The sequence below is a fragment of the Streptococcus infantis genome, assembly GCF_047465035.1.
Classification (GTDB): Bacteria; Bacillota; Bacilli; order Lactobacillales; family Streptococcaceae; genus Streptococcus; species Streptococcus infantis_T.
This window is the reverse complement of record NZ_JASHAQ010000012.1, coordinates 1-57671: the sequence shown is the minus strand read 5'-3', so window position 1 is coordinate 57671 and position 57671 is coordinate 1. Positions and strand designations below refer to the sequence as shown.

The 57671-nt window shown below is 39.5% G+C and carries 57 protein-coding genes, 2 tRNA genes and 1 pseudogene (1 of these 60 running past the window's edge); 42 read left to right on the top strand and 18 right to left on the bottom strand.

The features are described 5' to 3' along the window. From QM406_RS06810 to QM406_RS06785, 6 genes and pseudogenes are all read left to right on the top strand, one after another. Positions 1-356: the final stretch of a PTS glucitol/sorbitol transporter subunit IIB gene (locus QM406_RS06810; RefSeq protein WP_000120696.1), read on the top strand. It extends 625 nt beyond the left edge of the window; the window shows 356 of its 981 coding nt (coding positions 626-981); the start codon falls outside the window, past its left edge; it ends in the stop codon at positions 354-356. 100 nt (positions 357-456) lie between these two features. Further along, positions 457-828 carry a PTS glucitol/sorbitol transporter subunit IIA gene (locus tag QM406_RS06805; protein ID WP_033585537.1) on the top strand — a complete coding sequence of 124 codons (372 nt, stop codon included), beginning with the start codon at positions 457-459 and terminating at the stop codon, positions 826-828. A 196-nt stretch (positions 829-1024) separates the two neighbouring features. Continuing rightward, a pseudogene (gene pgi, locus QM406_RS06800) lies at positions 1025-1501 on the top strand (glucose-6-phosphate isomerase); the annotation flags it as partial. A gap of 131 nt (positions 1502-1632) precedes the next feature. Next, positions 1633-3093 carry a glutamate--tRNA ligase gene (gene gltX, locus QM406_RS06795; RefSeq protein ID WP_414273779.1) on the top strand — a complete coding sequence of 487 codons (1461 nt, stop codon included), beginning with the start codon at positions 1633-1635 and terminating at the stop codon, positions 3091-3093. Positions 3094-3675: 582 nt separating this feature from the next. Beyond that, entirely contained in the window at positions 3676-4890 is a 1215-nt protein-coding gene (locus QM406_RS06790) for a pyridoxal phosphate-dependent aminotransferase (protein ID WP_414271208.1), read from the top strand. A gap of 254 nt (positions 4891-5144) precedes the next feature. Beyond that, positions 5145-5729 (top strand): DUF2625 family protein, encoded by a 585-nt coding sequence (locus QM406_RS06785; RefSeq protein ID WP_414273778.1) that lies wholly within the window; start codon positions 5145-5147, stop codon positions 5727-5729. A gap of 622 nt (positions 5730-6351) precedes the next feature. On the opposite strand, the gene QM406_RS06780 is transcribed toward QM406_RS06785, so the two are convergent. Continuing rightward, entirely contained in the window at positions 6352-6501 is a 150-nt protein-coding gene (locus QM406_RS06780) for a hypothetical protein (protein WP_414273777.1), read from the bottom strand. Positions 6502-6833: 332 nt separating this feature from the next. On the opposite strand from QM406_RS06780, the gene QM406_RS06775 reads away from it, so the two are divergent. The 8 genes from QM406_RS06775 (at position 6834) to QM406_RS06740 (ending at position 15923) form a co-directional block, all read left to right on the top strand. Continuing rightward, positions 6834-7448, top strand: coding sequence for a YesL family protein (locus QM406_RS06775; RefSeq protein ID WP_248034802.1), 615 nt, complete (start codon positions 6834-6836; stop codon positions 7446-7448). Continuing rightward, a complete protein-coding gene (locus tag QM406_RS06770; RefSeq protein WP_414273776.1) occupies positions 7426-9099 on the top strand; it encodes a sensor histidine kinase in 1674 nt (557 codons plus the stop codon). Before QM406_RS06775 ends, QM406_RS06770 begins: the two co-directional genes overlap by 23 nt. A gap of 2 nt (positions 9100-9101) precedes the next feature. Further along, complete coding sequence (locus QM406_RS06765) at positions 9102-10388, top strand: response regulator (protein WP_414273775.1); 1287 nt, start codon at positions 9102-9104, stop codon at positions 10386-10388. A gap of 61 nt (positions 10389-10449) precedes the next feature. Beyond that, positions 10450-10983 (top strand): ABC transporter permease, encoded by a 534-nt coding sequence (locus QM406_RS06760; RefSeq protein WP_414273774.1) that lies wholly within the window; start codon positions 10450-10452, stop codon positions 10981-10983. Positions 10984-11054: 71 nt separating this feature from the next. Further along, positions 11055-11519, top strand: a complete 465-nt coding sequence (nrdI, locus tag QM406_RS06755; protein WP_414273773.1) for a class Ib ribonucleoside-diphosphate reductase assembly flavoprotein NrdI — start codon at positions 11055-11057, stop codon at positions 11517-11519. Positions 11520-11537: 18 nt separating this feature from the next. Beyond that, a complete protein-coding gene (locus tag QM406_RS06750; RefSeq protein ID WP_414273772.1) occupies positions 11538-12407 on the top strand; it encodes an Rgg/GadR/MutR family transcriptional regulator in 870 nt (289 codons plus the stop codon). A 346-nt stretch (positions 12408-12753) separates the two neighbouring features. Next, positions 12754-14694, top strand: coding sequence for a kinase (locus QM406_RS06745; RefSeq protein WP_281335511.1), 1941 nt, complete (start codon positions 12754-12756; stop codon positions 14692-14694). Continuing rightward, positions 14691-15923 (top strand): transporter, encoded by a 1233-nt coding sequence (locus tag QM406_RS06740; RefSeq protein WP_281335510.1) that lies wholly within the window; start codon positions 14691-14693, stop codon positions 15921-15923. Before QM406_RS06745 ends, QM406_RS06740 begins: the two co-directional genes overlap by 4 nt. A gap of 373 nt (positions 15924-16296) precedes the next feature. Here QM406_RS06740 and QM406_RS06735 read toward each other — a convergent pair whose 3' ends face one another. Beyond that, entirely contained in the window at positions 16297-16545 is a 249-nt protein-coding gene (locus QM406_RS06735) for a MarR family transcriptional regulator (RefSeq protein ID WP_414273771.1), read from the bottom strand. Between the two features lie 399 nt (positions 16546-16944). After that, on the bottom strand, positions 16945-18636 hold the full coding sequence (gene argS, locus QM406_RS06730) for an arginine--tRNA ligase (RefSeq protein ID WP_414273770.1): 1692 nt from the start codon (positions 18634-18636) through the stop codon (positions 16945-16947). A 143-nt stretch (positions 18637-18779) separates the two neighbouring features. Between argS and argR the strand changes: the two genes are divergently transcribed. Together argR and mutS are read left to right on the top strand one after the other, a co-directional pair. Further along, positions 18780-19226 carry an arginine repressor gene (gene argR, locus QM406_RS06725; RefSeq protein WP_075229751.1) on the top strand — a complete coding sequence of 149 codons (447 nt, stop codon included), beginning with the start codon at positions 18780-18782 and terminating at the stop codon, positions 19224-19226. 47 nt (positions 19227-19273) lie between these two features. Further along, complete coding sequence (gene mutS / locus QM406_RS06720; RefSeq protein ID WP_414273769.1) at positions 19274-21805, top strand: DNA mismatch repair protein MutS; 2532 nt, start codon at positions 19274-19276, stop codon at positions 21803-21805. A 40-nt stretch (positions 21806-21845) separates the two neighbouring features. Here the strand turns inward: mutS and QM406_RS06715 are convergent, their stop codons facing one another. Both QM406_RS06715 and QM406_RS06710 read right to left on the bottom strand, forming a co-directional pair. Further along, positions 21846-22304, bottom strand: coding sequence for a DUF3021 domain-containing protein (locus tag QM406_RS06715; protein WP_248034808.1), 459 nt, complete (start codon positions 22302-22304; stop codon positions 21846-21848). Further along, on the bottom strand, positions 22301-22741 hold the full coding sequence (locus QM406_RS06710; protein ID WP_248034809.1) for a LytTR family DNA-binding domain-containing protein: 441 nt from the start codon (positions 22739-22741) through the stop codon (positions 22301-22303). The genes QM406_RS06715 and QM406_RS06710 overlap by 4 nt, the downstream gene beginning before the upstream one ends. A gap of 343 nt (positions 22742-23084) precedes the next feature. Between QM406_RS06710 and rpsL the strand changes: the two genes are divergently transcribed. The 5 genes from rpsL to QM406_RS06685 all read left to right on the top strand — a co-directional run bounded on the left by rpsL (position 23085) and on the right by QM406_RS06685 (position 32037). Continuing rightward, on the top strand, positions 23085-23501 hold the full coding sequence (rpsL, locus tag QM406_RS06705) for a 30S ribosomal protein S12 (protein ID WP_001142333.1): 417 nt from the start codon (positions 23085-23087) through the stop codon (positions 23499-23501). A 19-nt stretch (positions 23502-23520) separates the two neighbouring features. After that, positions 23521-23991: a 30S ribosomal protein S7 gene (rpsG, locus tag QM406_RS06700; protein ID WP_000087876.1), complete on the top strand. Its 471-nt coding sequence runs from the start codon at positions 23521-23523 to the stop codon at positions 23989-23991. A 303-nt stretch (positions 23992-24294) separates the two neighbouring features. Next, positions 24295-26376 (top strand): elongation factor G, encoded by a 2082-nt coding sequence (gene fusA / locus QM406_RS06695; RefSeq protein ID WP_414273768.1) that lies wholly within the window; start codon positions 24295-24297, stop codon positions 26374-26376. A 113-nt stretch (positions 26377-26489) separates the two neighbouring features. After that, entirely contained in the window at positions 26490-30884 is a 4395-nt protein-coding gene (locus QM406_RS06690) for a PolC-type DNA polymerase III (RefSeq protein WP_414273767.1), read from the top strand. A gap of 289 nt (positions 30885-31173) precedes the next feature. Further along, on the top strand, positions 31174-32037 hold the full coding sequence (locus tag QM406_RS06685; protein ID WP_414273766.1) for a helix-turn-helix domain-containing protein: 864 nt from the start codon (positions 31174-31176) through the stop codon (positions 32035-32037). Between the two features lie 9 nt (positions 32038-32046). Here QM406_RS06685 and QM406_RS06680 read toward each other — a convergent pair whose 3' ends face one another. Beyond that, positions 32047-33630 (bottom strand): ATP-binding cassette domain-containing protein, encoded by a 1584-nt coding sequence (locus QM406_RS06680; protein WP_414273765.1) that lies wholly within the window; start codon positions 33628-33630, stop codon positions 32047-32049. 191 nt (positions 33631-33821) lie between these two features. On the opposite strand from QM406_RS06680, the gene QM406_RS06675 reads away from it, so the two are divergent. The 10 genes from QM406_RS06675 (at position 33822) to QM406_RS06630 (ending at position 41746) form a co-directional block, all read left to right on the top strand. Continuing rightward, a complete protein-coding gene (locus QM406_RS06675; protein ID WP_153224863.1) occupies positions 33822-34085 on the top strand; it encodes a type II toxin-antitoxin system RelB/DinJ family antitoxin in 264 nt (87 codons plus the stop codon). Then, complete coding sequence (locus tag QM406_RS06670) at positions 34078-34356, top strand: type II toxin-antitoxin system YafQ family toxin (RefSeq protein WP_414273764.1); 279 nt, start codon at positions 34078-34080, stop codon at positions 34354-34356. The genes QM406_RS06675 and QM406_RS06670 overlap by 8 nt, the downstream gene beginning before the upstream one ends. 20 nt (positions 34357-34376) lie before the next feature. Beyond that, positions 34377-34529, top strand: a complete 153-nt coding sequence (locus QM406_RS06665) for a hypothetical protein (RefSeq protein WP_223140520.1) — start codon at positions 34377-34379, stop codon at positions 34527-34529. A 21-nt stretch (positions 34530-34550) separates the two neighbouring features. Then, a complete protein-coding gene (locus QM406_RS06660; RefSeq protein ID WP_414273763.1) occupies positions 34551-35792 on the top strand; it encodes an aminopeptidase in 1242 nt (413 codons plus the stop codon). Positions 35793-35801: 9 nt separating this feature from the next. Further along, complete coding sequence (locus QM406_RS06655) at positions 35802-36032, top strand: GlsB/YeaQ/YmgE family stress response membrane protein (RefSeq protein WP_070458511.1); 231 nt, start codon at positions 35802-35804, stop codon at positions 36030-36032. Between the two features lie 171 nt (positions 36033-36203). Next, positions 36204-37112, top strand: coding sequence for a LysR family transcriptional regulator (locus QM406_RS06650; RefSeq protein WP_414273762.1), 909 nt, complete (start codon positions 36204-36206; stop codon positions 37110-37112). 39 nt (positions 37113-37151) lie between these two features. Further along, complete coding sequence (gene queA / locus QM406_RS06645; RefSeq protein WP_414273780.1) at positions 37152-38180, top strand: tRNA preQ1(34) S-adenosylmethionine ribosyltransferase-isomerase QueA; 1029 nt, start codon at positions 37152-37154, stop codon at positions 38178-38180. 178 nt (positions 38181-38358) lie between these two features. Then, a complete protein-coding gene (locus tag QM406_RS06640; protein ID WP_311522845.1) occupies positions 38359-38916 on the top strand; it encodes an ABC transporter substrate-binding protein in 558 nt (185 codons plus the stop codon). Between the two features lie 442 nt (positions 38917-39358). Next, entirely contained in the window at positions 39359-40648 is a 1290-nt protein-coding gene (locus QM406_RS06635; RefSeq protein ID WP_414273761.1) for a DUF308 domain-containing protein, read from the top strand. A gap of 9 nt (positions 40649-40657) precedes the next feature. Beyond that, positions 40658-41746, top strand: a complete 1089-nt coding sequence (locus tag QM406_RS06630; protein ID WP_075231893.1) for an AI-2E family transporter — start codon at positions 40658-40660, stop codon at positions 41744-41746. 140 nt (positions 41747-41886) lie between these two features. Here the strand turns inward: QM406_RS06630 and QM406_RS06625 are convergent. The 4 genes from QM406_RS06625 to QM406_RS06610 form a co-directional block, all read right to left on the bottom strand. After that, a tRNA-Lys gene (locus QM406_RS06625) sits at positions 41887-41959 on the bottom strand. Between the two features lie 62 nt (positions 41960-42021). Beyond that, entirely contained in the window at positions 42022-42537 is a 516-nt protein-coding gene (locus QM406_RS06620; RefSeq protein WP_033681462.1) for a DUF308 domain-containing protein, read from the bottom strand. Positions 42538-42894: 357 nt separating this feature from the next. Beyond that, positions 42895-42967 (bottom strand) — tRNA-Lys (locus QM406_RS06615). A 264-nt stretch (positions 42968-43231) separates the two neighbouring features. Beyond that, positions 43232-44503: a replication-associated recombination protein A gene (locus QM406_RS06610; RefSeq protein WP_049509791.1), complete on the bottom strand. Its 1272-nt coding sequence runs from the start codon at positions 44501-44503 to the stop codon at positions 43232-43234. 115 nt (positions 44504-44618) lie between these two features. Here QM406_RS06610 and QM406_RS06605 point away from each other — a divergent pair, with 115 nt between their 5' ends. The 5 genes from QM406_RS06605 (at position 44619) to pepF (ending at position 49166) form a co-directional block, all read left to right on the top strand. Then, positions 44619-45089, top strand: coding sequence for a DUF3013 family protein (locus tag QM406_RS06605; RefSeq protein ID WP_045605868.1), 471 nt, complete (start codon positions 44619-44621; stop codon positions 45087-45089). A 9-nt stretch (positions 45090-45098) separates the two neighbouring features. After that, positions 45099-45527, top strand: a complete 429-nt coding sequence (locus tag QM406_RS06600) for an NUDIX hydrolase (RefSeq protein ID WP_075231894.1) — start codon at positions 45099-45101, stop codon at positions 45525-45527. A 136-nt stretch (positions 45528-45663) separates the two neighbouring features. Further along, positions 45664-46614 carry a 50S ribosomal protein L11 methyltransferase gene (gene prmA / locus QM406_RS06595; protein WP_075231895.1) on the top strand — a complete coding sequence of 317 codons (951 nt, stop codon included), beginning with the start codon at positions 45664-45666 and terminating at the stop codon, positions 46612-46614. Between the two features lies 1 nt (position 46615). Beyond that, the gene (locus QM406_RS06590; protein WP_414273760.1) at positions 46616-47359 is read left to right on the top strand and encodes a 16S rRNA (uracil(1498)-N(3))-methyltransferase; all 744 of its coding nucleotides are present in this window, start codon (positions 46616-46618) and stop codon (positions 47357-47359) included. 10 nt (positions 47360-47369) lie between these two features. After that, on the top strand, positions 47370-49166 hold the full coding sequence (pepF, locus tag QM406_RS06585; protein ID WP_153224867.1) for an oligoendopeptidase F: 1797 nt from the start codon (positions 47370-47372) through the stop codon (positions 49164-49166). A 274-nt stretch (positions 49167-49440) separates the two neighbouring features. Here the strand turns inward: pepF and QM406_RS06580 are convergent, their stop codons facing one another. Then, complete coding sequence (locus QM406_RS06580; protein ID WP_049548518.1) at positions 49441-49830, bottom strand: nuclear transport factor 2 family protein; 390 nt, start codon at positions 49828-49830, stop codon at positions 49441-49443. 150 nt (positions 49831-49980) lie between these two features. On the opposite strand from QM406_RS06580, the gene QM406_RS06575 reads away from it, so the two are divergent. The 3 genes from QM406_RS06575 (at position 49981) to QM406_RS06565 (ending at position 51894) form a co-directional block, all read left to right on the top strand. Continuing rightward, positions 49981-50313, top strand: coding sequence for a winged helix-turn-helix transcriptional regulator (locus QM406_RS06575; protein WP_153224868.1), 333 nt, complete (start codon positions 49981-49983; stop codon positions 50311-50313). 11 nt (positions 50314-50324) lie between these two features. After that, complete coding sequence (locus tag QM406_RS06570; protein WP_153224869.1) at positions 50325-51116, top strand: DUF2785 domain-containing protein; 792 nt, start codon at positions 50325-50327, stop codon at positions 51114-51116. Between the two features lie 109 nt (positions 51117-51225). Beyond that, on the top strand, positions 51226-51894 hold the full coding sequence (locus QM406_RS06565; protein WP_315640473.1) for an MIP/aquaporin family protein: 669 nt from the start codon (positions 51226-51228) through the stop codon (positions 51892-51894). 172 nt (positions 51895-52066) lie between these two features. Here QM406_RS06565 and queF read toward each other — a convergent pair whose 3' ends face one another. The 7 genes from queF to QM406_RS06530 form a co-directional block, all read right to left on the bottom strand. After that, positions 52067-52558 (bottom strand): preQ(1) synthase, encoded by a 492-nt coding sequence (gene queF, locus QM406_RS06560; RefSeq protein ID WP_000082582.1) that lies wholly within the window; start codon positions 52556-52558, stop codon positions 52067-52069. 18 nt (positions 52559-52576) lie between these two features. Beyond that, on the bottom strand, positions 52577-53293 hold the full coding sequence (gene queE / locus QM406_RS06555) for a 7-carboxy-7-deazaguanine synthase QueE (protein WP_414273759.1): 717 nt from the start codon (positions 53291-53293) through the stop codon (positions 52577-52579). Continuing rightward, entirely contained in the window at positions 53286-53729 is a 444-nt protein-coding gene (queD, locus tag QM406_RS06550) for a 6-carboxytetrahydropterin synthase QueD (RefSeq protein ID WP_414273758.1), read from the bottom strand. The genes queE and queD overlap by 8 nt, the downstream gene beginning before the upstream one ends. Further along, the gene (queC, locus tag QM406_RS06545) at positions 53729-54382 is read right to left on the bottom strand and encodes a 7-cyano-7-deazaguanine synthase QueC (protein WP_000828781.1); all 654 of its coding nucleotides are present in this window, start codon (positions 54380-54382) and stop codon (positions 53729-53731) included. The genes queD and queC overlap by 1 nt, the downstream gene beginning before the upstream one ends. A gap of 200 nt (positions 54383-54582) precedes the next feature. Next, positions 54583-54897 carry a thioredoxin gene (gene trxA / locus QM406_RS06540; protein ID WP_001029581.1) on the bottom strand — a complete coding sequence of 105 codons (315 nt, stop codon included), beginning with the start codon at positions 54895-54897 and terminating at the stop codon, positions 54583-54585. Between the two features lie 13 nt (positions 54898-54910). Next, positions 54911-55132 (bottom strand): DUF4649 family protein, encoded by a 222-nt coding sequence (locus tag QM406_RS06535; RefSeq protein WP_414273757.1) that lies wholly within the window; start codon positions 55130-55132, stop codon positions 54911-54913. Between the two features lie 99 nt (positions 55133-55231). Next, positions 55232-55612 (bottom strand): MarR family transcriptional regulator, encoded by a 381-nt coding sequence (locus tag QM406_RS06530; protein ID WP_084917404.1) that lies wholly within the window; start codon positions 55610-55612, stop codon positions 55232-55234. A gap of 281 nt (positions 55613-55893) precedes the next feature. On the opposite strand from QM406_RS06530, the gene QM406_RS06525 reads away from it, so the two are divergent. The 3 genes from QM406_RS06525 to QM406_RS06515 form a co-directional block, all read left to right on the top strand. Further along, on the top strand, positions 55894-56268 hold the full coding sequence (locus QM406_RS06525; RefSeq protein ID WP_000781321.1) for a CidA/LrgA family protein: 375 nt from the start codon (positions 55894-55896) through the stop codon (positions 56266-56268). Continuing rightward, positions 56265-56960, top strand: coding sequence for an LrgB family protein (locus QM406_RS06520; protein WP_414273756.1), 696 nt, complete (start codon positions 56265-56267; stop codon positions 56958-56960). The genes QM406_RS06525 and QM406_RS06520 overlap by 4 nt, the downstream gene beginning before the upstream one ends. A 201-nt stretch (positions 56961-57161) precedes the next feature. Continuing rightward, a partial coding sequence (locus QM406_RS06515; RefSeq protein WP_414273755.1) for a hypothetical protein occupies positions 57162-57671 on the top strand: 510 nt, incomplete at its 3' end.

The following is a 57671-nucleotide window of genomic DNA, read 5'->3' as shown; positions in this document are numbered from 1 at the left end:
AATTAATGGTTCCCCTAGCGGGGAACATCTGGGGACTCGTTTTAATTGGCTTTATCTGTTCCTTACCATTCCTATCTCCTTTGTTAGGTCCCGGAGCTGTTATTAGTCAGATTATTGGAACTTTAATTGGAGTCGAAATCGGAAAAGGGACTATTCCGCCCCAAATGGCTCTGCCAGCTTTATTTGCTATCAACACTCAAAACGGTTGTGATTTCATTCCTGTAGCACTCGGCCTATCTGAAGCCAAGGCTGAAACAGTTGAGGTTGGTGTCCCTTCGGTACTTTATTCACGCTTTCTCAATGGTGTTCCGCGGGTGCTAGTTGCTTGGATAGCTAGTATTGGTCTTTATCAGTAGACCTTTGATAGACGCATGTAAACAGAGTAGCTATATTATGTTAAACTTATCTATAAGCCTAAGTTTATGACAAATTAGAGAAAGTATGAATAGAAATCAGATGAAGAAAATTTTTGAAACTAAAGTAATTCAAGTAGGGTCTGAAGCTCAGAATATGATTCAAGATGCCAATATGCTCATTTTATTTGGAGAAGAAGCACCGGAAGATTTATCAGAGTATTGTTTTAAGATTGATAATAAAAATCTGCTAGGTTCAATACTAGAAGGTGGCAAGCTGGTGGTAGATAATCAGGAATATTCGATTAGTTCCGTAGGAAATGTAGTAGAAAAAAATTTAACTGGACTGGGACATATCACGATTTCTTTTGATGGTTCAAAAGAGGGGAGCCTTCCTGGTACACTCCATGTTGTAGCAGATCAAGCGGTAGTAATTGATAAAGATTCTACCATTCAGATTTTTGAAACTGCTTAACCATAATAAAATTTCAAATCAAGCAATTTAGAAAAATAAAAGTCTAAAAAATTGATTCAGAGCCTGGACAAAAAGTCCAGGCTTCTGGGTCTAAATTAGAAAAAATAGATGACGCAGTGGTTGATTGGCAAGTCAATCAAACTAGCCAGTCAGTGCAAGGGAATTTCCAGCAAATGCATCCACAAGGGGTGCTTGAACAGAAGGGAAAGACCAAAAAGGTATCTACCCAACTTCAGCTAACTTCTCAACAGACCTACACTCTCTGGGACAATTTATCCAGGAAGGTACCCGTATCCTCTTTGAAACAGTTATCCGTGTAGATAAACCTCGCAAAAATGTGCTGATTCCTGAATTGGCAGAAGACTTGGACGGTCTTGGCTACCTTCAAGGAAAAGACGTTGACTTCGTTAACAAAAAAGCAACTGACGGTGTTCTTCTTGCCCACACTGACGGTGACGTACCAAACATGTACGTAACTCTTCCTGAGCAAGATGCCTTCACTCTTGGATACACTATCTACTTCTTCGAATTGGCTATCGCCCTTTCAGGTTACTTGAATGCCATCAACCCATTTGACCAACCAGGTGTTGAAGCTTACAAACGTAACATGTTTGCCCTTCTTGGTAAACCAGGATTTGAAGAATTGAGCAAAGAACTCAACGCTCGTCTATAATAGAGCCTGAAAAGAGTGGTTTTACCACTCTTTTTGCTTTTTCTCGAAAAGAGAAATTGGACTCTGGCACGACTTGTGATATAATATAGAGAGCAAAAAGGCAGACGCCTAGAGACTATATAGGAGAAGATATGTCAAAAGATATTCGTGTGCGTTATGCACCAAGTCCAACAGGACTACTACACATCGGAAATGCCCGTACAGCATTGTTTAACTACTTGTATGCACGCCACCATGGTGGAACTTTTATCATCCGTATCGAAGATACTGATCGTAAGCGTCACGTTGAAGACGGAGAACGTTCACAGCTTGAAAACCTTCGTTGGTTGGGCATGGATTGGGATGAAAGTCCAGAGACTCATGAAAACTACCGCCAATCAGAGCGTTTGGAACTCTATCAAAAATATATCGACCAATTGCTTGCTGAAGGGAAAGCCTACAAATCTTACGTCACTGAAGAAGAGTTGGCAGCTGAACGTGAACGCCAAGAAGCAGCTGGTGAAACACCTCGTTACATTAACGAATACCTTGGTATGAGCGAAGAAGAAAAAGTAGCTTACGTTGCAGAACGTGAAGCAGCAGGTATCATCCCGACTGTTCGTTTAGCAGTTAATGAAGCTGGCATTTACAAGTGGCATGACATGGTCAAAGGTGATATCGAGTTTGAAGGTGGCAATATCGGTGGTGACTGGGTTATCCAAAAGAAAGACGGTTACCCAACTTACAACTTTGCTGTTGTTATCGATGACCACGATATGCAAATCTCTCATGTAATCCGTGGAGATGACCATATTGCTAATACACCAAAACAGCTCATGGTTTATGAAGCACTTGGTTGGGAAGCTCCAGAGTTCGGTCACATGACCTTGATTATCAACTCTGAAACGGGTAAAAAACTTTCAAAACGTGATACTAACACTCTTCAATTTATCGAAGATTACCGTAAGAAGGGCTACCTTCCAGAAGCAGTCTTTAACTTTATCGCTCTTCTTGGCTGGAACCCTGGCGGGGAAGACGAAATCTTCTCTCGTGAAGAACTCATCAAGCTCTTTGATGAAAACCGTCTTAGCAAGTCTCCAGCAGCCTTCGACCAGAAGAAACTTGATTGGATGAGCAATGATTATATCAAGAATGCGGACCTTGAGACTATTTTTGAAATGGCAAAACCATTCCTTGAAGAAGCAGGACGTTTGACAGACAAGGCTAAAAAATTGGTGGAACTCTACAAACCACAAATGAAGTCAGTTGACGAAATCGTTCCATTGACAGACCTTTTCTTCTCAGACTTCCCAGAATTGACAGAAGCTGAGCGAGAAGTTATGGCTGGTGAAACTGTTCCGACTGTACTTGAGGCCTTTAAGGCAAAACTTGAAGCTATGTCAGACGATGAGTTTGTGGTAGAAAATATCTTCCCACAAATCAAAGCAGTCCAAAAAGAAACAGGTATCAAAGGGAAGAATCTCTTCATGCCAATCCGTATCGCTGTTTCAGGTGAGATGCATGGTCCTGAATTGCCAGATACCATCTACTTGCTTGGACGTGAAAAATCAATCCAACATATTGAAAAAATGTTGGCAGAGATTGCAAAATAAGCTAAGTTTCGACTACTTTTAATTATAGTAATTGTAGGACTTAGTTCAGAGAGAATCAGATGGTTCTCTCTTTTTTGTTGCAAAGGTAGAATCATATTCAATTAAATGTTTAGGTGGCGCTTTAAAAAAGAGTTCCTTTTATATGTACTTATTTGAAAATGCAAAAGTTTTAGTGTATAATATTAAGTGACAGGGCAGGGGAAAGAAGTCAGTGATATGGTAAAATTCTTTACAAACAGACTCGAATTAGCCCAGACATCGTCTATGTTGTTTGTTGAGTCGACTTATTTTTTCTTTGCGTTTTGCTGGACACAGGAAGAAATTCATGAGTTCATGCAACTATCACCCATAACGATGCCTTCGTTTTCGATTCGAAGTTTATATGCGAGACTTTAGATTTAGACGTATATCTTACTAGAGGTGCATATTTTTCTCTTTCTTCTCCCAAAAATAGAAAGAAATCGACCTTGCTCTGTTCACCTTGCGTTAAGCAAGGTTTTTTTGTGGAATAGTACTAGGCGATTTACGATTTTTCTATCAAGTGGTATAATATTAACTATCCTGATGAATTGAGGAACTCAAATGAAAGAATTTAACAAATCAATCAAATTAGAGCATGTGGCTTACGACATCCGTGGTCCAGTTCTTGAGGAAGCCATGCGCATGCGCGCAAATGGAGAAAAAATCCTTCGCTTGAATACAGGAAACCCAGCTGAGTTTGGCTTTACAGCACCAGATGAGGTCATCCATGATTTGATTATGAATGCGCGTGATAGTGAAGGTTATTCGGACTCAAAAGGGATCTTTTCAGCCCGTAAAGCAATTATGCAATATTGCCAACTGAAAAACTTCCCAAATGTAGGTATCGATGATATCTATCTTGGAAATGGGGTTAGTGAGCTAATCGTTATGTCTATGCAAGGGCTTTTGGATAACGGCGATGAAGTCTTGGTTCCTATGCCTGACTACCCACTTTGGACAGCTGCAGTTAGCTTGGCTGGAGGAAATGCCGTTCACTACGTCTGTGATGAAGAAGCTGAATGGTATCCAGACCTAGATGACATTAAGTCTAAGATTAGTTCAAATACTAAGGCTATCGTTTTGATCAATCCAAATAATCCAACGGGAGCCCTCTATCCTAAAGAACTCTTACTAGATATCATTGAGATTGCTCGTCAAAATGACTTGATTATCTTTGCGGATGAAATTTACGACCGTATGGTTATGGACGGTAATGTCCACACACCAGTAGCAAGTTTGGCTCCAGACCTTTTCTGTGTCAGCATGAATGGTCTGTCTAAATCTCACCGCATCGCTGGTTTCCGTGTAGGTTGGATGGTCTTGTCTGGTCCTAAGAAGCATGTCAAAGGCTATATCGAAGGGCTTAATATGCTCTCAAATATGCGTCTCTGCTCTAACGTACTAGCACAACAGGTTGTTCAAACTTCACTCGGTGGTCACCAATCGGTGGATGAACTACTATTGCCAGGTGGTCGTATCTATGAGCAAAGAAACTTTATTTATAATGCCATTCAGGAAATCCCAGGATTGTCCGCGGTTAAACCTAAAGCGGGTCTTTATATCTTCCCTAAAATTGATCGCAATATGTACCGTATTGACGATGATGAACAGTTTGTCCTTGATTTCTTGAAGCAAGAGAAGGTACTTTTGGTGCACGGACGAGGATTTAACTGGAGAGAACCAGATCACTTCCGTATCGTTTATCTACCACGTGTAGATGAGTTAGCCCAAATCCAAGAAAAGATGACCCGTTTCTTGAAACAGTATCGTAGATAAGAACGATCTAGGTTTCGAGTACAATCAGCAAATTTTTATCTCAGAGAAATCAAATGTTTTGATGATTTTAACATTGTTTCTCTGAGTTTTTTCATGTTTTTAAAAAATGTATTGATTATCTGCAATATCCTGAGAAGTTTGAATTTGTTGATTTAGATAATGAAGTATCTGCGATTGAGCTTCTTTAATGTTGTGCATATAAATAAAAATGAAGCAAGAGTGAAAAATTGAATGGGATAGGGTAGACGAATAAAATGTTAACTACGAAAAAGATTATTGCGGAATTTGAGGAAAGTTCTAATGATATTAAATTCCTTGAATTTAACAAAAAACTAACGGATAGTATAGAAAGACCACAAGAACTGAAGTTTATCTTAGAACATTTTTCTTATGTAACTGTGAATGGTTATTTAAAAATCTTGGGGAATGATTTAGAGAATGGCTTCAGCTACTGTAATGAATTGTTTTCAAAATGTTATAATTCGAATCGTTGTTTGATAGCTTATGATATCTTGGGTGGTCTATTTGCAATAAATATTGAAAAATTAAATGCAATAGAATATTTCGCTCCCGATACATTAGAATGGGAGGATTTGGAGATAGATTATAAGGACTTTTTATATTGGGTGACGACAAATCAGTTAGACACATTTTATCAAGAGCTGATAGTATCAGATTTGTTCACATTAGATTTATCGCTTGAAGCAAATGAAGTTGTTTTGACCTATCCTTTTATTTGGTCAATGGAATATACTCCATCAGATGCAGTTAGAAAAATAATCCCTTTTAAAGAATTGTTAGAAATGAATGCTGATTTTTATAGACAGTTAAGGATGTGATAAATAAAGGGTACAATGCATGAAAAAGATATTTGAAATTAGTACATACAGTAAAATAGTATTAAATGGGAAATAATCATTAATGTAAACTGTTATTATTAAAGGCTTCCAAAGAAAAAAGCTTTTTTGTATAAATGTGTATTACGAATGTGTGACTGATAGACAAACATTAAAATATATGATAAACAAAAATAGAAAAAAATTAAAAAGAGAATCCTTATATCAGTAATTTCATCAGTGGGCCTCACATATTGCTTGACAAAAGAAAAAGGCAAATAGTGTAGATAACAAATCTCACAATGAAATAAGGTCGGGCAAAAAGTCTTTAAAATAAAAGAAAAGCATATTATTAGATGTTTAAAAACCTTGATTTAACGCGATTATTGAATTTTAAAATTTCGATGTATTGCAATAAAAATTAACCAAAAAACTACATTCTTTGTGAAATAAATTAGATGTTCGGATATATAGAGAAACGCTCTAGACACAATATGACTAGAGCGTTTTTATCTTGTTTTGAAATTACATATCAATTTTATCAACTTGTCATTTATTTGATCAATGTACATTTGGCAGAAAAAAAGAATACAGGACGAACAAATTCCTGTACTCTTAAAATAACTTAGAATAGAAATGATAATGCTGCGACTGCTGCTATTATAGTGCAAATTATTTTTCCAATTTTTGCATGTTGTTTGAACAATTTATCAGAGAAAAGACTCAATCCAAGCACAATAAAAAACAAAGTAGTTCTTAAAATAAAAATAGTCATGGTCCATACTCCTTTCGTTATTTTGTTAATCCAGTAAATAAGTTGAATCGTAATTATTTAATCTGCAAATATGTTTATCTTTTCCGAAAACTCCTTTGGTCATTGATCGGTATCTCTATCTATCTTTATTATAGCACAAATATCCTTATTAAACAATTATATTTATCCTTTATAAACTAACATTTGGCCATTTGACAAGGATGGATACTTGCTCCGAACTTGCTTCTAAAAAGTAGCAAGTTCAACTCTCACTACCTTTTCTTTCCTCTTCTTTTTTGAGAGCGCTTGAAATATGTTATAATAGTTCTAGATTATTTTTTTGGAGGCAAACCGTGGGAAATTTTATTGAGCTAGTCTTTCATCGTTTCTTTTTGGGGATGATTGCAACGGCTTATTTTTGGTTATTGACACTAGCAGGAGGTGTGATTTTTGGTATAGCACCAGCTAGTGCGACTATCATGAGTTTATTTGCAGAACATGGCTATTCTTACCGTGCCTATGGTTTTAAAGAGGCTTGGACTCTTTACAAGAGTAATTTTATTAAAAGCAATCTCAGTTTCTACACCTTTATGGGACTTGACTTGATCTTGATTTATGGTTTGTATCTCATGATCCAATTGCCGCATCAGACCATTATCCATTTGGCAGCAACCTTTCTAAATATCTTTTTGGTAGCCTTGGTCTTTTTGGCTTATACAGTTTCTCTAAAATTACAAGTTTATTTTGACTTATCCTATCAAAATACCTTAAAGCTTGCCTTTATCGGAATTTTTATGAGCTTGTCAGCAGTGGCTAAAGTTCTTCTTGGTAGCGTCTTGTTAGCCATTATTGGGTTTTATATGCCAGCCCTCATTATTTTTGTAGGGATTGGTATGTGGCACTTCTTTATTAGTGATTTATTGGAGCCTATTTATGAAAGCATTCATGAAAAATTGGCGTCCAAATAGAATGAAACAATTTTGGCTTCATTCACTCCTTCGAACCTATACTTGGGTGATGATTGTCATCATTGCTAGTTTTGCCCTGTTGATTTCCTATGTGAACTGGGATAGTCGAGAAAAAGAAGCAAGACAGGTTTCCCAGCGGGTCTTGACTCGGACAGTGAGTGAGGTTGAGTATTACTATCGAGAATCAGCGCGTTCAGCCCAAAGTTTAGTAGATAATCAAGCGCGAATCGAGGGAATTTATAAGTATTTTAGCCTTACTACACCAGATTATTTCTACTGGCAACTGGAGCGTAAAGCATCGCCCTATATTTCTGTATCCATTTATGAAAATATCGATGACCTTTATGTGCGCAATGGTTTTGTAACGGGTGTAGCCATTGTCTTGCAAGACTCGACAGAAGTTTATGTTTCGAAGAGGGACAATCGTAGTGGTTACAAGGTTTCTGCAGATGCTTTCAAGCCAGATGCTAATAGTTTCGCCATTCCTGTATCCGATCCAGTATCGGATCAAGCTATTGGTGTTATTTATGTCTCTGTATCTTCCGATGTTTTTTATAAGGCTATTGACAATACCAGAGGAACTATTCCCATCGCTGTGAGCATCACCTCTCCTTTTGAAACGGATATGTTTCACCTAGGTGAAAAACGTGATCGAGAGGAGTGGTTGCAAGATGAGACTGTTCATGGATATCAGGTGCAGGTTGCAGTTCCGAGGGATTATGTCCTTAGTGGTAGTATCTCTAGTTCGATTTTTATTCTTGCTTTGAGTCTCCTCTTTATCGTTATTTTATATGTAACCTTGAAAAAAACATTTTCGAAGTATCAAACGCAGGTTGTTGATCTAGTGGAAACTATCCATGATATTGCGCAAGGGGAACAAGGTAAAAGAATTGATCTCACGAAAAAAGACCAGGAATTGCTTGTAATCGCTGAGACAACAAATGATATGTTGGATCGATTGGAGAGAAATATCCATGATATTTATCAACTTGAACTGAGTCAAAAAGATGCCAATATGCGCGCCCTACAAGCTCAGATAAATCCACATTTTATGTACAATACTCTGGAGTTTCTGCGGATGTACGCGGTCATGGAAAACCAAAATGAACTAGCGGATATTATCTACGAATTCAGTAGTCTCCTGCGCAACAACATCTCTGACGAACGAGAAACAACATTAAAGCAAGAAGTGGAATTTTGTCGGAAGTATAGCTATCTCTGTATGGTGCGTTATCCAAAATCCATTGCTTATGGATTTAAGATTGACCCTGGATTGGAAGAAATGCGCATTCCAAAATTCACCCTCCAACCCTTGGTGGAGAATTATTTTGCCCACGGAGTTGATCATCGACGTACAGATAATGTGATTAGTATCAAGGCCTTGAAAAAAGAAGGATATGTCGAAATCTTGGTAACCGATAATGGGCGTGGAATGCTTGCTGATAAGCTAGCAGAGATCCAGGATAAATTAGCTCAAAGAACCTTCGAACATACGGTGGATTATAGTGGGAAACGCCAGTCCATTGGGATTGTCAATGTGCATGAGCGCTTTGTACTCTACTTTGGCGACCGCTATGACATCAGTGTAGAATCAGTTAAACAAGAAGGTGTTCGCTATCGAATTACCATTCAAAATGAAGAGAAAGGATAAAGATGTATAAAGTACTTTTAGTTGACGATGAGTACATGATTACAGAAGGACTCAAACGTTTGATTCCTTTTGACAAATGGGATATGGAAGTCGTTGCAACAGCCAATCATGCTGACGACGCTCTGGACTACGTTCGAGAACATCCAGTAGATATTGTCATTTCTGATGTCAATATGCCTGACAAGACAGGGCTTGAGATGATTGGGGAGATGAAGGAGTTGTTGTCAAATGCTTACTATATCCTCCTTTCAGGCTATCAAGAATTTGACTATGTCAAAAAAGCCATGAATCTCAATGTCGTTGATTATCTGGTCAAACCAGTCGATAAGGTTGAGCTTGAACGCTTGCTTGAAAAGATTGCCAGTCAGCTTGGTGAAAAATCTCATGAGCCAGAAATATTGAGTCAGCAACTAGATGAAGAAGCATTCAAGACTCATCTCAGCCAAAAAGAAAATTGGTGGATCGGGCTTTCCAAGGAAAAACAAGGGGATTTTGTTATTCCCTACTATGTTCTAGGTCAGGACTGGCAAATCGTCCTTGCAGATCAGGAATTTGAGGGTTTGCTAGTCATGCCTTTTGAAGCTCCTTATCAAATCAACTTTGAAAAGTGGAAGCGTGATGTTGAAAAGACTCTCTTTTATGGTTCGGTCAATTTAGATCAGTCTGAAAGTCTCTTTTCTTACTACGAACCTATCTATCGGGTGATTATTCAAGGAAATCTCCAGCAAATTATTGATGAATTGACCTTGCTTGAGAAGATTGTCTTAGAAAATACACCGAGAGTATCTATCACAAAGCAGCTCTTTACCCAGTTTGTCATGGATGTCTTCCATCTTTTTGAACATCTGAAGGCAGATGACATGACAGATATTGTCAAAAACATCCATGCCATTACAACTTTTGAGGACTTAGTCGCTTATACCAAGAAAACCTTGACTTCCTTCTTTGGCCAATACCGCATGAATGAAAATGTAGTTAGTGTGCTCGAGGTCATTGGTAGAGACTACAAAAAAGAGCTTTCTCTCAAGGATATCAGTAAGGACCTCTTTATCAATCCCGTTTATTTGGGTCAACTAATCAAGAAGGAAACCAATTCCACCTTTGCAGAGCTTCTCAATAAGCAACGCATCAAGGCTGCCCAGCAACTCTTGTTATCCACCAATGATAGTATTGAGGACATTTGCTATACGGTTGGTTACAGTAATGTTGGTTATTTCTATAAGGTTTTTCGAAAGCTGTGTGGGAAGTCTCCTAAAGCCTACCGTAAACAGGTGGAAACGAACTTGTAACAGTTGTTCTCCTTCGTAAAATATGCTATAATAATTAAAAAATTATGAGGAGGTTACTTTTATGAAAAAGAAACCAATCTATCTTTGGGTATTGCTGATTTTATCAGCCTTACTCTCAGCAATGTCACTATTTGGAATCATATCTCCAGTACCTACTGCGGAGAGTATGAGCAATCTAGAAACATCAGCATCAGGTGTTAATGCTACTTATGCTAAGGAGCTCGTTGATTACACCATTAAGGTATCGGAGCATGGTCATTCTGTCTTCAGCATTCTCTTGGTTGTCTTATCTGTTATTCTAGTTGTTGTAGCTTTGGTTTTCCTTATTCGTAAAAACATCCAATTGGCTAACTACACTTATCTTGCTTATGTCTTCGTTGCCATCGTTGGTTCTATCTACAACTTTATCGGCGTTCAGGATGCGGTTTCACTTTTTACAGATCCTAACATCCGTATGGGAGTGGAGCTTGGTGCCAAAGGTTCTGCTATTTTTGGGATTGTACTCAATATTATCTTCCTAGCAATCGTCTTCTATAAAATGTGGCGTCAGCAAAAAGAATTAACAGAAGCTCAAGAAGAGGAAGAACTTGCCTAAGAGTTGACAAAGCATAACTATCAAGATACAATCTTGGTAGTTATTTTTTATGATTCAAAAAGGAGGAGAAAATGAAAAAAATTTCCTTAGTCTATATCAGTCTGAGCGGAAATACGGAGAGTTTCGTAACACGATTGAAGGCTTACCTATTAGAACAGTATGGGAACATTGAAGTGGAAAAGATCCATATTAAAGATTTGGTCAAGGAGGGGGAAAATTTCTTTGAGATGTCCAATCCATATGTGGCTTTCCTACCGACTTATCTAGAAGGTGGCAATGGTGTTGACAATGGAGATGTGGAGATTTTGACCACTCCAGTAGGTGATTTTATCGCCTATGGAGACAATGCCAGCAAGTGTTTTGGTGTCGTAGGATCAGGCAATCGTAATTTTAACAACCAATACTGTTTGACGGCTAAACAATACAGCCAGCGCTTTGGTTTCCCTGTTCTAGCTGACTTTGAGATGCGTGGAATGCTGGGAGATATTAAAAAGGTTGCAGGGATTATTGCGGACTTGTATGAGTTAGATAGTTAAGAAGTGTGAGGAGTCAATATGCAAAATATGGGAGAGATTTTTAAAGAGTTACGAAAGAGTCGGAATATATCCTTACAAGAGGCGACGGGAGGAGAGTTTACTTATTCCATGTTGAGCAAATTTGAACGAGGGGAGGCTGATTTATCATCTGTGAAATTAATTACTGCTTTAGATCATATTCATTCTGATTTGAATGAATTTATGTATTTGGTACGTGGTTTTGCTCAGAAAAAGAATTTGACTTTTACAGAAAATCTTTGGAACACATATGAAAAAGAAGGTCTTGCTTCTCTTCAAGCATTGTACGAAAGGACATCTAAAAAGTATGCCTCAAGTGCTGAAAAAAGCTATCTTTTACAAATGATTCGTATCAAAAGTGTTCTGGTATTTTTTGATTTAGAAGCAACAGCAACTGATGAAGAGTTGGATTTTCTTTATGACTATTTTTTTACTATTGATATTTGGGGAAATTACGAATTAGAACTATTTTCAACCATTTCTACCTTGTTTCCTCTTCCGCTCTATTTTAAATATGCTAGGGAGATGCTACAAAAAACAGATTTATTAGGTTCTTTACCGGATAATAAAGTTAGTATTGATACGATTTTAATTAATGGACTATTTAAAGCAGTAGAGGAAAAAGATAAGTTAAAGGCAGATTATTTCATCTTTCAGATTGAAAAGCGAGATTTACCAGAGCAAGAAGCCTATCTTAAAATTATTTATATGATTGCCAAAGGTTATTACGATACTATTTTTACATTATCGGATAAAGGGGGTGTAAGAATTAAGAGAGGTATTGAGATTTTGAAGGATTTAGAATACGTAGATGGTGCGACATACTATGAAAACTACTTTTTAAATCAATTTTCATGCAAGGAGTTGTAATATATTCTTATGGTGTTAGCTGACAAAAAATAAATTCGATTCTTAATGTTGCATATTTAATAGTTTCTAGAATATAATTTATCTATTTTGAAGAAAAATATATTACAAAAAAGTGGGGACTCCCGCTTTTTTTGTTATACTTGATTCATAAAATAAAGGAGGTAACAGAAATGACAAAATTTGCAATGATTGCATCAACACATGCAGAACCAGTCAAAGAATTTGTAGCAACATACAAGTGCACAGTTCATAAAGGATAATGAACTAAGGTATAGATTGGTAGTGTTTTATAAGGAGTATGGACTTGTATATCATACTCCTTTATCTATTTGTAAAAAGGTGAACTATGGATAGAACGGATTTTACATATTGTAATGAAAATTTATATGAATTGGAAGAGTTTGGTTTTAAAATTCATATTTCTGCCACTATAAATAATTATAAACAAGTATTTGATGTAGTTAGTGAGTTGTTAGAGCAAGAAGGAGCTATGTACAAGTATTTGTCTGACTTTAATAAAATTTATAAAAATTTTTCTGAAACTGAATCATTGGCGGAATCAGGGAAGTTTATAACAATTTATCCAAGGAATAGAGAGAATTGTATAAAGTTACTTGAAAAGATTTATCAAAAATTACCTTGTAATTTACAAGGCATTTATATACTAAGCGATAGAAACTATAAAAATTCTAATAATATTTTCTACAGATTTGGATGCAACATAGTTAATGAAAATAATTTAATTGATGGTTTTCCAACTATGTATGGACCAGATGGTGAAATTTGGCAAGATTATCAAAAAGTCTATTTTGATTTACCTAAATGGATTGAAGATATTCAAGAGCCTCAGAGATTTATAGATACGTATATGTCTGATAATTATGAAATAAATTCTATTCTAAAAAGTAGCAATGGTGGTAATATTTATTTGGCTAATCAAAAGGAATCTACTGAGAGAGTCATTATAAAGGAATGTCGAAACCATATATTGTCCCATGAGAATATAGAAAGAAGAAAATTAAGAGAAAAAGAGTGGATTATATCTAGTAAATTTATTAAATACAGTCCTAAGCCATTGGAAAAAATTAATGAGTGGACAAATGGATATTTTATATATGAATTCATAGATGGAGTTGCATTAAAAGATTTTGTAGATGATTATAATTTATATTCCTACTCTAAAAACGACATCACTAAAAATTATTTTAAATTTCTTACTCTTTTAAAAATTTTCGAAAAACTAATAGAATTAGTCGGATACTTTCATCAAGAAAATATTGTTTTGAATGATATTCATCCAGACAATATTATAATTACAAATATGTTGGAACTATACTTTGTTGACTTAGAAAATTCTTATTTATCAAATGAGAGTCCATTAGTAGGAATCTACAACGATATCTGTCTAGAAAAATGGAATTATATAGAAGGTAAAAAAGCAGATTGTTATAAAATCGCAAATTTGATATTATTTTTACTAGGTAGATTACAGTTAAAAGGAGAAAGAGACTCTAAAATTGATAACATCAAAGAATTACTGCTTCAAAAAGGTATTGATACTAATATAGATATTCTGATAAAATATTTATTCAGTGATGAACCAGATATATTTACTTCTAAAAAAATATTTTCAAATATATATGTTAGAAAAAATAAAGAAAAAAAAATTGATGCTTGGATAAATACTGAATTATTGCCACTAAGCAATCAAGAATTTTTTAATCTATTAGAATCAAGAGTAATCTTCTCTGTAACTACAAATACAACATCTGCTGAAATATTAACCTTATTTAATAACTTTCGTGATTTTGGATTAGAAGGTTTATCTGGTTTTTTAATTTTCTTACATAATATTTCTTTTGATAAAAAAATTATAAACAAAGGTGTTGAGATTGTACTATCAAATACGTTAGATATAGACGGTAAAAAATTTTTAAAAAATTCTTCAACAACGGCCTCTCCGTATTTATTGGATGGAACATCGGGTATTATTCGAATGTTACTATACATCGATCCATTTGAGTACAAGGATATTATTTTGGATTTGAGTTCGAGCTTGTTGGTTGAATATGCTCAGTTTTCTGGATATTGGGGAGGGATGATTGGCCTTGCAGATACTTTATTAGCAGTTTGTAAATATTTTCCTAATGATGATTTTATTTTAATAGCAAAAGAACTACTAATAAGTGGGTTTATTCTGCAAAGGGTTGCGCTCCGAAATTTAGAAGAATCTCCTCAAATCATAAATATGTATAAAATTTTAAACTATAGGAGCGATCTGTTATGAGACTATTTTTAAAACATCATCTATTTAGAATACTTACTTTATCAAGGTTTTTAAGTTCAAGTGGAGCATATATTTATAATTTGGTGTTTGTCGTCTATGCTGCTAGTTTGCCATTTAAAAGTCTAGCTGTATTTGTGGCAAATATGATTACGATTTTGCCATTCTTATTTACTTTTTATGTGGGAATTAAGGCTGATCAGACTCAAAATAAAGCAAGGATGATTATTTGGGTTGGATGCTTGCAAAGTATTTTATTTCTCTTGATTGCGATAGTAATTCGTGATTCTAATTTTTTTACTTTTGCCTTTATTTGTTTAATGAATATATGTTCAGATGTCTTATCAGATTATACAGCGGGATTACGTATGCCGATTATTCAGTATAATATTTCAGAAGATAAACTCTATGAAGCCTACTCCTTTACTCAATTTGTATCTTATTTATCAAATCTAGGAGGTCAAGCTCTGGGGGTATGGATACTCACTACAAGTCAACAAAATTTTTCTTTAGTTGCAATTGTGAACTCAGGTTTCTTTCTGTTATCTTCTCTGATTTTGTTAAAAAATAGAAAAGAACTGACACATTTGTCTATAACTGTGGAGACTCAACCAATTAATTTAGTCCAACAAATGAAAACAATCTATGCAGATATGGACTATGTGTTTAGAAAAAAGGAAAGTAAATCCTTATTCAAAATTGTACTTGTTATTCTAATTATGAACACTTTAGGAGGTGCTATTGGAGGTATTTATCATTTTTACTTATTAGACCATGATATCTATCATCTCAGTTATGCCCAAGCTCTTTTTTTGATTGAAGGTGTCAGCTTAGGGGGAGCTATTATTGGAAGTTTAACTCCTAATGATTATTTTGGGAAATTATCTTTTTCAAATTTGTTATCCCTTAATGCTCTCCTATTTGTATTACTTGCTATTGCCAATATTTTAGATTTTCCTCCTCTGGTCGGTATTATTTGCTTAGCCTTTGTTATGTATTTTATGTCGAAATCAATGCCTAAATTAGATACTCTGTTACTGTCTAATTTGAGTTCAGACGTATTAGCTAGAAGTAATAACTTCTTGAGTATGATTTTTTCCTTAACATTACCTTTTGGAATGTCTCTATTTTCCTTTTTAGCTTTACAAGATATCAGGATTTGCTGGTGGGTATTTATAGCTGGTAGTGTGATAGGTCTGATTTTGTCATTGGAGACCAATCGAAATGAGTAAACTACAGAGATCATTTTTAAAGTATATAAAACGAAAACCAAGCTTCAAGGATATTATGCTATGCAGTGCTTTGCTACTCTTAGAGTTCGCTCTGTTGCAGTTCTCCAAGAAATTTCTTGATGAAAGTTTGTCAGCATACGGAACCATGGCATCACTAGGGATTGTTATACTGGTGGGAATCTTAGTTCTCAGGAAAAAATGAGAGTGGGACAGAAATCGGTAATTCGTTAGAATTCGATTTCGTCGTCCCACCTCCGCACAGTTGAGTAGGGCTGTAAAAGCTGATGAAATCAGCGTAGTAAAGCTCACTCAACCACTGCGTCTTGCTCGACTATCCAAAGACAATTGAGAGGCTAGGACTTTTGTCCTAGCCTCATTTTCTGATGTCTTCCACAATTTCCTTTGAAATCATAATTCCCAAACGATATCCCTTATTGATGTAGTCGATGACATCGTTGATGTTTTCTGTTGTTTTAATTTTTTCCTTGATAGTAGCTCGAAAAGTTTCATCCTTTAAAAGCTGTTCTTGTAGAAGGCCTTGTAGTTTTTCCTTTTCGTATTTGTTAATGAGAAAAAGAATGACAAGACTGATGACAACTAAAATATAAGCATATTGGCTCATAAAGTCTCTCCCTCTGTGATAAAGAAGTTAATAACAAGAGAAAAGCGAAAAAGATTTTTCGCTTTTCAAGTAATGACACTATAAAATCAGGCAGACGATAGCATAGCTAAAAAAGTGGTTGTTCTGCCCCTGACTCTAGTACCAAACCAAGATCCGTAATCTAAACAAATCGATGTTATTTTTTTAGATGAATTAGTGAAGCGCCTAGCCGAATCCCTTATAGGATTTGGCGTTAGTTACTTAGATTGCTTTACAATAAAGTGATTAAAAGTCTACGACATGAGCCTAACCAAATCGATATTATTTGGTTAGGTGAATTAGTGAAGCGTTTAGGCAATTCGCCATATAGCGATTGCCGTCAAGAGACTAGGAACTTTAGTTCCAGTCTCTTGTAACGATTTACATCTTCTCCGGCGCCTCAACACCGAGCAGACGAAGTGCTTCTTTGAGGACAACTGCAGTTGCATAGCTAAGGGCTAAACGACTGTCGCGTTCTGGACTTTCATCCAAGATACGAGTGTGAGCGTAATATTTGTTAAAGGCTTGCGCTAAGCTAATTGCAAATTTAGCAATGATAGAAGGTTCAAAGTTATCCGCCGCACGGTTGATAATACGTGGGAAATCTTGGATGAGTTTAATAATTTCCCAACTTTCAGCGTCGTTCAAGCTATAGTTGGCGGCTGTTTCTGGTTTGAAATCGGCTTTGCGCAAGATAGATTGGATACGAGCATAGGCGTATTGAACATAAGGACCAGTCTCGCCTTCAAAGGATACCATGGCTTCAAGGTCGAAGTCGTATCCATTTGTACGGTCAGTTTTAAGGTCATAGAATTTAATGGCTCCAACTCCAACAGCATGAGCAACCTGGTCTTTATTTTCAAGTTCAGGATTTTTGGCTTCGATTTGGGCTTTGGCACGACTGACAGCCTCTGCAACTGTAGGCTCTAGCAAGATGACATTCCCTTTACGAGTAGAGAGCTTCTTCCCTTCTTTTGTAACCAAACCAAAAGGAACGTGAGTAATGTCGTCACTCCAGTCGTAGCCCATTTCTTGCAAGACAGCTTTGAGCTGTTTAAAGTGGGCAGATTGCTCTTGACCAACGACGTAGATAGATTTGGCGAATTGGTATTCGTTTTTACGGTAAAGAGCTGCAGCCAAGTCACGTGTGATGTAAAGAGTTGCACCATCAGATTTCTTGATAAGAGCTGGGTGTTCAATTCCATATTTTTCAAGATTCACAACTTGGGCTCCTTCTGACTCAACAAGAAGTCCTTTTTCAGAAAGGATGTCTACAACTGCATCCATCTTGTCATTGTAAAAGGCTTCCCCGTTGTAGCTGTCGAATTCAACCTTCAATTCATTGTAAAGGCGGTTAAATTCCACCAAACTTTCATCACGGAACCATTGCCAAAGTGCGAGAGCTTCCTCGTCTCCATTTTCCAGTTTACGGAACCATTCGCGTGCTTCTTCATCCAAACTTGGGTCATTTTCAGCTTCAGCATTGATACGAACGTAGAGTTTAAGAAGTTCATCAATTGGATGAGCTTTTACAGCCTCTTCGTCGCCCCATTTTTTGTAGGCAACAATCAGCATTCCAAACTGTTTACCCCAATCTCCCAAATGGTTGACCTTGACTGTTTGATAACCGATTTTTTGGAAAATATGTGACAAGCTATCTCCGATAACAGTTGAGCGTAGGTGGCCAATAGAAAATGGTTTAGCGATATTGGGACTAGACATGTCGATAACAACATTTTCTTGTTTGCCAATAGTTTGGTCAGCATAGTGTTCTTTTTCAGTGATAACAGCTTGCAATACTTGAGCAGAAATGGCAGATTTATCAAGGAAAAAGTTGACGTAAGGTCCTGTTGCAACAACCTTTTCAAAGGCTTGGCTGTTAATTTTTTCAGCCAGTTCAGCCGCAATCATTTGAGGTGCTTTACGTTCGACTTTTGCAAGTGAAAAAGCAGGGAAAGCAATGTCTCCCATTTCTGAGTTTTTAGGGGTTTCCAGTAAATTTAAAATAGCCTCTTGATCCAGACTGTCAATGACGCTAGCCAATTCGCTAGCGATCAATTGTTTTGTATTCATTATAAACTCCTTTGGACTTTTCTTCTATTTTATCACAATTTTGAGGAATGATAAGAATTTTTTTTGAAATATTCAGTTTTTTTGGTATAATGTTCTTATTAAATAGTTGTAAAATGTTATAAATATTCACTAGAGAGGATGTTATGAGAAAAAGAGAACGTCATCAGTTGATCAAGCAGATGATCACTGAGGAGAAGTTAGGAACTCAAAAGGAGATTCAAGATCGTTTGGAAGCACGCAATGTTTTTGTGACACAAACGACCTTGTCGCGTGACCTTCGTGAACTTGGCTTGACCAAGGTTAAGAAAAATGATATGGTCTACTACGTACTAGCAAATGAGACAGAGAAGATTGATCTGGTTGAATTTTTATCCCATCATTTAGAAGGCGTGGCAAGAGCTGAGTTTACCTTAGTTCTTCACACTAAACTGGGTGAAGCCGCGGTTTTAGCCAATGTTGTCGATGCCAACAAGGATGAATGGATTTTAGGGACAGTTGCGGGTGCTAATACCCTCTTGGTGATTTGCCGAGATCAGCATGTTGCTAAACTCATGGAAGATCGTTTGTTAGATTTGATGAAGGATAGATAAGGTCTTGGGAGTCTCTCTCAAGACTATTTTTAACAAGGAGAGAATGGATGATGACAGAAAAATTATCACCTGGCATGCAACAGTATGTGGATATAAAAAAACAATATCCAGATGCTTTTTTGCTCTTTCGTATGGGTGATTTTTATGAGTTATTTTATGAAGATGCAGTCAATGCTGCTCAGATACTAGAAATTTCACTAACCAGTCGCAATAAAAATGCTGACAATCCTATTCCTATGGCTGGAGTTCCCTATCACTCTGCCCAACAGTATATCGATGTCCTAGTTGAGCGTGGCTACAAGGTTGCCATCGCTGAACAGATGGAAGATCCTAAGCAGGCGGTAGGAGTTGTTAAGCGTGAGGTTGTCCAGGTGATTACACCTGGTACAGTCGTCGATAGTAGTAAACCCGATAGCCAAAACAACTTTTTGGTGGCTATCGACCGTGACGGTCAGCAATTTGGTTTGGCCTATATGGATCTGGTGACGGGTGATTTTTATGTGACAGGTTTATTAGATTTTACCCTGGTCTGTGGTGAAATCCGAAATCTTAAGGCAAGAGAAGTTGTCATCGGCTATGCCTTAACTGAAGAGGAAGAACAGATTCTCAGACGTCAAATGAATTTGGTACTTTCCTATGAGCAAGAATCATTTGAAGACATCCATCTACTGGATCCACGTTTGGTACCTGTTGAACAGGCTGCTAGCAGTAAGCTTCTCCAGTATGTCCATCGGACTCAGATGAGAGAGTTGAATCACTTAAAACCTGTTATTCGTTATGAAATTAAAGATTTCTTGCAGATGGATTTTGCGACCAAGGCTAGTTTAGATCTAGTAGAAAATGCTCGTTCTGGCAAGAAACAAGGGAGTCTTTTCTGGTTGTTAGATGAAACCAAGACTGCTATGGGGATGCGACTCCTACGTTCTTGGATCCACCGTCCCTTGATTGACAAGGATCGTATCCTTGAACGTCAGGAGGTTGTACAGGTCTTTCTGGATTATTTCTTTGAGCGTAGTGATTTGACAGAAAGCCTCAAGGGAGTCTACGATATCGAGCGTCTAGCCAGTCGAGTCTCTTTTGGGAAAAGCAATCCTAAGGACCTTTTGCAATTAGCGACTACCTTGGCCAGTGTTCCAAGGATTCGCGCAATTTTAGAAGGAATGGAGCAACCAGCGCTTGCCTATCTGATTGAACAACTAGATGCTATTCCTGAGTTGGAAAGTCTTATTAGCGCAGCTATTGCTCCAGAGGCTCCTCATGTAATTACAGAAGGTGGCATTATTCGGACGGGCTTTGATGAAACCTTGGACAAGTATCGTCGGGTGCTTAGAGAAGGAACTAGCTGGATTGCTGAAATTGAAGCCAAGGAAAGAGAAAGTTCTGGCATCAGCACGCTCAAGATTGATTACAATAAAAAGGATGGCTACTATTTCCATGTGACCAACTCGCAGCTCGGTAATGTTCCAGCCCACTTTTTCCGTAAGGCTACGCTAAAAAACTCTGAACGTTTTGGGACAGAGGAGTTGGCTCGTATCGAGGGAGAAATGTTAGAGGCGCGTGAAAAATCAGCCAACCTAGAGTACGAAATTTTTATGCGGATCCGTGAGGAGGTTAGCAAGTATATCCAGCGTTTGCAGGTTCTAGCCCAAGGAATTGCGACGGTTGATGTTTTGCAAAGTCTGGCGGTTGTAGCTGAAACCCAGCATTTGATTCGACCTGAGTTCGGTGACGACTCACAAATCGATATCCAGAAAGGGCGTCATGCTGTTGTTGAAAAGGTCATGGGAGCCCAAACCTATATTCCCAACAGCATCCAAATGGATGAAGATACTAGCATCCAACTGATTACAGGGCCTAACATGAGCGGGAAGTCAACCTATATGCGCCAATTAGCAATGACAGCGGTCATGGCTCAGATGGGTTCTTATGTACCGGCAGAACGTGCTCACTTGCCTATCTTTGATGCGATTTTTACCCGTATCGGTGCAGCAGATGACTTGGTGTCAGGTCAGTCAACCTTTATGGTCGAGATGATGGAAGCCAATAATGCCATTGCACATGCGACTGAGAATTCTCTCATTCTCTTTGATGAGCTTGGACGCGGAACGGCAACTTATGATGGCATGGCCTTGGCCCAAGCGATTATCGAGTATATCCATGAACATATCGGAGCCAAGACTCTCTTTGCGACTCATTACCATGAATTGACTAGTTTGGAGACTAGTCTGGGACATCTGGTTAACGTTCACGTGGCTACGCTTGAGCAAAATGGACAGGTTACCTTCCTTCACAAGATCGAAGCCGGACCAGCTGATAAATCATACGGTATTCACGTAGCTAAGATTGCAGGTTTGCCAGCAGACTTACTAGCAAGGGCAGATGCGATTTTAACTCAACTAGAAAGCCAAGGTCAGGAAAGTCCAATTCCTACCAAACAAAATACTGTCAATGAGCAGATGTCTCTCTTTGATGAAAAAGAGGAAAATCCAATCCTGACAGAATTGGCGAATCTAGATGTTTACAATATAACACCTATGCAAGCTCTGAATCTCTTGTTAGAGCTGAAGCAAAAATTATAAGTCAAAACCCACTCAGTCCTGTGAGTGGGTTTCTTGTATATTAGTGTTTTTGAGCCAATAGTTGATTGATGTGTGCAACCTTTTTGGATTCTCTCTTGTAGAGAATAACCCAGATGATGAGGTAGACGATTGCAAACTCTGGGATGAGCTGAAGGATGAAAGTCCAGTGAAGCGGGAACCAGCCTGCTAGGATTGCTAGAGGGACAAAACCAAGCAACATAAGGAAGAAGTGAGTGACAGTAGCTCGAAGGAGACTCCAGTCTTGAGCAAAGAGACGACCGCCAAAACTAAAGAGGACTCCAATCGCTGCCCAGATAAGCAGACAGTAAAGTAAGACGAGTGATCCATGCACCTGATGTTGGGTCATGAATTGACCGATCAAAGAGTTGGGGCTTAGAGGTGCGTAGTTACTTGGTGAGTGGATAAACGAAAAGATAATAGATAGGATGAGGCCGATGAGGATACCAGTTGTGGCATCGTGAAATACTTGTTTTTTCATAGTTCTAATTTCTCCTTAATAGCTTTGAGGTAACGGCGAGATGAGTAGGTGAAACTGTCATTTTTTAGATAGATTTCAATCAAGCCGTTAGAGGTTAGTTTTAGATGACTAATAGCATCAATGTTGACAATTTCCGATTGGGAAATTTGGATAAAGGAAGCAGGTAGAATTTCACTTGCTTGGTAAAGACGGATGTCGAGAGCGTAGGTTCGACTATCAGTTTCAGCCAAAACTTTACGATTTTCAATGTAAATTCGCTGGATCTTGCTAATCTGAATCAAGTAGACCTGGTCTTGAAATTTTCCTTTGATGGTCTCCTTTTGATCCAGAGATTGGACAAAGTCCTGAACTTTTTGAACTCGAGTGGACAAGGTTGGCGCTTCGATTATGATTTGTTCTTCAGTATGTTGTGCATCAATGTTAAGTCTGACTTTCATAATTTCTCCTTTATAAAGTTGTAATAGAGATCTCTTGATTACAAATCTATTAAACACCATTTTGTCGACAAATACAAGAAGGTTTGTCTATGTGGTCGGTTGAAGAGCCTATCTGGTAGGTGACCGTTTTCATAGAATTTTTAGAGTAAAGAAGTCAAAAAATAAGAAGAAATATATTGACAAAAATAGAAAAAACGTGGTACAATAATAGACGGTACTTTTTACTTTTGGTCTCTCAAGAGTGTACAGGGACGTGCTGACAAATGTTGCAAAAGTACACACAGATGATAGCTGTCACCAAGTGTATCATCACCAAAAATAAAAAAAACACAGGAGAATGTAGATGCCTACAATTAACCAATTGGTTCGCAAACCGCGTAAATCAAAAGTAGAAAAATCTAAATCACCAGCTTTGAACGTTGGTTACAACAGTCATAAAAAAGTTCAAACAAACGTTTCTTCACCACAAAAACGTGGTGTTGCAACTCGTGTTGGAACAATGACACCTAAAAAACCTAACTCTGCCCTTCGTAAATTTGCTCGTGTACGTTTGAGCAACCTTATCGAAGTTACTGCCTACATCCCAGGTATCGGACACAACTTGCAAGAGCACAGCGTGGTGCTTCTTCGCGGTGGACGTGTAAAAGACCTTCCAGGGGTACGTTACCATATCGTCCGTGGTGCACTTGATACTGCAGGTGTTAACGATCGTAAACAAGGCCGTTCTAAATACGGTACTAAACGTCCGAAAAAAGCATAAGGAAAGGGGATAAAGAGAAATGAGTCGTAAAAATAGAGCTCCAAAACGTGACGTATTGCCAGATCCGCTTTACAATTCACAATTAGTTACTCGTCTTATCAACCGCGTTATGCTTGACGGTAAACGTGGTACAGCTGCTTCAATCGTTTACGGTGCTTTTGAACAAATCAAAGAAGTTACTGGTAACGATGCACTTGAAGTATTTGAAACAGCTATGGAAAACATCATGCCTGTACTTGAAGTACGTGCACGTCGTGTTGGTGGTTCTAACTACCAAGTCCCAGTTGAAGTTCGTCCAGAACGTCGTACAACACTTGGACTTCGTTGGTTGGTAACAATCGCTCGCCTTCGTGGTGAACACACAATGCAAGACCGTCTTGCAAAAGAAATCTTGGACGCTGCTAACAACACTGGTGCAGCAGTTAAGAAACGTGAAGACACTCACCGTATGGCTGAAGCTAACCGTGCCTTCGCACACTTCCGTTGGTAAAATCATGATGCTAGGAACGGCAAGGATGCAAAGTGAAAATAGGAAACTGACGCAGTATTCGACGAATACAAGGAAGTTTATCTTTTTCACACAGCATCCCGTTCCGGCTCAAATCGGCTAACTAACTTTAGCCCGGGTTCAATTTAGCTCGGTCAGCTCTTAGCTATAACTCAACTTACCATTTCGTAAGTTGAAACCAACAATAACATGAAAACATTGAGAACGGGTGGGTCCTGCCTATCCGTTTTTATTAAATCGTGTTATAATAGAATAGAAATAAAAAATATAGGAGAAACAAACCTCATGGCACGCGAATTTTCACTTGAAAAAACTCGTAATATCGGTATCATGGCTCACGTCGATGCTGGTAAAACAACTACAACTGAGCGTATCCTTTACTACACTGGTAAAATCCACAAAATCGGTGAAACTCACGAAGGTGCGTCACAAATGGACTGGATGGAGCAAGAGCAAGAACGTGGTATCACTATCACATCTGCTGCGACAACAGCTCAATGGAACAACCACCGCGTAAACATCATCGACACACCAGGACACGTGGACTTCACAATCGAAGTACAACGTTCTCTTCGTGTATTGGACGGTGCGGTTACAGTTCTTGACTCACAATCAGGTGTTGAGCCTCAAACTGAAACAGTTTGGCGTCAAGCAACTGAGTACGGAGTTCCACGTATCGTATTTGCCAACAAAATGGACAAAATCGGTGCTGACTTCCTTTACTCAGTAAGCACTCTTCATGATCGTCTTCAAGCTAACGCACACCCAATTCAATTGCCAATCGGTTCTGAAGATGACTTCCGTGGAATCATCGACTTGATCAAGATGAAAGCTGAAATCTATACTAACGACCTTGGTACAGATATCCTTGAAGAAGATATTCCAGCTGAATACCTTGACCAAGCTCAAGAGTACCGTGAAAAATTGATCGAAGCAGTTGCTGAAACTGACGAAGAATTGATGATGAAATACCTCGAAGGTGAAGAAATCACTAACGAAGAATTGAAAGCTGGTATCCGTAAAGCGACTATCAATGTTGAATTCTTCCCAGTATTGTGTGGTTCTGCCTTCAAGAACAAAGGTGTTCAATTGATGCTTGATGCGGTTATTGACTACCTTCCAAGCCCACTTGATATCCCAGCGATCAAAGGTATCAACCCAGATACAGAAGAAGAAGAAACTCGTCCAGCATCTGACGAAGAGCCATTTGCAGCTCTTGCCTTCAAGATCATGACTGACCCATTCGTAGGTCGTTTGACATTCTTCCGTGTTTACTCAGGTGTTCTTCAATCAGGTTCTTACGTCTTGAACACTTCTAAAGGTAAACGTGAACGTATCGGACGTATCCTTCAAATGCACGCTAACAGCCGTCAAGAAATCGACACTGTTTACTCAGGTGATATCGCTGCTGCCGTTGGTTTGAAAGACACTACAACTGGTGACTCATTGACAGATGAAAAAGCTAAAATCATCCTTGAGTCAATCAACGTTCCAGAACCAGTTATCCAATTGATGGTTGAGCCTAAATCTAAAGCAGACCAAGATAAGATGGGTATCGCCCTTCAAAAATTGGCTGAAGAAGATCCAACATTCCGCGTTGAAACTAACGTTGAAACTGGTGAAACAGTTATCTCTGGTATGGGTGAGCTTCACCTTGACGTCCTTGTTGACCGTATGCGTCGTGAGTTCAAAGTTGAAGCGAACGTAGGTGCTCCTCAAGTATCTTACCGTGAAACATTCCGCGCTTCTACTCAAGCACGTGGATTCTTCAAACGTCAGTCTGGTGGTAAAGGTCAATTCGGTGATGTATGGATTGAATTTACTCCAAACGAAGAAGGTAAAGGATTCGAATTCGAAAACGCAATCGTCGGTGGTGTGGTTCCTCGTGAATTTATCCCAGCGGTTGAAAAAGGTTTGGTAGAATCTATGGCTAACGGTGTTCTTGCAGGTTACCCAATGGTTGACGTTAAAGCTAAGCTTTACGATGGTTCATACCACGATGTCGACTCATCTGAAACTGCCTTCAAGATCGCTGCATCTCTTGCACTTAAAGAAGCTGCTAAGACTGCACAACCAGCTATCCTTGAACCAATGATGCTTGTAACAATCACTGTTCCAGAAGAAAACCTTGGTGATGTTATGGGTCACGTAACTGCTCGTCGCGGACGTGTAGATGGTATGGAAGCACACGGTAACAGCCAAATCGTTCGTGCTTACGTTCCACTTGCTGAAATGTTCGGTTACGCAACAGTTCTTCGTTCTGCATCACAAGGACGTGGTACATTCATGATGGTATTCGACCACTACGAAGATGTACCTAAGTCAGTACAAGAAGAAATCATTAAGAAAAACAAAGGTGAAGAATAATTCACCGTCACTTTAAAAGAAGTCACTTTGTGGCTTCTTTTTCTGTTTGGTAGAAATAGGTAAAAGTGCCTCAAATATGGTAAAATAGAAGGAGTATATTGTGAGGAAAATGGATGTCAACCACTTTTGAAATTTTAATGAATCAGTTGGGAATCCCCGCTGAAATGAGAAATCATGAGGCCTTCTCTCAGGCTGAAATAGAACAAGTCATTGTTCATAAACGAAGCAAAGTTTGGGAGTTTCATTTTGTTTTTGAAAATATCTTGCCTTTTGAACTTTTTCTAGAGTTAAAAAGAGGCTTGAAGGAAGAATTTTCAGAAACAGGAAATCAGGCTAGTTTTGAGATAAAAACGCGAAATCAGGAATTTTCTATAGAACTTTTACAAGCCTACTATCGAGAGGCTTTTTCGGATGGTCCTTGCGCTAGTCAAGGTTTTCGTTCTATATATCAGAATTTTCAGGTTCGCTTTGAAAATGACCAGTTAATCATTGAAGCTTCTGAAGCCGCAGATACTGAGCATTTTAGAAAAAATCATCTGCCAAATCTTAGCAAACAGTTGGAACTTTTTGGCTTTCCTAAATTATCCTGCATTTTAGAAAAAAATGAAGAACTCACTAGGGAAGAGCAAGAGGCTTTTCAGACGGAAAATCAAATGATTATCCAAGCTGCTAATGAAGAAACACTTCGGGCTATGGAACAGTTAGAACAGATGGCGCCACCACCTCCAGTAGAGGATAAGCCTGTCTTTGATTTTCAAGCCAAGAAGGCAGCTGCCAAGCCAAAACTAGACAAGGCAGAGATTACTCCTATGATTGAGGTTAATACTGAGGAAAATCGTCTGGTTTTTGAAGGAGTTGTCTTTGATGTCGAGCAGAAGGTGACTAGAACGGGTCGTGTCTTGATTAACTTCAAGATGACAGACTACACTTCTAGCTTCTCCATGCAAAAATGGGTCAAAAACGAAGAAGAAGCTCAGAAGTTTGACATGATTAAGAAAAATTCTTGGCTCCGTGTTCGTGGGAATGTTGAGGTCAATAATTTCACGCGTGATTTGACCATGAATGTGCAAGATGTCCAGGAAGTCTTCCACTATGAACGGAAAGACTTTATGCCAGAGGGGGAACGTCGTGTTGAGTTCCATGCCCATACCAATATGTCGACCATGGATGCTCTACCTGAAGTCGAAGAACTCGTTGCGAAAGCTGCCAAATGGGGCCACAAGGCGGTAGCAATCACGGACCATGGGAATGTTCAATCCTTCCCTCATGGCTATAAGGCGGCTAAGAAAGCTGGCATCCAGCTGATCTATGGGATGGAAGCCAATATCGTTGAAGACCGTGTTCCTATCGTCTATAACGAAGTGGAGATGGACCTTTCTGAAGCTACTTATGTAGTCTTTGACGTGGAAACGACTGGACTTTCAGCTATCTATAATGACTTGATTCAGGTTGCGGCTTCCAAGATGCATAAGGGGAATATCATCGCTGAGTTTGATGAATTTATCAATCCAGGGCATCCTTTATCAGCCTTTACTACTGAATTGACAGGAATTACGGATGAGCATGTGAAAAATGCCAAACCCTTGGTTCAAGTTCTGAAAGAATTCCAAGAATTTTGTAAGGATACCGTTCTTGTAGCCCACAATGCAACCTTTGACGTTGGTTTTATGAATGCCAACTACGAGCGTCATGGACTGCCTAAAATCACGCAACCTGTCATCGATACGCTAGAGTTTGCTAGAAATCTCTATCCTGAGTATAAACGTCATGGTCTAGGACCTTTGACTAAACGTTTTGGTGTAGCTCTAGAACACCACCATATGGCCAATTACGATGCGGAAGCAACTGGCCGTCTGCTCTTTATCTTTATCAAGGAAGTGGCAGAAAAGCATGGTGTGACAGATTTGGCACGATTAAACCTTGATTTAATCAGTCCAGATTCTTATAAAAAAGCTCGCGTCAAGCATGCGACCATCTATGTGAAAAATCAGGTGGGCTTAAAAAATATCTTTAAGCTGGTATCTCTGTCAAATACCCAGTATTTTGAAGGAGTACCGAGGATTCCACGTACGGTACTGGATGCCTATCGAGAAGGTTTAATCTTGGGCTCCGCTTGTACAGAAGGGGAAGTCTTTGATGCAGTTGTATCACAAGGTGTAGATGCGGCAGTCGAAGTTGCTAAATACTATGACTTTATTGAGGTTATGCCTCCGGCTATCTATGCACCTCTGATTGCCAAAGAGCAGGTCAAGGACATGGAGGAGCTCCAAACCATTATCAAGAGTTTGATAGAGGTTGGAGATCGTCTCGGCAAGCCGGTTCTTGCGACAGGAAATGTCCACTATCTCGAACCTGAGGATGAAATTTATCGAGAAATCATCGTCCGCAGTCTAGGTCAGGGTGCCATGATTAACCGAACGATCGGCCACGGAGAAGCTGCCCAACCAGCTCCGCTACCAAAGGCGCATTTTAGAACAACCAATGAAATGTTGGATGAGTTTGCCTTTCTAGGGGAAGACTTGGCTCGCAAGATTGTTATTGAAAATACCAATGCCTTGGCAGAAATCTTTGAACCTGTGGAGGTTGTAAAGGGTGATTTATACACACCTTTCATTGACAAAGCCGAAGAAACAGTTGCTGAATTAACCTATAAAAAAGCCTTTGAAATCTATGGAAATCCACTGCCAGATATCGTTGATCTACGGATTGAAAAGGAATTGACTTCTATTCTGGGGAATGGATTTGCCGTGATTTATCTGGCTTCACAGATGCTAGTGCACCGTTCCAATGAACGAGGTTACTTGGTTGGTTCCCGTGGGTCTGTTGGATCCAGTTTCGTTGCGACCATGATTGGGATTACAGAGGTTAACCCTCTCTCTCCTCACTATGTCTGTGGTCAGTGTCAGTACAGTGAGTTTATCACGGATGGTTCCTACGGTTCAGGTTTTGATATGCCAAATAAAGACTGTCCAAACTGTGGCCACAAACTCAGCAAGAATGGACAGGATATTCCTTTCGAGACCTTCCTTGGTTTTGACGGGGATAAGGTTCCCGATATCGATTTGAACTTCTCGGGGGAAGATCAACCGAGCGCCCATTTGGATGTACGTGATATCTTTGGGGAAGAATATGCCTTCCGTGCAGGAACGGTAGGTACGGTGGCTGCTAAAACAGCCTATGGATTTGTCAAAGGTTACGAACGCGACTATGGTAAGTTCTACCGAGAAGCCGAGGTGGAGCGCCTAGCCCAAGGAGCTGCGGGTGTCAAACGGACGACTGGTCAGCACCCAGGGGGAATCGTTGTTATTCCTAACTATATGGATGTCTATGACTTTACTCCGGTACAGTATCCTGCAGATGATGTGACCGCTGAATGGCAGACCACCCACTTTAACTTCCACGATATCGATGAGAACGTCCTCAAGCTCGATGTCCTTGGTCATGATGATCCAACCATGATTCGGAAACTTCAGGACTTGTCGGGCATTGATCCAAATGATATCCCTATGGATGATCCAGGTGTCATGGCTCTCTTCTCGGGAACGGATATTTTGGGAGTGACGCCTGAGCAAATCGGCACCTCGACCGGTATGCTTGGTATTCCAGAGTTTGGGACCAACTTTGTTCGCGGAATGGTGGATGAAACCCATCCGACGACCTTTGCCGAGTTGCTACAGCTTTCTGGTCTGTCTCACGGTACCGACGTTTGGTTGGGAAATGCCCAAGACTTGATTAAGGCTGGAATTGCGGACCTGTCAACCGTTATCGGATGTCGGGATGATATCATGGTTTACCTCATGCACGCTGGTCTAGATCCAAAGATGGCCTTTACTATCATGGAGCGTGTACGTAAGGGATTGTGGCTCAAAATCTCAGAAGAAGAGCGCAACGGTTATATCGAAGCCATGAAGGCCAACAATGTGCCTGAGTGGTATATCGAATCTTGTGGAAAAATCAAGTACATGTTCCCTAAAGCCCACGCGGCAGCCTACGTTATGATGGCCTTGCGTGTAGCCTACTTCAAGGTTCACCATCCGATTTATTATTACTGTGCTTACTTCTCCATCCGTGCCAAAGCTTTTGATATCAAGACCATGGGTGCAGGCTTGGATGCTATCAAACGCAAGATGCAAGAAATTGCTGAAAAGCGAAAGAACAATGAAGCTTCCAACGTAGAAATCGACCTTTACACAACGCTTGAAATCGTCAATGAAATGTGGGAACGTGGCTTCAAATTTGGCAAGTTAGACCTCTATCGTAGTGATGCGACTGAATTCATCATCGATGGAGACACCCTCATGCCACCGTTTGTCGCTATGGATGGTCTGGGAGAGAACGTTGCCAAGCAACTGGTTCGTGCCCGTCAAGAGGGAGAATTCCTCTCTAAAACTGAACTCCGCAAGCGTGGAGGACTCTCATCAACCTTGGTTGAAAAGATGGATGAAATGGGAATTCTCGGCAATATGCCAGAGGATAATCAATTGAGTTTGTTTGATGATTTGTTTTAATTTAAAGTCAACTTGTTCAAATAAGCCGACTAAGTTTCATCTAATTAAGACTTAACAGTAAAACCAGTAGAGATGATTTTTTATGATTTTCATTTCTACTGGTTTTTAGATATGATAGAATATAAGTAAGTTTTTATCCAAAGACTAAAACTTTAGGAAGCTATATATTGAAATTATCAAAAATGATTGCTATAAATTACTAATAATGATACTCTCAAACAAGAGTAAGCTTAATGGAAGTAGTGTTTGCTATACCTTAATAACTTTTCGATATGGAATGGAGATAAGTATGATTTTAGGTGAAACTTATAGGAAAATAAGAGAAGAAAAGGGGATTTCTATTTCTTCATTAGCAGGTGCTGAAATTTCAAAATCTCAAATATCTAGATTTGAATTAGGAGAAACAGAGATTTCTGTCTTTAAGTTATTGTATCTTCTTGAAAGAATAGGAGTAACACTAGAAGAATTTCTGCTTATCTGTAATCATTATCAACCTTCGGATTTTAATACCTTAATAGCTTCTGTTAAACAGGCTGCATATAATGAAGATGCTCAAGCATTACTAGATATGGTAGAGAAAGAAATAGAACTTTTTCATGAGACAAATTCTCATTACCATAAATTAAATGCTATTTTCATCGAAAGTATTGTTTCGGGAATGGATAAGAATCATCAATTGAGTCGTCAAGACGCCTCTTATCTTACAAACTATTTATTTTCCGTTGAAAACTGGGGTTATTACGAAACGCTCATCCTTGGAAATTGCTGTCGTGTTCTATCTCCAGATTTATTATTTAGATATGCCAAAGAGGCGCTCAAAAAAGGGAAGTTGTATAGTCCTATACCTAGAAATAGACAATCTCTCATTCAACTACTTCTCAATTCTTTGATTATAATGATTGAGAACGACTTATATGAGGAATCTTTATTTTTAAAACAGGCTACGAAGAATACATTAGCGGATTCCACAGATTTTTTTGAACAAACTATTTTGCTATATTTAGATGGATATTTGGAACTGAAATTCTATCATAATCAAAAATCACTTTTAAAAATCGAAGAAGCTTTAAAAATTTTCGAACTCTTCAATAAAACAATCTACAAAAATTACAAACAATACTTTGAGAAACACATCATTCATTTAGTAGACTAGGCCATTTATCTATAAGGTAATAACGTGATCAAACTCTTCCAATATTTTTGGACTTTGATCATGAGTAATGACAATAACAATTGCATCTCTAATGGATAGAATGTAGTCCATCATTGCTTTGGCTTTTATTGGATCAAGGTTGCTTGTAGGTTCATCAAATATATATACAGAATATGTTTTGACTAAAAACCTAGCTAAATCAATTCGTTGTTTTTCCCCTTCTGAAATAGTTTGATTTGATTGAGATAGATTCTTATTAAGAAATTCCTCATTAAAGCCTAAGGCTTTTCTTAATTTTTCAGTTAAATGAAGGTTTCTAGCCAATTTGATATTCTCTAGAATATTGCCTTCAATCAGAAAGTCATTTTTTTGCACAAACGCAATATCTTTATATAACTCCTCTGAGGGAATATCAATATTCTGTTTTCCGTTGATTTTTATTTCTCCATCATAAAGATTTTTTGGATAATAATTTAGTATTAATTTTACTAAAGTTGTTTTCCCAGTTCCTGAAGCACCGATAATCGCATAGCGCTTGCCTTTTTTAAATTCATAGGAAAAATGATCAAATAATATTCTATTTTCAATTTCATAATATAATTGGCTAATAGAAATGGTCGAAATATTATCACAATTAATTGTAGTTGTTTTATGAAAAATTTCATGATTCGTCTCATATAGATTTTCTTGGATATTATCAATAATGGACTTACAACTGTTGATTAAATTTTTATTGTAAAGAATAGATTGTAAGGGAGCAAAGACACCGTTTAATAATTGAATACTTGCTACGAGTAATCCAATAGTCAGTAAGTTATTTCTTACAAAAAAGATACCAGCAACCATACAGGATAGTTGAGAGCAAAAACTTAGTAAGGTTCCAGTAGTTGAAGCTATGTCTTTTAAAAATTGATAAGTTTTTCTGGACTCTTCAAATTCTAAACTGATTCCCTGAATTTTTTCTTGAATCCAGCTTTGAACATTTAATAACTTAATTTGTTCAAAACCATCAATAAAGTTTGTCATTTTTGATAAATAGTGATTATTTTGTAGGGAATAATTATTAGTTGCTTTAGTCATTAACTTTCCAGGAATTTGAGATAGAAAAATCGTTATACTAGACAATAAAAGAAAGACTAATGCTAATCGCCATTCTATATAAATAATAGCAACCACACTCATGATAAGGCTCCCTAAATTTGCGATTAGAGAGATTCTAGGAATCAATAAATTTTCTTGAATAAGGTCACTGTTTTTGGTGATATTATTTAAGAAATCTGAATGGTTACGGTTGTCAATTTGGTTAAATTCACGCGATAAATAATGTAATAAGAGACGCCTTTTTAGATCTAAAATAACTTTTTTTACATATTGGTTTTTAAGATAGGAATAGGAAGAAGAAATCAAGAACCACAGTAAAATCGAACTTACACAAATAGTGATATGAAAGAGTAATCCACTATTTGAATTAGATATACTATCAAGTATTCTTCCTAATTGCAGAGAGAAGAGTGTCATTAAAAGAGCACTTGTCAGACTTAATAAAATAAGCAAGAAATATAGTAATTTATATTGTTTCGTAATCCGGTTCATATTTTTCACCTCTTAATCTATGATAGCAACATTATATTCTAAAACTAAAACTCAGGCTGAGATCTCCCATATTTGGGACATTAATTTTATTTCTTTACTATATTTTAGCTTATAGCTATCCATTGTATATCCAATGAGTTTACATTAGCCGTCTTTTTTGTTAAAATAATAAATAGAAAGAAGGTGAGAATATGCCAAAGACGAGTATGAGCATCCGTCTGGATAGTGAGGTTAAGGAGCAGGCCCAACAGGTTTTTAATCATTTAGGAATGGATATGACAACAGCTATCAATATTTTCCTTCGTCAGGCAATTCAATATCAGGGTTTGCCTTTTGATGTTAGGCTTGATGAGAATCGGAAATTGCTCCAAGTACTAACGGATTTAGACCAAAATCGTAATATGAGTCAGTCTTTTGAATCAGTCTCAGACTTGATGGAGGACTTGCGTGCTTAAGATTCGTTACCATAAACAGTTTAAAAAAGATTTTAAGTTGGCTATGAAGCGTGGGTTGAAGGCAGAATTATTAGAAGAAGTATTGAATTTTTTAGTTCAAGAAAAAGAACTTCCTGCTAGATACCGCGATCAGCAATTGACGACCTCCAAACATTTTAAAGGGGTTCGTGAGTGTCATATCCAATCAGATTGGCTTTTGGTCTATAAAATAGACAAGTCGGAATTGATTTTAAACTTGCTGAGGACAGGAAGTCATAGTGATTTATTTTAATGAATTTTAAGGGGGTTCTCATGAAACTAAGAATTTTCGCGGAAGACAAGCCTGCTCAAAAGGTTTTTGAATATCAGTTAGAGCTTGCTGATCAGACAATTCTTCTATCGACAGCACTCTTGTCAGGTGCTATTGCTTTGGCAGGATTATTTTCTGCTTTGAAAGAAAAATAAAAATAGAAAAGAGAAAACAAAATGGTTTTACCAAATTTTAAAGAAAATCTAGAAAAATATGCTAAGTTGTTGGTTGCTAATGGAGTGAACGTGCAACCTGGTCACACTCTGGCTCTCTCTATCGATGTGGAACAACGAGAGTTGGCGCATTTAATTGTTAAAGAGGCTTATGCACTTGGAGCGCACGAAGTTATCGTTCAATGGGCAGATGACTTTGTAAACCGTGAGAAATTCCTTCACGCGCCGATGGAACGTCTGGACAATGTATCAGAATACAAGATCGCTGAGATGAACTACCTTCTTGAAAACAAAGCAAGTCGTCTCGGTGTTCGTTCTTCTGACCCAGGTGCCTTGAACGGAGTGGATTCAGAAAAGCTTTCTGCTTCTGCAAAAGCTATGGGAATTGCCATGAAGCCAATGCGTATCGCAACTCAATCTAACAAGGTTAGCTGGACTGTAGCAGCTGCTGCTGGACTAGAGTGGGCTAAGAAGGTCTTTCCAAATGCTGCAAGCGACGAAGAAGCGGTGGACCTCCTTTGGGACCAAATCTTCAAGACTTGCCGTGTCTACGAAGAAGATCCAGTTAAGGCTTGGGAAGAACATGCAGCAATCTTGAAGGGCAAGGCACAAATGCTCAACAAAGAGCAATTCTCAGCTCTTCACTACACTGCTCCTGGAACAGACTTGACACTTGGCTTGCCTAAGAACCACGTTTGGGAATCTGCCGGAGCGATCAATGCTCAAGGTGAAGGATTCTTGCCAAACATGCCAACAGAAGAAGTCTTTACAGCTCCTGACTTCCGTCGCGCAGATGGTTATGTAACGTCTACAAAACCTCTTAGCTACAATGGAAATATTATCGAAGGCATCAAGGTGACCTTTGAAAATGGTCAAATCGTTGATATCACTGCTGAGAAGGGTGATCAAGTTATGAAGGACCTTGTCTTTAAGAATGCTGGTGCGCGTGCCTTGGGTGAGTGTGCCTTGGTACCAGATCCAAGTCCAATTTCTCAGTCAGGGATTACCTTCTTTAACACCCTTTTCGATGAAAATGCTTCTAACCACTTGGCTATTGGTGCAGCCTATGCAACTAGCGTTGTTGGTGGAGCTGAGATGAGTGAAGAAGAGCTTGAAGCTGCAGGACTTAACCGTTCAGATGTTCACGTTGACTTTATGATTGGTTCGAACCAAATGGATATCGATGGTATCCGTGAGGATGGAACACGCGTACCACTCTTCCGCAATGGAGATTGGGCAATTTAAGGAGAAACTATGATTGGAAGTATGTTTGTCGGGCTTTTAATCGGACTACTAGCAGGAGCTATCACCAATCGTGGCGAACGCATGGGCTGCTTCGGGAAAATGTTTCTCGGCTGGATTGGTGCCTTTTTAGGACAATTAATCTTTGGTTCTTGGGGGCCAAACCTAAACGGTACAGCCATTATCCCAGCAGTTCTCGGGGCTATGATTTTGCTAGCTATTTTCTGGGAAAGAGGAAGCTAAGTTTCGATTAAAAAGCTTGTATAATAATAAAGATTAAAGGAGGTTGGAATTGTTTCAACCTCTTTTTAAAGTGCTAGATAAAGTCATTTAAAAGCACTCATCTAAGCTTAGCCACAGAGCTTTCAGTGACTGGTTCTTTTTATATTGCCTCAAGTATGGTACAATAAAAGCATGAGAATTCAACAATTACACTATATTATCAAAATTGTAGAGACTGGTTCGATGAATGAAGCTGCCAAGCAACTTTTTATTACTCAACCTAGTCTGTCAAATGCAGTTCGTGACCTAGAAAATGAGATGGGAATTGAGATTTTTATCCGAAATCCTAAAGGAATCACCCTCACGCGTGATGGAATGGAGTTTCTATCCTATGCCCGTCAGGTTGTCGAGCAAACGCAACTTCTAGAAGAACGCTATAAGAACCCAATCGCTCATCGCGAGCTTTTTAGTGTGTCTTCGCAACACTATGCCTTCGTGGTCAATGCCTTTGTTTCCTTGCTTAAGAAAAGCGATATGGAAAAGTACGAGCTTTTTTTGCGTGAAACGAGAACCTGGGAGATCATCGACGACGTCAAGAACTTCCGCAGTGAAGTAGGGGTCCTCTTTTTAAATAGTTATAACCGGGACGTTCTTTCGAAGATGTTGGATGACAACCATCTAGTTGCCCATCCTCTCTTTACAGCGCAACCCCATATCTTTGTCAGCAAGACCAACCCTCTTGCTAAAAGAGACAAGGTGCAGTTGGCAGACTTGGAAGACTTCCCATATTTGAGCTATGACCAAGGTACCCATAATTCCTTCTACTTCTCAGAAGAGATTTTGTCACAAGAACACCACAAGAAATCCATCGTGGTTAGTGACCGTGCGACCTTGTTCAATCTCTTGATTGGTTTGGACGGCTATACCATCGCGACAGGTATCCTAAATAGTAATCTTAATGGGGACAATATTGTCTCGATTCCACTTGATATTGATGATCCCATTGAGCTGATTTATATCCAGCATGAGAAAACTAGTCTATCTAAGATGGGTGAACGCTTCATCGAGTATTTGCTTGAAGAAGTTCGTTTTGATAGCTAATCGTAACTACATTAGAAAAGAAAAGGAAATATGACAACAATGAATACCAATGATTTTGATTTTCATTTGCCTGAGGAGTTGATTGCACAAACACCTCTGGAAAAGCGCGATGCCTCTAAGCTCTTGATGGTCAATCGCAAAACAGGTGAATTTCAAGATCGCCACTTTCACTCTATTATCGAAATGCTAGAGCCAGGTGATGCCCTGGTTATGAATGATACCCGCGTTTTGCCAGCTCGACTTCATGGTCAAAAAGAAGAAACAGGGGGCCATGTTGAACTCTTGCTTTTAAAAAATACAGCAGGAGACGAATGGGAAGTACTGGCGAAGCCAGCCAAACGTCTCAAGGTCGGTGCCCGAGTTATCTTTGGTGATGGTCGACTAAGCGCAGTCGTGACTGAGGAATTAACCCATGGCGGCCGTATTGTCCGTTTTGAGTATGAAGGAATTTTCCTAGAAGTACTTGAAAGTCTTGGAGAAATGCCTTTGCCTCCTTATATTCACGAAAAATTGGATGACCGTGAACGTTACCAGACAGTCTATGCCAAGGAGAGTGGCTCAGCTGCGGCGCCGACTGCAGGCCTCCATTTTACCAAGGAATTACTGGAAGAAATCCAGCAAAAAGGAGTTCACTTAGTTTACTTGACCTTGCACGTTGGGCTTGGGACCTTTAGACCTGTTTCAGTAGATAATTTGGATGAACACGAGATGCACTCAGAGTTTTATCAATTGTCTGAGGAAGCTGCAGCGACCTTGCGACAGGTCAAAGAAAATGGTGGTCGTGTCATTGCTGTGGGGACAACCTCTATCCGTACACTAGAGACTATCGGAAGCAAGTTTGACGGCCAAATCCAGGCCGATTCTGGCTGGACCAATATCTTTATCAAGCCTGGCTATGATTGGAAAGTGGTGGATGCTTTTTCTACTAATTTCCACTTGCCTAAATCAACATTGGTTATGCTCGTTTCTGCCTTTGCAGGCCGTGAATTGGTCCTCGAAGCCTATCAGCATGCTATCGATGAAAAATACCGTTTCTTTAGCTTTGGTGATGCCATGTTTATCTATTAAAAATAGAAGGGCTAATTCCTACTTGGATTAGCCTTTTTTGATGTCAATAGCTATTGAATTATATGGAAATAAATGATACACTGAAAACTACAGCTTAGCCTTCAAAAATATATGTAATTTCAGGCTAGGCATTTTAGATACAGATGAAACTGTATCATCATTTTAAAAGGAGATTATCATGAAAAAAACATTGCGCTACACCAGTCTTTCAGCTCTTGCCTTGTTGGCTGCTGTGACACTTGCTGCTTGTGGAGGAAATGCTGAAAAAACTACAGCATCTTCAAGCAAAGAGGCCTCATCCTCTAAAGTAACTAAGGAGTCATCAAGTAAAAAAGAAGCTAGTCAAAAAGAGGAGCAGAAGTCTGAGACGAGCCCATCAAGTTCCGCAAGCACTCAAACGGATAAGAAGGAAGAAAAGAAAAAATCGCCAGAAGCTTACGCAAAATTCCTTGGAACGTGGGAAAACTATGCTGGAACAACTGCTACAGTCACTGCTGATGGGATCGTGACCATTCAAAGTTCAAAAGGAACCTTCCAGTATGAAATGGGCCAAGTAGAGGAAAAAGATGGCTACTACTCAACAGGAATCCATCTTGTCGATGGTGGAGAAGGTGCACGCCTCATCTTTACACCAGCAGGCGTAGCAAATGAATTAACTGGTACGGATGGTAGCCAAGACGTCTTGGCAATCGGCCAATCACCAAGCGACAAAGATAGTCATTTTTACCGTAACTAAGCATGAGAAAAGAAAAAGTGAGCCAAATCGACGGATCGCTTTTTCCTGTTGATTAGATGCCCCTGCATAATTTTTGAAGAGTTTTCATGTTGAAAATAATCAAAACTATTGAAATAAGTAAAAAGTTGAATTATAGTGAGTATTGTGTCACAATAGGTAATATATAAATAATTAATGGAATGGATATAATTCTTTCCTACCTTTACAAGAAGGATTGGTTGCACCTTTTTTATCTAGCAATTATGGTTAGCTTTCAAGTTTAGCTAGTTTTTAAAAGCTCTGATTTCGACTCAATAAAACAAATTTCAGAAGTGCAAAAGACAAGATGGTGACATTGCTACAGTCAGTCGCCATGTCTTGCTGGCACAGGCTGTTTGTGCCGTCAGCTATTTACCAGTCAATTTGATCAAAGGGCTTAATTATTATTTTTGAAAGGTCTTTTATGGAAAAAATTCTTTCTTTAGGTCTGACAGGTAAGAAATTACTTGTTCAGGGTTTCTTGTTTGTTCTGCTAGGTCTTATCTTGATGGTCACGGGAACTTGGTTGCCAGTGACGGTTATTCGACTGGTTCTGTTTTTAGCTTGGATAGCAACGGTCTTAGATTTAGTATTACGTATTTTCAAAAAAAGTCAGTCAACGGACACCTTGGGAGTTGCACTGGTTAAATTGTTAGTGATGGGATATTTGCTAGGCTCGAATCTTGCTACTGATGTGCCAATTTATATTTTGGCTCTTGTGATTGGAATTTATCAGATTTTTCATGCTAGTATCAACCTTGTCACCTATGTTCTCTACCGCAAAAACAAAATTCGACCTCGTTTTCGTTTCTTACTAGATGGTCTCGTACTAGTTTTTCTTGGTGGGACTAGTCTTTTGTCCTCTACGGGAAATTCTGTCTTTCAACTCTTTGTTTTAGGGGCTTATTTTTGCCTTTATGGTGTGTCCAATATCCGTGACGGTTTCTTATTTGAAAAGGAAATTGGGAAAAACCATCTCAAACGTCGTGTCAGAATGAGCTTACCTATTGCCCTAGCCGCTCTCATCCCTGCAAGTACTTTAGCAAAAATCAACAAATTCATGCAGGAAAATGCTGATGAGAGAGAGGATATCCATCTTGGAATGGTGAAGTCTGGTAAGACAGCGGAGCTTGAAATTTTTGTTCATACAGCTGAGACCTCTCTGTTTTCGGCAATTGGTCATGTGGATATCTGCTATCAAGGCCGTGTTATTTCTTATGGCAACTATGATCCGTCTTCTGAGACCTTATTTGGCATGGTAGGAGATGGTGTCTTATATTTCTGTGATCGTGACAAGTACATTGACCTATGTAAACGTGAGAGTCAAAAAACGCTTTTTGGTTATGGGATAGATTTGACGCCTGAAATGGAAAAAGCAGTTCAGAAAAAGTTGGCTGAATTGAAACAACTGACGATTCCATGGGAGCCAAGTGCAGATAAAATCATGACAGGTGATGGTAAGGAAGACTACACCTACGCTTATAAAATCAGACATGAGACAGATGGGGAACTTTATAAATTTATCAAATCTAAGTTTAAATCCTACTTTGTCTTATCTACAAACTGTGTGCTCTTGGCTGATACCATAGTCGGTCAGGCTGGCACCGATATCCTCTCACCCAAAGGATTTATCGCTCCAGGAACTTACCAAGCCTACCTTAATCGAGAGTTTGAAAAACCAAATAGTATAGTCGTATCTAAACATGTTTATTAAGGAGAATTTATGAACTTAGTAAAAAAATACACCCCGTTAATACTTTTTATAGGGCTGGTTGCTCTTGTAATTCTGAATGCATCGAGCTTTATATCAGGAGCAATCTCTCTCTTTGATGTAATATCAACCTTGATTTATGGTGCTGTTATTGCTTTTGTGCTTAATGTTCCTATGAAAAAAATTGAACAGTACTTAGTTAAATTGAAGGTAAAGGCAGAGTTGCGTCGTCCGATTGCCATGGTACTTGTTTTCCTAGCTCTTATCTTAATCGTGATTGCTCTTTTGGTTTTGGTGCTGCCAACCCTAGCCCAGACTATTAGTCAGCTGGGAACAGTCCTTTCAACAGTCCTTACTCAACTTGGGAAATTGCTAGGCAGCTCGGAATTTGTAACCAAAGACATGTTGTCAACTATCGTATCAGGCATACAGGGACAATCTAGTTCTATTAGCCAAGCTTTGATAGGTTTTTTATCAGGTCTGACTAGTAATATCGGCAATATTTTTTCAAGTTTGATGAATGCCTTTTTGATTATAGTCTTCACCTTTTTATTTTTATCCAGTAAGGAACATTTGGCAGCGATGACGAGTCGACTTCTAAAAGTTTTTCTTCCAGAGAAGGTGGTGATAAAGTTGACTTACATTGGACAAGTAGCACTAGAGACTTATGACCAATTTTTGATGAGTCAGCTGATTGAAGCAGTTATCATAGGAGTTATGATAGCGGTTGGTTACAGCATGTTTGGGATACCCTATGGAGTAATGACAGGTATCTTTGCAGGAGTGCTATCGTTCATTCCTTATGTAGGGCCTATGATTGCTTGTGTTGTGGGAGCGATTTTTATCTTCACAGTGAGTCCTACTCAAGCCTTACTTTCTCTTCTTCTATATCAAGTTATACAGCTGATTGAAGGAAACCTTATTTATCCTAGAGTTGTAGGTCAGTCTATTGGTTTGCCAGCCCTTTTCACGCTTGCGGCTGCTAGTATTGGAGGCAATCTCTTTGGCTTACTTGGAATGATATTCTTTACCCCCGTATTTGCTGTTATCTATCGACTGGTTAAAGAATTTGTCGTTGCAAAGGAAAATCAGGTAGATTGAGAAAGACTGAATTTAATAAGATATACTAAGAAGAGAGTGAAAGATTCTCTTCTCTTTTATTTTTAAATACTTTTCTACAAAAAGCTATTAGACGTTAAAAAAAGCCTTGGTTTCAAGGCTTATTTCTGTTGATTTAGATGTGCCCCCTGCAGGGCTCGAACCTGCGCCCCATAGCTTAAGAGTCTACTGCTCTACCAACTGAGCTAAGGAGGCAACAGAAAAAGCTGAGAATGTAACTTCCCAGCTATTTTAATATGCCCAAAATGGCAGCTAGATTATTTACGAAAGGCATCAAGGATATAGGTGAAACCAACAATTAAAAATGCAAAGGCAACGACATAAACGACAAAGACACTTGTAGCTACTGGATTGAACAAAATCACTAGACCTAGTAAAAATGCAAGCAACGCTATCCACATGATATGGTTGCCAATAATAGGGAAAATCAATCCCAGACGATTGCCTTTAAAGAAAGCTATAATGGCTTCTACAATTAACCAAATTCCTAAAATAGTTGGAATGACAACTGGCAGCGTCACAAAGCCATAGGCAACGAGGTAAAGAGCTAAGAGAAGATTAACAATCCCTTGGAAAAGATGAGCTGGTGAGCGAAGCTCTTTTGGTACAGAGAAATAGCCTAAAATAGCTGCTATAGAAGAAACCAGTAAACCAAATGCAATCCACCAGCTGTAAACAACAAGATTAGCTACTGGGTTTGTAAATAGGAAAAGTCCTAAAAGGACAAAAACAACTCCTGCAAGGAATAGCAGTAAACGATTAGAAAATTTCATTTCAATACCCCCTATATAGTATAGTATAGTATAGTTTGATAATAAAAATATTATACACCTTTTTAGAGGAAATGTCAATAAACAAAATGGAAAATTTGGAAGTTTCAGTCTGATTTATGAAAAGAAAATCAGTTTTTATTATTTTGAAAATAAAAAGAGAAGATAAAATTTGTCTTCTCTACATGAAAATATTGTATGGCATCAAAGCAAAAGTAACTGGCTTTACACTATTTGTAAAGATGTAATTTGATTCAAAAAGAAAAGATAGATTTAAAATGTGGGACAAATGATGGGGTAAATCAGTTATAGACAAGCAAAAAAGCCTTGGTTATCAAGGCTTTTCCTGTTGTATTTAGATGCCCCCTACAGGGATCGAACCTGTGACCCACGGATTAAGAGTCCGCTGCTCTGCCAGCTGAGCTAAGGAGGCAAAGAAAAAAGCTGTATTGGTGCCGAAACTTCACGGTTTGTATTGAACCCGCGCAATTAAGCAGGTGGGCAACTCGCTCTAACTGAAGCTGTTTCCGTGTGAGACGGCCTACATGCTGTTAGAAGACTTTTGTTTCCCTAATAATACAAAAAATAGTCGGTCAACACTTAAGTGTGAAGTCGTACACCACAGCGTTTCTATGTTTATATGATACCACTTTTTCAAAAAAAATCAAGAGGAAAGTGCAATTTTTTGAAAAGGATTTCAGATTTTTCGCAAACGGTCGATAGCTTCCTTTCTTTGAGCCAAAGCCCGTTCATATTTACCAGTATCTTCTGCTTGGAAATAGTGATGATTGCGGATTTTTTCTGGCAGATAGTCTTGCTTGACCCAATTTCCAGGATAGTTGTGTGGATAGAGATAGTCTTGGGCATTCCCTAGTTCCTTGCTTCCGCTGTAGTGTCCATCACGCAGGTGTCGCGGAATAGGCAAGTGCCCTGATGTTTTGAGGTCGGCAAGTGCCTTATCCATAGCTACATAGGCTGAGTTGGATTTTGGAGAAAGGGCCAAATCAATGACGACATTGGCAATGAGAATGCGGGCTTCTGGGAAACCAATCCTTTGTGCAGCACCCAGAGCAGTCACGGTGTGAATCTGGGCTTCAGGATTGGCCAAACCGATATCTTCATAAGCGATAACAGTCAAACGACGAGCGAGACTTGGCAAATCACCAGCCTCAATCAAGCGGGCAGCATAGTGAAGACTGGCATCAACATCTGAGCCACGGATAGACTTTTGCAGGGCTGAGAGAACATCATAGTGGCCATCTCCATCCTTATCCATAGTAATGTAGCTTCTCTGAAGACTATTTTCCATGATGTCTAGAGTAATATGGCGAATGCCCTCATCATTCTCAGGGGTAGAAAGAACAGCCAAGTCCAGTGAGTTGAAGGCAGAACGCAGGTCTCCGTTTGTAGAAGTTGCGATGAAATCCAGCGCATCCTCATCTAGTTCTACTGGGAAATCAAAACCACGCTCAGGGTTACTTAGAGCTATCTGCAGGGCCTCTTTGACGTCTTGGTTAGACAGAGGTTCTAACTCAAAAATTTGAACTCGGCTACGGATGGCAGGAGTGACAGAAAAGAAGGGATTTTCAGTCGTAGCGCCAATCATGATGATCAGACCACTTTCCAAGAGAGGCAAGAGGAAGTCTTGCTTGGTTTTATCTAGTCTATGAATCTCGTCTAGTAATAGGACGAGACCACCAGAGAATTTCGCCTCTTCCGCAATTTCTTGCAGTCGCTTTTTACTATCAACTGTCGCATTGAAAGTTCGAAAGGCATACTTGGTCGTCCCTGCGATGGCAGAGGCAATACTGGTCTTGCCGATTCCCGGAGGTCCATATAGAATCATGGAAGACAAGCGGTTGGCTTCCACCATGCGACGGATGATTTTTCCTTGTCCGACCAGATGCTCCTGGCCGATGACCTGGTCGATGGTTTTAGGGCGCATGCGAAGCGCGAGATTGTCTGGCATAGCAGTCCTTTCTAACGTGGATTTTCTGATGTATATGTGGTAAGATGGTAGTATCTATTTTAGCACATTTCCGAGTAATCGGGGCGATTAAAGAGTCGCATAGAAAGAGGACAAAATGGCAACATATGGATTTTTAGATGTTTTAGAGGAAGAGTTGGAGAAGAATTTTCCCTTTGACTTTGAGATTAGTTGGGACAAGCGCAACCACGCGGTTGAAGTGAGTTTTCTGTTGGAAGCGCAAAATGCTGCAGGTGTGGAGATGGTGGGTGAAGATGGAGAGGTTTCATCAGATGACATTCTCTTTGAAGAAGCAGTGCTTTTTTACAATCCAGCCAAATCAACAGTCAATGAGGAAGACTATTTGACTGTCATCCCTTACCTGCCTAAAAAGGGATTTTCCCGTGAATTTTTAGCTTATTTTGCCCTTTTCCTCAAAGATACTGCTGAGGTTGGGCTGGATGCGCTTATGGACTTTTTGGAAGACCCAGAAGCAGAAGAATTTGTCATGGAATGGAACCAAGAAGTCTTTGAAGAAGGAAAAGTAGGTTTGGAAGAGGGAGAGTTTTATCCTTATCCGAGGTATTAGGAGTCTAGCATGGAAATAGAACTTACTGATTTCCAAGGTTGCAAGATTGCCTTGTTTTGTGGGGATAAGATTCTGACTATCTTACGCGATGATAAGGCAAGTATTCCCTGGCCCAATATGTGGGAGTTGCCGGGTGGTGGCCGTGAAGGGGACGAAAGCCCATTTGAATGTGCGGCGCGTGAAGTTTATGAAGAACTGGGGATTCATCTGACTGAGGATTGTATGCTTTGGAGTAGGGTTTATCCAAGTGTGCTCTATGAAGGTCGGTACTCTGTCTTTATGGTTGGTCAGCTAAGACAAGAACAATTTGACAATATTACCTTTGGAGATGAAGGACAGGACTACAAACTGATGAGTATTGAGGAGTTTCTTAGCTCAGATAAGGTTGTACCCCAGTTGCAAGAGAGATTAAAAGATTATTTTAAAGTAAGTGATTAGAAAGGATGGTTCGGTTAAATTTTAAACTGAACCCGCCCTAAACACTGTGCCAAACAGATAAACTTCTCCTAGACACAAGTGTCTTCAGAGAATTTCCTATTTTGGCTTTGTGTTTTACGGGCTTGGTATCTTAAATATGGAAACATGGCAAGAGTTAAAAGTTACAGTGAAGCGTGAGGGGGAGGAATTGGTTTCCAATCTCTTGATTGAGCTGGGAGCTCAAGGTGTTGCGATTGAAGACAGCATGGACTATGTGGGAAATGTTGACCGCTTTGGCGAGATTTTCCCAGAGGTTGAGCAGCAAGAAGAAATCGTAGTGACAGCCTATTACCCTGATACGGTTGATGTAGCAACAGTTGAGGCAGATTTGCAGGCTCGCTTAGCAGAATTAACGGATTTTATGGATTTGGGTGAGGTCAAAATGGGGACTACTGCCTTGGCTGAGGAAGACTGGGCAGACAACTGGAAGAAATATTATGAACCAGCTCGTATCACCCATGACCTAACCATCGTACCGTCATGGACGGACTATGAGGCGACTGCTGGCGAGAAGATTATCAAGCTAGATCCAGGGATGGCCTTTGGGACAGGAACCCACCCGACGACTAAGATGAGCCTTTTTGCCTTGGAGCAGGTTCTTCGTGGTGGGGAAACGGTGCTAGATGTAGGGACTGGTTCAGGGGTTCTTTCTATTGCAAGCTCACTCCTAGGAGCCAAGGAAATTTTCGCCTATGACCTGGACGATGTGGCGGTTCGTGTCGCTCAGGAAAATATTGAGCTCAATCCTGGTATGGAAAACATCCATGTAGCGCCAGGTGATTTGCTCAAGGGCGTAGAGATTGAGGCAGATGTCATCGTGGCTAACATCCTAGCAGATATCCTTATTCATCTGACAGATGATGCTTATCGTTTGGTTAAGGACGAAGGTTACCTGATTATGAGTGGCATTATCAAGGACAAGTGGGACATGGTGCGTGAGTCGGCTGAGTCAGCAGGATTCTTCCTTGAAACCCACATGATTCAAGGGGAGTGGAATGCCTGTGTCTTCAAGAAGACCAAAGATATCTCTGGTGTGATTGGAGGCTAGCATGCAGCAGTATTTTGTTAAAGGTTTGGCAAGCTCACCTGTCACCATCGAGGACAAGGAGACCAGCAAGCACATGTTTCAGGTTATGCGCCTGAAGGAAGATGATGAGGTTACTCTAGCTTTTGATGATGGGATCAAGCGCTTGGCGCGCGTGGTCAATGTGGAGGCGCGTCAGTTGGAACTGATCGAAGAATTAGCTGACAATGTGGAACTGCCAGTCCAAGTGACCATCGCATCTGGTTTTCCCAAGGGAGATAAGTTGGAGTTTATCACTCAAAAGGTGACGGAACTAGGTGCTAGTCAGATTTGGGCCTTCCCTGCTGACTGGTCCGTTGCCAAGTGGGACGGCAAAAAATTGGGCAAAAAGGTCGAGAAGTTAGAAAAAATTTCCCTTGGAGCAGCCGAGCAAAGCAAGCGTAACTTCGTTCCAAGTATCACCCTTTTTGAGAAAAAGGCAGATTTTCTAGCACAACTGGACCAGTTTGACCGCATCGTGGTTGCCTATGAAGAGTCGGCTAAAGAAGGAGAAGCAGCTGCGCTTATACAAGCAGTCTCGGGTCTTGAAAAAGGAGCAAAACTGCTCTTTGTCTTTGGTCCAGAAGGTGGTCTTTCACCTGCGGAAATTGAGAGTTTTGAGGCTAAAGGAGCTGTTCTAGCAGGACTTGGCCCTCGGATTCTAAGAGCAGAGACAGCGCCGCTTTATGCCTTATCAGCCATCAGTGTATTGCTAGAATTAGAGAAATAAGAGGAAGAAGATGGAACAAAAACACCGTTCAGAATTTCCTGAAAAGGAACTTTGGGATTTAACAGCCCTATATCAAGACCGTGAGGATTTCTTGCGTGCGATAGAAAAGGTGCGTGAAGACATCAATCAATTTAGTCGTGACTACAAGGGCAATCTTCACGTTTTTGAAGATTTCGAGAAGGCCTTTGCAGAATTGGAACAAATCTATATTCAGATGAGTCATATAGGTAATTACGCCTTTATGCCTCAGACGACAGACTACAGCAATGAAGATTTTGCAAATATCGCCCAGGCTGGGATGGAGTTTGAAACAGATGCCAGCGTAGCCTTGGCCTTCTTTGATGATGCCTTGGTAGCAGCAGATGAAGAAGTCTTGGACCGTTTGGGTGACTTGCCACATTTGACTGCAGCCATTCGTCAAGCCAAAATCAAAAAAGCCCACTATCTAGGGGCTGATGTGGAGAAGGCTTTGATCAATCTGGGTGAAGTTTTCTACAGTCCACAGGACATTTACACTAAGATGCGAGCTGGTGACTTTGAAATGGCCGATTTTGAAGCTCATGGCAAAACCTACAAAAACAGCTTTGTTACTTATGAGAATTTCTATCAAAATCACGAGGATGCTGAGGTTCGTGAGAAATCCTTCCGTTCCTTCTCAGAAGGACTTCGTAAGCACCAAAATACGGCTGCGGCAGCCTATTTAGCCCAAGTCAAATCTGAAAAACTATTGGCAGATATGAAGGGATACGGCTCAGTTTTTGATTATCTTCTGGCTGAACAAGAAGTAGACCGTGCCATGTTTGATCGTCAGATTGACCTCATCATGAAGGACTTTGCGCCAGTTGCTCAGCGATACCTCAAGCATGTTGCCAAGGTCAATGGTCTTGAAAAGATGACATTTGCTGATTGGAAATTGGACTTGGACAGTGCTCTCAATCCAGAGGTTAGCATTGATGATGCCTATGATTTGGTTATGAAGTCAGTAGAACCTTTGGGACAAGAATATTGTCAGGAAGTTGCTCGCTATCAAGAAGAACGCTGGGTGGACTTTGCTGCCAATAGCGGCAAGGATTCTGGTGGCTATGCAGCTGATCCATACCGTGTGCATCCATACGTTCTCATGAGCTGGACAGGTCGTTTGAGCGATGTTTATACCTTGATTCATGAAATCGGGCATTCTGGTCAATTCATCTTTTCAGACAATCACCAAAGCTATTTTAATGCCCACATGTCGACCTACTATGTCGAAGCGCCGTCAACCTTCAATGAATTGCTTCTCAGTGATTATTTGGAGCATCAGTCTGATGATCCTCGTCAAAAACGCTTCGCTCTTGCTCACCGCTTGACAGATACCTACTTCCATAATTTCATCACCCACCTCTTGGAAGCAGCCTTTCAGCGTAAGGTTTATACACTGATTGAAGAAGGGGAAACCTTTGGAGCAAGCAAACTCAACAGCATTATGAAGGAAGTCTTGACAGAGTTCTGGGGTGATGCTATTGAGATTGATGATGATGCAGCACTGACTTGGATGCGCCAAGCTCACTATTACATGGGCTTGTATAGTTACACTTACTCTGCCGGTCTTGTAATTTCAACTGCTGGCTATCTCCATCTGAAACAATCAGAAACTGGAGCTGAAGACTGGCTCAATCTCCTCAAGTCAGGAGGTAGCAAAACACCGCTTGAGTCAGCCATGATTATCGGAGCAGATATTTCAACAGACAAACCACTCCGTGATACCATTCAATTCTTGTCTGATACGGTTGACCGAATTATCAACTACAGTGCCCAGTTGGGAGAGTAAATTAAAAGAATCTGGGACAAAAGTCTGATCTTAAATATAAAAAGCGAACAAAACGAGTTATCTGACACTCAGAATTCGGTCTTGTTCGCTTTTTTATCTAATCTATTGCTTTAAAAAATTTATAGTTGATTGAAATAAGACATGAACAAAGAGATTAGGAAAATCAAATCAATTTCTAAAAATGTTTTAGAATCTGTAGTGTACTATTCTAAGTTCAATCGGCTATATAATAAAGAATTCCTAAAATCAAAATTTTTTGTCCCGACCTCTTTAATTATCCCCAAAAGCTATCTTCTTTAGCTTGATCTGAAGAGAAGAGCCAAACTTCTTTGATTTTTCCGTCTTCAATACGGAAGAGGTCAATTCCGTTCATATTGAGTTCAGTACCATCAGCCCGTGTTCCAAGAAAAGTAACATTAGCTGCGACAAAATCCTTATTATCAGAAACCCAATTTGTTATCACCTTAAAGGTTCCATTAGTTTTCTCAGCAAATGTAGCTAGGTGAGGTCCTAGTTGGTCCTTACCAACAACTGTACCAGATATACTATGAGTACCAGGTTGATTCCAGACAATATCGTCTGCCATCGTTTCAAAGACACCAGGAAAGTCCCCAGCAATTAAAGCTTGGTTATAAGTATTGAAAATTTCTAAGTTTGTTGACATATATATTCTCCATTTCTTTTTTATGATATAATTGTAACAGTTACAAACAAAAAAACAAGTAGACACTTTTTTGATAGCTAGTATCAAAAGTAGTACTTTTATTGATACTAAAAGATAAATTTTTTAAAAAAAATAGAAAGAAGATATTTTATGACAAATAAAGTGAGTGAGTATGGTATTTGTCCATTTGCGACAACGCAGAGGGTTTTAACAGGGAAATGGGCACTGGTAATCATTTATCAGTTGAGTACGGGTACTAAACGATTTAAAGAATTGCAGAGATTATTGCCTGGGATTACTCAAACTATTTTGACACGTCATCTCCGTCAATTAGAAAAGGATAAGATTGTTCAACGAAAGGTCTATGAGGAAGTTCCCCCACGAGTTGAGTACAGCTTAACCGAAATGGGGCAGGAATTCAAAGTTGTTTTAGATGCTGTCGAGAAATGGGGTCTAGATTATATCAAGTTGCTAGAAATGTAGAGGTATTGACCATGTATCAAAAGTTACTTAGAAAAATAGCAGAAGAAAAACCGAGCTATCGTCAAGAAGAAATCCTGTGGTTGCTTGAGCACTTAGGGGATACTAGTCCAGAGATTCGCGATGAATTGGTTTTTACTAGTCTGGCTAGGGGGATTCAAGAAGAGTTGTTTACAAAGGAGCAATTTCAGTTGATTGCTGCTGTGATTGTCTCTGATGGTGGACTAGATAAAGAGCTCTATAAGCTAGGAGCTTCAACGCTTGAACGTTCTTTTAGGGCCCTTATTTATGCCAATCTCTTATCTGCCGATGGCAACCAACACTCTCTTTATTATCAAGTGCTTAAAACTGATATCAGAAATACGATGCTCGATCAAGGTTTGCATTACCTTGAAAAAGAAGAGGATACGACAGGTTTTTCAAGTCAGTATGGTTGGGTGCATGCTTTTGCTCATGGGGCTGATCTTTTAACTGAAGTTGTTTGTCATCCAGACTTTTCTAAAAATAGAGTTCATGAAGTATTTGACATACTTGGCCAACTATTTAAAAGAGTTTCGATTCGGTTTATTGATGACGAGGACTGGCGCTTGGCCAGAGTCCTTTACGAACCTATTTTGCAAGGCAAGGTGGAGCAAGCGACACTGGCTTCTTGGATAAAGTCACTTGATTTTCCGATAGAAGAGAGGGAAGATTTTTATAAATTTTCCAATTTCAGATCCTGTCTCTTAGAAGTCTATGTTCAACTTGACCAGAGAAATAGTTTACAAGATGACTTGAAAGAAGCTATTCAATCTTTCCAATATTAGATTTTGATTATCAAATGTGAAAACTTACACAATGTTTCCAAGCACATTTCTTGAAACCCTTTCCTTCTTCTGATAGACTAATACATAGTTTGAAAAAAGGAGACTTAATATGAAAAAATTTGTTGCTGAATTAATCGGTACTTTTATGCTTGTGTTCATCGGAACAGGAGCTGTTGTTTTTGGAAATGGTGTTGAAGGTCTTGGACACCTTGGGATTGCTCTTGCCTTTGGTTTGGCAATCGTAGTCGCAGCTTTCTCAATCGGAACTGTTTCAGGTGCTCACTTGAATCCAGCTGTTTCTATCGCTATGTTTGTTAACAAACGTTTGTCATCTTCAGAGCTTGTAAACTACATTCTTGGTCAAGTAGTCGGTGCTTTCCTTGCATCTGGATCTGTACTCTTCCTCTTGGCAAATTCAGGTATGTCAACTGCAAGTCTTGGTGAAAATGCCTTGGCAAACGGAGTAACTGTCTTTGGTGGTTTCTTGTTTGAAACAATCGCAACATTCTTGTTTGTTTTGGTGATCATGACTGTAACATCAGCAAGCAAAGGGAATGGCGCAATCGCTGGTTTGGTCATTGGTTTGTCATTGACAGCTTTGATTCTAGCTGGCTTGAACATCACTGGACTTTCAGTAAACCCAGCTCGTAGCTTGGCTCCAGCTGTCTTGGTAGGTGGCGCAGCCCTTCAACAAGTTTGGATTTTCATCCTTGCACCAATCGTTGGTGGAGTTCTTGCAGCTCTTGTTGCTAAAAACTTCCTTGGAACTGAAGAATAATTGAAACTCAAAAAGCCTTGCTCCTCATGATGAGGAACAGGGCTTTTTCGTATGATACTCTTCGAAAATCTCTTCAAACTACGTCAACTTCCATCTGCAACCTCAAAACAGTGCTTTGAGAAACCTACGGCTAGCTTCCTAGTTTGCTCTTTGATTTTCATTGAGTATGAGTTTAGCGGTTGTCAATTTTCTCTGGATAAAGGTCGTGTTGGAAGAGGCGCTGTTCTGCCAATCCTTCATACTTAGTTCCAGGTCTACCGTAGTTGTAGTAGGGGTCGATTGAAATACCACCGCGAGGTGTAAATTTCCCCCAAACCTCTAAATAGCGAGGGTCTAGCAAGTTGACCAAGTCTTTCCCGATGGTATTGATACAGTTTTCGTGAAAATCCCCATGATTTCGGTAACTAAAGAGGTAGAGTTTAAGGGATTTTGACTCGACACAGAGCTTGTCAGGAATGTAGGAAATATAAATCGTTGCAAAGTCTGGCTGCGCAGTGATTGGGCACAGTGAGGTAAATTCAGGGCAGTTGAATTTGATGAAATAGTCATTTTCCACATGACGATTGTCAAAGGATTCCAGGACTTCTGGTTGATAGTCGAAAATGTAGTTGGTTTCTTTATTGCCCAGTAGGCTTAGGTTTTTCATTTCTTCTTGTTGTGACATGATTTTTTCTTTCTAATCTTAAACACCACGTTGGTTATCGTAGAGGAGGGTATGGAGTTGTGGAAGGACGCGAACATTGCCCCAGCTATCATCAGCAGCGACACGCTCCCAGAGTTCTTTGAGGCGGTCCAGTTGGTCTTGGACAATATTGCCTGTAGCCTTGGGCTCAGGATTTCCAGCCGATAAGAAGAGAACATCTGGTTGGTAGCGTTCTTGAATACCTTTGGCAAAGGCTAAATCGGCATCGTCAAAGACAGGGATTTTAAAGGTGACCTTATCTGGATCTAGTTGAGAAACGATAAAGTCTAAAGTCTCGAAATTGACTTCCATCTTGGATGAAGGAGGTTTGGGACTGAGAGTGACCTGATCGATATCTTTTAACCAATTTTGCCAGCGGGAGCCTTGAGTTTCAACAGCTAGAGTGACACCGCGTTCCTTGAGCTTGGTGACCAATTCGGCCATGTTGGCTGCTAGGATAGCAGGATTTCCACCAGATAGGGTTACATAGTCGAAGCTTCCTAGTTTGTCTAACTCAGTGATCACTTCATCAGCTGTCATACGAGTAGGCTTCTCAGAACCATCCCAAGTAAAGGCGGAGTCGCACCAGTCGCAGTGGTAGTCGCAACCAGCAGTGCGGACAAACATGGTTTTCTGGCCGATAGCACGACCTTCACCTTGAAATGTTGGGCCAAAAATTTCCAGAACTGGTAGTTTGAGGACACGTTCCCTAGTCATCTAACCACTCCCGTCTAAACTCCGCAAAGGCAGTCGGAGTCTCATAGAGACGAACATATTCCAAACGGAGACCGCGCTTGTCTGGCAACTCTTGACTCATGGTTTGGAAAATCCAGTAAACCATATTTTCAGCAGTCGTATTCATGTAGGGCAGGGTCTCGTTGAGATAGCGGTGATCCAAGTGAGGCTCTAAGTAATCCTTGTAGATTTGTTTGATATCCCCAAAATCATAGGTCATGCCACGTTCATCTAAAAATCCACTGACAGCGATTTGCAGATGATAGGTATGGCCGTGCAGGGATTTGCATTTCCCCTCATAGTGGAAGAGGTGGTGGGCAGCATCGAAGGTAAATTCTTTGGAGACTAAGGTTCTGTGAGGATTGTAGACAAGAGATTCCCCAGTTTCTTGTTTGATTTCTTTGGGAGCAAAAAACATCAGGCCTCTCCTTTCTGCGAGAGATAAACCTCTAAACCATGTTGGCGTAGATGGCAGGCAGGACAGTCTCCACAACCAGTACCGATAATGCCATTATAGCAGGTCAAGGTCTTCTCACGAACATAGTCAAAGGCACCGAGTTGGTCGGCTAATTCCCAAGTTTCTGCCTTGTCTAGCCACATGAGAGGCGTTTGGATCACAAAGTCGTAATCCATAGCAAGGTTGAGGGTCACATTGAGCGATTTGACAAAGACATCACGACAGTCAGGATAGCCTGAGAAGTCTGTTTCACATACTCCTGTCACGATATCCGTAATTCCACGCTGCTTGGCAAGAACTGCAGCAAAGGACAGAAAGAGGTGATTGCGACCGTCAACGAAGGTATTAGGCACCTCTCCTTCTTTTTGCTCAATTTCTAAATCTGAAGTCAAGGCATTTTCAGTGATTTGTCCTAGCAGAGACATATCTAGGATATGATGACGAATTCCTTGTTCCTCAGCGATTTCTTTGGCGACTTGAATTTCGAGATGGTGGCGTTGGCCATAGGCAAAGGTAACGGCTTCGACCTTTTCATAGTGTTGCTTGGCCCAGAAAAGGCAGGTTGTTGAATCTTGACCGCCACTAAAGACGACCAAGGCTGATTGACGTTTCATAGTACTCCTTTCAAAATGGGAAATGTTCAGAGCACGCAAAAAGCTCCCATGAGGGAGCTAAAAAATACCAAGTATAGGTTTTTTTTAGCGATGGCATGTCCCAAACATCGTGATATTCTAGTTACAGTCTAGCATATTTTTTGAAAAATGGCAAAGGGCAAGAAAAAAAGACCAAATAAAGCACTTGGTCTCTAGTATGATTAGCTCAATTCAGCAACGATGGCCTTGATTTGTTCTGCTGTGTGAACACCAGCAACTTGTTTCACAACTTGACCGTCTTTTTTGAAGAGAAGAGTTGGGATAGACATGATTCCAAAGGCACGAGCTGTGTTTGGATTTTCATCAACGTCCATTTTAACGATCTTCAAGACATCTTCTGAAAGTTCTTCAGACAATTTGTCCAAGATTGGACCTTGCATACGACATGGACCACACCAAGTTGCCCAGAAGTCTACCAAGACCAATCCGTCTTTAGTTTCTTGTTCAAATGTTGCATCTGTAATTGCTTTTGCCATAGTATTTCTCCTTTTAATTATATTGGCTTAAATCTTGTTTCATGAGATAGAAGAAGACATCTCCATAAGTCCCATGGTAGTCCAAATCATGACCGTTGTAAGTTAATTTTTGGACAGGGTAGTAGTCTGCGATGCCGATAAGGCAAGCTTGTTGTGAACGATCAAAATCTTCATAAGACTCGAAAGTCACAGTTCTTTCGTTCTTGCTGGCATCTAGATAGGTAATTTCAATCATTTTAAAAACTCCTTTATTTAATGATGACTTTATTTTACTCCTTGTAAAAGAGAATGTCAAGAAAAATGATTGCGCACGCAACTTTTTTCTAAAATCATCTTAAATCAAGAAATCCAAACCAGTTTCCAAGCTTTCTTCGACAGCCTTTTGTAGCGAGGCCAGTGTCTTTTGCCCATCACTTGTCAGGCAGATAAAGCTAGAGCGTCTATCTTGATCACAACACATGCGACTGAGTAGACCGCAATTTTTAGCTTCCAAGCGAGCTACCATTCGAGAAACAGCGCTCGGGCTCAGATGAAGCTTATCTGGCAGGTCAATCTGGCGTAGAGATTTTTCTTGGGCCAAGTCCAGATAGTAGAGGAGGTAGAACTCTTTCAAGGTCAGACTTTGGTCACTCTGCTGGGCAATGGTCTCTTCCAAGAGACCTTCAATTTCTTTTTGACGACGATTGAAGTCAAACCATTTTTCCAAATAGGTCATAGTATCTCCTTTCTTTTTAGAGTCATAAGTAGAAGAAAGTCCATTAACGGACAATCTCTGTATCACAAGATGATTGCGCATGCAATAATTATACTACTTTTCAAGAAAGCTGGCAAGAAGGACGCTGAAATCTTTTATCCTAAATTACGCTGTTTTCACTAGTCTGTAATTGCCTGTATCCCCTTTCTTCTCAAACTTTCATCAACTCTTGTGTATTTCCTTGAAATTTTCTGAAAAAAGAGTAAACTGGTATGCAAGAAGTCTATTTCGTGGAGTTTAGGATGAAATTATATGTTCAATTAATGATTCTCTTTGTGATTTCTCTAATCGGAGAGGGGATCTCTAGTTTCTTTCATTTGCCCATTCCAGGCAGTATTATCGGCTTGATTATTCTTTTTCTAGCCTTGCAGTTCAAGTGGCTGCGTATCCGCCATGTCAATATGGTGGGGAACTTTTTGCTGGCCAACATGACCATCCTCTTTCTACCTCCTGCGGTTGGAATTATGGAAAAGTTTGATGTGATTGCTCCCTATCTCCTACCTATTGTCTTGATTGTCTTTTTTGCGGCAGTAATCAATATCATCTTGATTGCGCTTGTGGTTCAATTTATCAAAAAACGCTATGAAGGTGACTACGAAGAAAGAGGTGCTAAATGAGCGAATTTGTATCCAATCCCCTTTTTGGGATCGCCCTGTCCATCTTAGCCTATCTTGGGGGAATGATGATTTTCAGACGCTATCCTCATCCCTTAACGACTCCCTTGTTGCTGTCAGCTATTTTTATTATCATCTTTCTAAAGGTAACTGGCATTTCCTACCAAGATTACTACCAAGGTGGGGTTTATCTTAACAACTTGATTGTTCCTTCAACAGTGGCTCTAGGAATTCCCCTTTATAAGAGTTTCCACTTGATGAAGCATCATGCTCGCAGTATTCTCTTTGGTAGTTTGCTGGCGGTAGTGGTCAATACCTCTTTCACAGCCCTTGTGGCCAAAATCTTTGGTATGGACTTTTTCCTAGCTATTTCCCTCTTTCCTAAGTCAGTAACGACTGCTATGGCAGTGGGAATCACAGAAAAGTTGCAGGGCTTGACTACTGTGACTCTAGTAGTTGTCGTAGCGACTGGTATTTTGACCAGTGTAATCGGACCAACACTTCTAAAATGGCTAAAAATAGACGATCCAGTAGCTGTTGGACTAGCCCTGGGTGGAACAGGACACGCTGTTGGAACTGGAACGGCCTTTCGCTATGGACCAGTTGCAGGTGCTATGGGAGGATTAGCTATCGGTGTTACAGGTGTTCTCTATGTATTTGTCAGTCCTATTGTAGCTAATTTGATCTTGAGTTAAAAAGCAAGGATTAAGAATTTGGAGAACATCGGTTTTATTTTAGGGTGAGGATGAAAAAGATTGTCCTGTGACCCGAAACTATATCTATCTAGGACTTAAGAGTTGAAGAAAAGTGGCGTCAAGGGGATTTTACAGAAATGAATAGAGGTAGTTTATGAATGAAAAATTAAATTTTTAAAGAAATATGTGCCATCTGGAGAGATGGTCGAGATTTTATCTAATTTTAAAAATCTGTCCAATCATCCTATTCCACAATATTGGCGGGATGCGTTTCAAACATCAGATTTTTCTAAAAGAAAACAAATCATCCTAGGAGAATGGAAAAAATATCTAGCTGAAGAACTCAGCAATACGATCTCTTATCTAGAAGAGTTTCTGGAGGCTATAGACCTTATCAAAATTGGACCTACCTATTCCTTGCTTTATTCCATTAGAACTTATCAGAGCAAGAGTCTAGTATTTTATGAGGGTAAAATACCGATTTCGGACCGAGAGTTTACAGACCACTTTAATCAGTCAAAACTAGAACTTGACGGGAGTATCCGTGATTTCTATACACATATTCATGCAGGGTTTAATGACTATACCAGTAAAAGCATGGGCTTAGACGATCTAGATATGATTGAACCAATAGCTGATTATGATTGGGAATTTGAGGATCAGTTAACAAATGACATTTCCAGTTATTACAATTTTTTTAGCAATGGTATG

Excerpts from the sequence above, each read along its gene's own strand:
- QM406_RS06805 (WP_033585537.1), top strand. The coding sequence starts at position 457 with ATGAAGAAAATTTTTGAAACTAAAGTAATTCAAGTAGGGTCTGAAGCT.
- gltX (WP_414273779.1), top strand. The coding sequence starts at position 1,633 with ATGTCAAAAGATATTCGTGTGCGTTATGCACCAAGTCCAACAGGACTA.
- QM406_RS06790 (WP_414271208.1), top strand. The coding sequence starts at position 3,676 with ATGAAAGAATTTAACAAATCAATCAAATTAGAGCATGTGGCTTACGAC.
- QM406_RS06785 (WP_414273778.1), top strand. The coding sequence starts at position 5,145 with ATGTTAACTACGAAAAAGATTATTGCGGAATTTGAGGAAAGTTCTAAT.
- QM406_RS06780 (WP_414273777.1), bottom strand. The coding sequence starts at position 6,501 with ATGACTATTTTTATTTTAAGAACTACTTTGTTTTTTATTGTGCTTGGA.
- QM406_RS06770 (WP_414273776.1), top strand. The coding sequence starts at position 7,426 with ATGAAAAATTGGCGTCCAAATAGAATGAAACAATTTTGGCTTCATTCA.
- QM406_RS06765 (WP_414273775.1), top strand. The coding sequence starts at position 9,102 with ATGTATAAAGTACTTTTAGTTGACGATGAGTACATGATTACAGAAGGA.
- QM406_RS06760 (WP_414273774.1), top strand. The coding sequence starts at position 10,450 with ATGAAAAAGAAACCAATCTATCTTTGGGTATTGCTGATTTTATCAGCC.
- nrdI (WP_414273773.1), top strand. The coding sequence starts at position 11,055 with ATGAAAAAAATTTCCTTAGTCTATATCAGTCTGAGCGGAAATACGGAG.
- QM406_RS06750 (WP_414273772.1), top strand. The coding sequence starts at position 11,538 with ATGCAAAATATGGGAGAGATTTTTAAAGAGTTACGAAAGAGTCGGAAT.
- QM406_RS06745 (WP_281335511.1), top strand. The coding sequence starts at position 12,754 with ATGGATAGAACGGATTTTACATATTGTAATGAAAATTTATATGAATTG.
- QM406_RS06740 (WP_281335510.1), top strand. The coding sequence starts at position 14,691 with ATGAGACTATTTTTAAAACATCATCTATTTAGAATACTTACTTTATCA.
- QM406_RS06735 (WP_414273771.1), bottom strand. The coding sequence starts at position 16,545 with ATGAGCCAATATGCTTATATTTTAGTTGTCATCAGTCTTGTCATTCTT.
- argS (WP_414273770.1), bottom strand. The coding sequence starts at position 18,636 with ATGAATACAAAACAATTGATCGCTAGCGAATTGGCTAGCGTCATTGAC.
- argR (WP_075229751.1), top strand. The coding sequence starts at position 18,780 with ATGAGAAAAAGAGAACGTCATCAGTTGATCAAGCAGATGATCACTGAG.
- mutS (WP_414273769.1), top strand. The coding sequence starts at position 19,274 with ATGATGACAGAAAAATTATCACCTGGCATGCAACAGTATGTGGATATA.
- QM406_RS06715 (WP_248034808.1), bottom strand. The coding sequence starts at position 22,304 with ATGAAAAAACAAGTATTTCACGATGCCACAACTGGTATCCTCATCGGC.
- QM406_RS06710 (WP_248034809.1), bottom strand. The coding sequence starts at position 22,741 with ATGAAAGTCAGACTTAACATTGATGCACAACATACTGAAGAACAAATC.
- rpsL (WP_001142333.1), top strand. The coding sequence starts at position 23,085 with ATGCCTACAATTAACCAATTGGTTCGCAAACCGCGTAAATCAAAAGTA.
- rpsG (WP_000087876.1), top strand. The coding sequence starts at position 23,521 with ATGAGTCGTAAAAATAGAGCTCCAAAACGTGACGTATTGCCAGATCCG.
- fusA (WP_414273768.1), top strand. The coding sequence starts at position 24,295 with ATGGCACGCGAATTTTCACTTGAAAAAACTCGTAATATCGGTATCATG.
- QM406_RS06690 (WP_414273767.1), top strand. The coding sequence starts at position 26,490 with ATGTCAACCACTTTTGAAATTTTAATGAATCAGTTGGGAATCCCCGCT.
- QM406_RS06685 (WP_414273766.1), top strand. The coding sequence starts at position 31,174 with ATGATTTTAGGTGAAACTTATAGGAAAATAAGAGAAGAAAAGGGGATT.
- QM406_RS06680 (WP_414273765.1), bottom strand. The coding sequence starts at position 33,630 with ATGAACCGGATTACGAAACAATATAAATTACTATATTTCTTGCTTATT.
- QM406_RS06675 (WP_153224863.1), top strand. The coding sequence starts at position 33,822 with ATGCCAAAGACGAGTATGAGCATCCGTCTGGATAGTGAGGTTAAGGAG.
- QM406_RS06665 (WP_223140520.1), top strand. The coding sequence starts at position 34,377 with ATGAAACTAAGAATTTTCGCGGAAGACAAGCCTGCTCAAAAGGTTTTT.
- QM406_RS06660 (WP_414273763.1), top strand. The coding sequence starts at position 34,551 with ATGGTTTTACCAAATTTTAAAGAAAATCTAGAAAAATATGCTAAGTTG.
- QM406_RS06655 (WP_070458511.1), top strand. The coding sequence starts at position 35,802 with ATGATTGGAAGTATGTTTGTCGGGCTTTTAATCGGACTACTAGCAGGA.
- QM406_RS06650 (WP_414273762.1), top strand. The coding sequence starts at position 36,204 with ATGAGAATTCAACAATTACACTATATTATCAAAATTGTAGAGACTGGT.
- queA (WP_414273780.1), top strand. The coding sequence starts at position 37,152 with ATGAATACCAATGATTTTGATTTTCATTTGCCTGAGGAGTTGATTGCA.
- QM406_RS06640 (WP_311522845.1), top strand. The coding sequence starts at position 38,359 with ATGAAAAAAACATTGCGCTACACCAGTCTTTCAGCTCTTGCCTTGTTG.
- QM406_RS06635 (WP_414273761.1), top strand. The coding sequence starts at position 39,359 with ATGGAAAAAATTCTTTCTTTAGGTCTGACAGGTAAGAAATTACTTGTT.
- QM406_RS06630 (WP_075231893.1), top strand. The coding sequence starts at position 40,658 with ATGAACTTAGTAAAAAAATACACCCCGTTAATACTTTTTATAGGGCTG.
- QM406_RS06620 (WP_033681462.1), bottom strand. The coding sequence starts at position 42,537 with ATGAAATTTTCTAATCGTTTACTGCTATTCCTTGCAGGAGTTGTTTTT.
- QM406_RS06610 (WP_049509791.1), bottom strand. The coding sequence starts at position 44,503 with ATGCCAGACAATCTCGCGCTTCGCATGCGCCCTAAAACCATCGACCAG.
- QM406_RS06605 (WP_045605868.1), top strand. The coding sequence starts at position 44,619 with ATGGCAACATATGGATTTTTAGATGTTTTAGAGGAAGAGTTGGAGAAG.
- QM406_RS06600 (WP_075231894.1), top strand. The coding sequence starts at position 45,099 with ATGGAAATAGAACTTACTGATTTCCAAGGTTGCAAGATTGCCTTGTTT.
- prmA (WP_075231895.1), top strand. The coding sequence starts at position 45,664 with ATGGAAACATGGCAAGAGTTAAAAGTTACAGTGAAGCGTGAGGGGGAG.
- QM406_RS06590 (WP_414273760.1), top strand. The coding sequence starts at position 46,616 with ATGCAGCAGTATTTTGTTAAAGGTTTGGCAAGCTCACCTGTCACCATC.
- pepF (WP_153224867.1), top strand. The coding sequence starts at position 47,370 with ATGGAACAAAAACACCGTTCAGAATTTCCTGAAAAGGAACTTTGGGAT.
- QM406_RS06580 (WP_049548518.1), bottom strand. The coding sequence starts at position 49,830 with ATGTCAACAAACTTAGAAATTTTCAATACTTATAACCAAGCTTTAATT.
- QM406_RS06575 (WP_153224868.1), top strand. The coding sequence starts at position 49,981 with ATGACAAATAAAGTGAGTGAGTATGGTATTTGTCCATTTGCGACAACG.
- QM406_RS06570 (WP_153224869.1), top strand. The coding sequence starts at position 50,325 with ATGTATCAAAAGTTACTTAGAAAAATAGCAGAAGAAAAACCGAGCTAT.
- QM406_RS06565 (WP_315640473.1), top strand. The coding sequence starts at position 51,226 with ATGAAAAAATTTGTTGCTGAATTAATCGGTACTTTTATGCTTGTGTTC.
- queF (WP_000082582.1), bottom strand. The coding sequence starts at position 52,558 with ATGTCACAACAAGAAGAAATGAAAAACCTAAGCCTACTGGGCAATAAA.
- queE (WP_414273759.1), bottom strand. The coding sequence starts at position 53,293 with ATGACTAGGGAACGTGTCCTCAAACTACCAGTTCTGGAAATTTTTGGC.
- queD (WP_414273758.1), bottom strand. The coding sequence starts at position 53,729 with ATGTTTTTTGCTCCCAAAGAAATCAAACAAGAAACTGGGGAATCTCTT.
- queC (WP_000828781.1), bottom strand. The coding sequence starts at position 54,382 with ATGAAACGTCAATCAGCCTTGGTCGTCTTTAGTGGCGGTCAAGATTCA.
- trxA (WP_001029581.1), bottom strand. The coding sequence starts at position 54,897 with ATGGCAAAAGCAATTACAGATGCAACATTTGAACAAGAAACTAAAGAC.
- QM406_RS06535 (WP_414273757.1), bottom strand. The coding sequence starts at position 55,132 with ATGATTGAAATTACCTATCTAGATGCCAGCAAGAACGAAAGAACTGTG.
- QM406_RS06530 (WP_084917404.1), bottom strand. The coding sequence starts at position 55,612 with ATGACCTATTTGGAAAAATGGTTTGACTTCAATCGTCGTCAAAAAGAA.
- QM406_RS06525 (WP_000781321.1), top strand. The coding sequence starts at position 55,894 with ATGAAATTATATGTTCAATTAATGATTCTCTTTGTGATTTCTCTAATC.
- QM406_RS06520 (WP_414273756.1), top strand. The coding sequence starts at position 56,265 with ATGAGCGAATTTGTATCCAATCCCCTTTTTGGGATCGCCCTGTCCATC.